The 57,245-nt window shown below is 59.3% G+C and carries 51 protein-coding genes (1 of these 51 running past the window's edge); 22 read left to right on the forward strand and 29 right to left on the reverse strand.

Translation table 11 applies throughout. The features are described 5' to 3' along the window. Positions 1-1,027: 1,027 nt before the first annotated feature. Both N5D22_RS21100 and N5D22_RS21105 read right to left on the reverse strand, forming a co-directional pair. The gene (locus N5D22_RS21100) at positions 1,028-2,752 is read right to left on the reverse strand and encodes a hypothetical protein (protein ID WP_279657878.1); all 1,725 of its coding nucleotides are present in this window, start codon (positions 2,750-2,752) and stop codon (positions 1,028-1,030) included. Beyond that, on the reverse strand, positions 2,739-3,776 hold the full coding sequence (locus tag N5D22_RS21105; protein ID WP_279657877.1) for a site-specific DNA-methyltransferase: 1,038 nt from the start codon (positions 3,774-3,776) through the stop codon (positions 2,739-2,741). The genes N5D22_RS21100 and N5D22_RS21105 overlap by 14 nt, the downstream gene beginning before the upstream one ends. Positions 3,777-4,251: 475 nt before the next feature. Here N5D22_RS21105 and N5D22_RS21110 point away from each other — a divergent pair, with 475 nt between their 5' ends. Then, complete coding sequence (locus N5D22_RS21110; RefSeq protein WP_279657876.1) at positions 4,252-4,614, forward strand: hypothetical protein; 363 nt, start codon at positions 4,252-4,254, stop codon at positions 4,612-4,614. Between the two features lie 62 nt (positions 4,615-4,676). Here N5D22_RS21110 and N5D22_RS21115 read toward each other — a convergent pair whose 3' ends face one another. Beyond that, positions 4,677-5,600, reverse strand: coding sequence for an SRPBCC family protein (locus tag N5D22_RS21115; RefSeq protein ID WP_279657875.1), 924 nt, complete (start codon positions 5,598-5,600; stop codon positions 4,677-4,679). Beyond that, entirely contained in the window at positions 5,597-5,938 is a 342-nt protein-coding gene (locus tag N5D22_RS21120; RefSeq protein WP_279657874.1) for a metalloregulator ArsR/SmtB family transcription factor, read from the reverse strand. The genes N5D22_RS21115 and N5D22_RS21120 overlap by 4 nt, the downstream gene beginning before the upstream one ends. 285 nt (positions 5,939-6,223) lie before the next feature. On the opposite strand from N5D22_RS21120, the gene N5D22_RS21125 reads away from it, so the two are divergent. The 3 genes from N5D22_RS21125 (at position 6,224) to N5D22_RS21135 (ending at position 9,202) form a co-directional block, all read left to right on the forward strand. Next, complete coding sequence (locus N5D22_RS21125; protein WP_279657873.1) at positions 6,224-6,442, forward strand: hypothetical protein; 219 nt, start codon at positions 6,224-6,226, stop codon at positions 6,440-6,442. 46 nt (positions 6,443-6,488) lie between these two features. After that, entirely contained in the window at positions 6,489-6,893 is a 405-nt protein-coding gene (locus N5D22_RS21130; protein ID WP_279657872.1) for a hypothetical protein, read from the forward strand. A gap of 281 nt (positions 6,894-7,174) precedes the next feature. Continuing rightward, positions 7,175-9,202, forward strand: coding sequence for a hypothetical protein (locus N5D22_RS21135; protein WP_279657871.1), 2,028 nt, complete (start codon positions 7,175-7,177; stop codon positions 9,200-9,202). A 41-nt stretch (positions 9,203-9,243) separates the two neighbouring features. On the opposite strand, the gene N5D22_RS21140 is transcribed toward N5D22_RS21135, so the two are convergent. Next, on the reverse strand, positions 9,244-10,056 hold the full coding sequence (locus N5D22_RS21140) for a nickel-binding protein (protein WP_279657870.1): 813 nt from the start codon (positions 10,054-10,056) through the stop codon (positions 9,244-9,246). Between the two features lie 240 nt (positions 10,057-10,296). Here N5D22_RS21140 and N5D22_RS21145 point away from each other — a divergent pair, with 240 nt between their 5' ends. Further along, positions 10,297-11,361, forward strand: coding sequence for a methyltransferase domain-containing protein (locus N5D22_RS21145; protein WP_279657869.1), 1,065 nt, complete (start codon positions 10,297-10,299; stop codon positions 11,359-11,361). A 49-nt stretch (positions 11,362-11,410) separates the two neighbouring features. Here N5D22_RS21145 and N5D22_RS21150 read toward each other — a convergent pair whose 3' ends face one another. Then, the gene (locus N5D22_RS21150) at positions 11,411-11,869 is read right to left on the reverse strand and encodes an Lrp/AsnC family transcriptional regulator (protein ID WP_279657868.1); all 459 of its coding nucleotides are present in this window, start codon (positions 11,867-11,869) and stop codon (positions 11,411-11,413) included. 126 nt (positions 11,870-11,995) lie between these two features. Here N5D22_RS21150 and N5D22_RS21155 point away from each other — a divergent pair, with 126 nt between their 5' ends. From N5D22_RS21155 to N5D22_RS21185, 7 genes are all read left to right on the forward strand, one after another. Beyond that, complete coding sequence (locus N5D22_RS21155; protein WP_279657867.1) at positions 11,996-13,279, forward strand: cystathionine gamma-synthase family protein; 1,284 nt, start codon at positions 11,996-11,998, stop codon at positions 13,277-13,279. A gap of 250 nt (positions 13,280-13,529) precedes the next feature. After that, positions 13,530-14,084, forward strand: coding sequence for an RNA polymerase sigma factor (locus N5D22_RS21160; RefSeq protein WP_279657883.1), 555 nt, complete (start codon positions 13,530-13,532; stop codon positions 14,082-14,084). A gap of 161 nt (positions 14,085-14,245) precedes the next feature. After that, entirely contained in the window at positions 14,246-15,205 is a 960-nt protein-coding gene (locus tag N5D22_RS21165) for a FecR domain-containing protein (RefSeq protein ID WP_279657866.1), read from the forward strand. Between the two features lie 116 nt (positions 15,206-15,321). Continuing rightward, positions 15,322-17,742: a TonB-dependent receptor gene (locus N5D22_RS21170; RefSeq protein ID WP_279657865.1), complete on the forward strand. Its 2,421-nt coding sequence runs from the start codon at positions 15,322-15,324 to the stop codon at positions 17,740-17,742. Continuing rightward, positions 17,742-18,632, forward strand: a complete 891-nt coding sequence (locus N5D22_RS21175; protein WP_279657864.1) for an ABC transporter substrate-binding protein — start codon at positions 17,742-17,744, stop codon at positions 18,630-18,632. The genes N5D22_RS21170 and N5D22_RS21175 overlap by 1 nt, the downstream gene beginning before the upstream one ends. Further along, a complete protein-coding gene (gene fhuB / locus N5D22_RS21180) occupies positions 18,629-20,599 on the forward strand; it encodes a Fe(3+)-hydroxamate ABC transporter permease FhuB (protein ID WP_279657863.1) in 1,971 nt (656 codons plus the stop codon). Before N5D22_RS21175 ends, fhuB begins: the two co-directional genes overlap by 4 nt. Continuing rightward, positions 20,596-21,336: a siderophore-interacting protein gene (locus N5D22_RS21185; protein WP_279657862.1), complete on the forward strand. Its 741-nt coding sequence runs from the start codon at positions 20,596-20,598 to the stop codon at positions 21,334-21,336. The genes fhuB and N5D22_RS21185 overlap by 4 nt, the downstream gene beginning before the upstream one ends. Positions 21,337-21,343: 7 nt before the next feature. Here the strand turns inward: N5D22_RS21185 and N5D22_RS21190 are convergent, their stop codons facing one another. Continuing rightward, positions 21,344-22,666, reverse strand: a complete 1,323-nt coding sequence (locus N5D22_RS21190; RefSeq protein ID WP_279657861.1) for a solute carrier family 23 protein — start codon at positions 22,664-22,666, stop codon at positions 21,344-21,346. A gap of 251 nt (positions 22,667-22,917) precedes the next feature. Further along, the gene (gene ampC / locus N5D22_RS21195) at positions 22,918-24,075 is read right to left on the reverse strand and encodes a class C beta-lactamase (protein WP_279657860.1); all 1,158 of its coding nucleotides are present in this window, start codon (positions 24,073-24,075) and stop codon (positions 22,918-22,920) included. Positions 24,076-24,208: 133 nt separating this feature from the next. Here ampC and N5D22_RS21200 point away from each other — a divergent pair, with 133 nt between their 5' ends. Then, entirely contained in the window at positions 24,209-25,090 is an 882-nt protein-coding gene (locus N5D22_RS21200) for a LysR substrate-binding domain-containing protein (protein WP_279657859.1), read from the forward strand. 3 nt (positions 25,091-25,093) lie between these two features. Here N5D22_RS21200 and chrA read toward each other — a convergent pair whose 3' ends face one another. From chrA to N5D22_RS21225, 5 genes are all read right to left on the reverse strand, one after another. Next, the gene (gene chrA / locus N5D22_RS21205; protein ID WP_279657881.1) at positions 25,094-26,302 is read right to left on the reverse strand and encodes a chromate efflux transporter; all 1,209 of its coding nucleotides are present in this window, start codon (positions 26,300-26,302) and stop codon (positions 25,094-25,096) included. Positions 26,303-26,490: 188 nt separating this feature from the next. Then, a complete protein-coding gene (locus N5D22_RS21210; RefSeq protein ID WP_279657858.1) occupies positions 26,491-26,970 on the reverse strand; it encodes a hypothetical protein in 480 nt (159 codons plus the stop codon). 129 nt (positions 26,971-27,099) lie between these two features. Continuing rightward, positions 27,100-27,642, reverse strand: coding sequence for a hypothetical protein (locus N5D22_RS21215; protein WP_279657857.1), 543 nt, complete (start codon positions 27,640-27,642; stop codon positions 27,100-27,102). 218 nt (positions 27,643-27,860) lie between these two features. Beyond that, a complete protein-coding gene (locus tag N5D22_RS21220) occupies positions 27,861-29,726 on the reverse strand; it encodes a tyrosyl-tRNA deacylase (protein ID WP_279657855.1) in 1,866 nt (621 codons plus the stop codon). Positions 29,727-29,775: 49 nt separating this feature from the next. Then, positions 29,776-30,675 (reverse strand): hypothetical protein, encoded by a 900-nt coding sequence (locus N5D22_RS21225; RefSeq protein ID WP_279657854.1) that lies wholly within the window; start codon positions 30,673-30,675, stop codon positions 29,776-29,778. Positions 30,676-30,703: 28 nt separating this feature from the next. On the opposite strand from N5D22_RS21225, the gene N5D22_RS21230 reads away from it, so the two are divergent. Beyond that, the gene (locus tag N5D22_RS21230) at positions 30,704-30,898 is read left to right on the forward strand and encodes a hypothetical protein (protein ID WP_279657853.1); all 195 of its coding nucleotides are present in this window, start codon (positions 30,704-30,706) and stop codon (positions 30,896-30,898) included. A 393-nt stretch (positions 30,899-31,291) separates the two neighbouring features. Then, positions 31,292-32,149, forward strand: a complete 858-nt coding sequence (locus N5D22_RS21235; protein WP_279657852.1) for a hypothetical protein — start codon at positions 31,292-31,294, stop codon at positions 32,147-32,149. On the opposite strand, the gene N5D22_RS21240 is transcribed toward N5D22_RS21235, so the two are convergent. From N5D22_RS21240 to N5D22_RS21265, 6 genes are all read right to left on the reverse strand, one after another. Next, on the reverse strand, positions 32,089-32,844 hold the full coding sequence (locus tag N5D22_RS21240; RefSeq protein WP_279657851.1) for an aspartate/glutamate racemase family protein: 756 nt from the start codon (positions 32,842-32,844) through the stop codon (positions 32,089-32,091). The two genes, N5D22_RS21235 and N5D22_RS21240, sit on opposite strands and share 61 nt — an antisense overlap. 11 nt (positions 32,845-32,855) lie before the next feature. Beyond that, the gene (locus N5D22_RS21245; protein WP_279657850.1) at positions 32,856-33,674 is read right to left on the reverse strand and encodes an ABC transporter permease; all 819 of its coding nucleotides are present in this window, start codon (positions 33,672-33,674) and stop codon (positions 32,856-32,858) included. A gap of 4 nt (positions 33,675-33,678) precedes the next feature. Next, positions 33,679-34,590 carry an ABC transporter permease gene (locus N5D22_RS21250; RefSeq protein ID WP_065656055.1) on the reverse strand — a complete coding sequence of 304 codons (912 nt, stop codon included), beginning with the start codon at positions 34,588-34,590 and terminating at the stop codon, positions 33,679-33,681. A gap of 228 nt (positions 34,591-34,818) precedes the next feature. Next, complete coding sequence (locus N5D22_RS21255) at positions 34,819-36,108, reverse strand: PotD/PotF family extracellular solute-binding protein (protein ID WP_279657849.1); 1,290 nt, start codon at positions 36,106-36,108, stop codon at positions 34,819-34,821. A 30-nt stretch (positions 36,109-36,138) separates the two neighbouring features. Continuing rightward, positions 36,139-37,224 (reverse strand): ABC transporter ATP-binding protein, encoded by a 1,086-nt coding sequence (locus tag N5D22_RS21260; RefSeq protein WP_279657848.1) that lies wholly within the window; start codon positions 37,222-37,224, stop codon positions 36,139-36,141. Positions 37,225-37,406: 182 nt separating this feature from the next. Next, positions 37,407-38,387, reverse strand: a complete 981-nt coding sequence (locus tag N5D22_RS21265; protein ID WP_279657847.1) for a 3'-5' exonuclease — start codon at positions 38,385-38,387, stop codon at positions 37,407-37,409. A gap of 188 nt (positions 38,388-38,575) precedes the next feature. Between N5D22_RS21265 and N5D22_RS21270 the strand changes: the two genes are divergently transcribed. Next, positions 38,576-39,478 carry a hypothetical protein gene (locus N5D22_RS21270; RefSeq protein ID WP_279657846.1) on the forward strand — a complete coding sequence of 301 codons (903 nt, stop codon included), beginning with the start codon at positions 38,576-38,578 and terminating at the stop codon, positions 39,476-39,478. Positions 39,479-39,514: 36 nt separating this feature from the next. Here the strand turns inward: N5D22_RS21270 and N5D22_RS21275 are convergent, their stop codons facing one another. The 3 genes from N5D22_RS21275 to N5D22_RS21285 all read right to left on the reverse strand — a co-directional run bounded on the left by N5D22_RS21275 (position 39,515) and on the right by N5D22_RS21285 (position 43,044). After that, positions 39,515-39,928, reverse strand: coding sequence for a hypothetical protein (locus tag N5D22_RS21275; RefSeq protein ID WP_279657845.1), 414 nt, complete (start codon positions 39,926-39,928; stop codon positions 39,515-39,517). A gap of 170 nt (positions 39,929-40,098) precedes the next feature. Further along, a complete protein-coding gene (locus N5D22_RS21280) occupies positions 40,099-40,992 on the reverse strand; it encodes a lytic transglycosylase domain-containing protein (RefSeq protein WP_279657880.1) in 894 nt (297 codons plus the stop codon). 267 nt (positions 40,993-41,259) lie between these two features. Next, entirely contained in the window at positions 41,260-43,044 is a 1,785-nt protein-coding gene (locus N5D22_RS21285) for a PAS domain-containing methyl-accepting chemotaxis protein (RefSeq protein WP_279657844.1), read from the reverse strand. 282 nt (positions 43,045-43,326) lie between these two features. Between N5D22_RS21285 and N5D22_RS21290 the strand changes: the two genes are divergently transcribed. The 6 genes from N5D22_RS21290 to N5D22_RS21315 all read left to right on the forward strand — a co-directional run bounded on the left by N5D22_RS21290 (position 43,327) and on the right by N5D22_RS21315 (position 49,187). Then, a complete protein-coding gene (locus N5D22_RS21290; protein WP_279657843.1) occupies positions 43,327-43,917 on the forward strand; it encodes an isoprenylcysteine carboxylmethyltransferase family protein in 591 nt (196 codons plus the stop codon). Between the two features lie 176 nt (positions 43,918-44,093). Further along, entirely contained in the window at positions 44,094-44,567 is a 474-nt protein-coding gene (locus N5D22_RS21295; protein ID WP_279657842.1) for a VOC family protein, read from the forward strand. A gap of 259 nt (positions 44,568-44,826) precedes the next feature. Next, positions 44,827-46,170 carry an extracellular solute-binding protein gene (locus tag N5D22_RS21300; protein WP_279657840.1) on the forward strand — a complete coding sequence of 448 codons (1,344 nt, stop codon included), beginning with the start codon at positions 44,827-44,829 and terminating at the stop codon, positions 46,168-46,170. A gap of 82 nt (positions 46,171-46,252) precedes the next feature. Further along, complete coding sequence (locus N5D22_RS21305; protein ID WP_279657838.1) at positions 46,253-47,143, forward strand: sugar ABC transporter permease; 891 nt, start codon at positions 46,253-46,255, stop codon at positions 47,141-47,143. 7 nt (positions 47,144-47,150) lie between these two features. After that, positions 47,151-48,035, forward strand: a complete 885-nt coding sequence (locus N5D22_RS21310) for an ABC transporter permease subunit (RefSeq protein ID WP_279657837.1) — start codon at positions 47,151-47,153, stop codon at positions 48,033-48,035. A 30-nt stretch (positions 48,036-48,065) separates the two neighbouring features. After that, positions 48,066-49,187, forward strand: a complete 1,122-nt coding sequence (locus N5D22_RS21315; protein WP_279657836.1) for a sn-glycerol-3-phosphate import ATP-binding protein UgpC — start codon at positions 48,066-48,068, stop codon at positions 49,185-49,187. Between the two features lie 99 nt (positions 49,188-49,286). On the opposite strand, the gene N5D22_RS21320 is transcribed toward N5D22_RS21315, so the two are convergent. From N5D22_RS21320 to N5D22_RS21350, 7 genes are all read right to left on the reverse strand, one after another. Further along, positions 49,287-50,114: a carbohydrate ABC transporter permease gene (locus N5D22_RS21320; protein WP_279657834.1), complete on the reverse strand. Its 828-nt coding sequence runs from the start codon at positions 50,112-50,114 to the stop codon at positions 49,287-49,289. Continuing rightward, on the reverse strand, positions 50,111-50,995 hold the full coding sequence (locus N5D22_RS21325) for a sugar ABC transporter permease (RefSeq protein ID WP_279657833.1): 885 nt from the start codon (positions 50,993-50,995) through the stop codon (positions 50,111-50,113). The genes N5D22_RS21320 and N5D22_RS21325 overlap by 4 nt, the downstream gene beginning before the upstream one ends. 68 nt (positions 50,996-51,063) lie before the next feature. Then, positions 51,064-52,338: an extracellular solute-binding protein gene (locus N5D22_RS21330; protein ID WP_279657832.1), complete on the reverse strand. Its 1,275-nt coding sequence runs from the start codon at positions 52,336-52,338 to the stop codon at positions 51,064-51,066. Positions 52,339-52,413: 75 nt separating this feature from the next. After that, the gene (ugpC, locus tag N5D22_RS21335; RefSeq protein ID WP_279657831.1) at positions 52,414-53,487 is read right to left on the reverse strand and encodes a sn-glycerol-3-phosphate ABC transporter ATP-binding protein UgpC; all 1,074 of its coding nucleotides are present in this window, start codon (positions 53,485-53,487) and stop codon (positions 52,414-52,416) included. A gap of 7 nt (positions 53,488-53,494) precedes the next feature. Then, a complete protein-coding gene (locus tag N5D22_RS21340) occupies positions 53,495-55,006 on the reverse strand; it encodes an alpha-N-arabinofuranosidase (RefSeq protein WP_279657830.1) in 1,512 nt (503 codons plus the stop codon). 122 nt (positions 55,007-55,128) lie between these two features. Beyond that, positions 55,129-56,058, reverse strand: coding sequence for a transcriptional regulator (locus N5D22_RS21345; RefSeq protein WP_279657829.1), 930 nt, complete (start codon positions 56,056-56,058; stop codon positions 55,129-55,131). 171 nt (positions 56,059-56,229) lie between these two features. Then, a protein-coding gene (locus tag N5D22_RS21350) for an ABC transporter substrate-binding protein (protein ID WP_279657828.1) crosses the window boundary here: on the reverse strand, positions 56,230-57,245 show its 3' portion. 277 nt of this gene lie beyond the right edge of the window; only the last 1,016 of its 1,293 coding nucleotides appear in the window; the start codon falls outside the window, past its right edge; it ends in the stop codon at positions 56,230-56,232.

Genomic DNA, 57,245 nt, shown 5'->3' on the forward strand with positions numbered 1-57,245 from the left:
CTGATCTCCGCTCTAATCAATTCCATCTCACTCATATAGTTTCCGCGCATAATCATTCTCCAGCCATATCGGCAATTTCAACATAAAAATCATATATTTACACGTTATCGTCCCGCAATCCGCAAATTGCAGGCCGTAAAAGCAAGATTCTGGTCACAGATTTTCATCCGCTCTCAATATTCCTATACAATTCAATGCGGCATATATTTTATACGCTTCCGCATATATATCTATATAAATATATGTTCATGGAATCCTCCCGGGTCGAAGGTGCACTCCCCTCTCTATCTCGGCTTCCAAATCCGAATTCTTCTTCTGGTTGTATAAATATTGCTTCTTGCGCCGACGATTCATAATCTTCGCCACCCTTCGCCTCATCAGGGCTGTATCTGCACGAGCTGGAAGAACGTACATTTCATAGAGACCCATTTGAACACACCTTTCCTATCACGCGACGCAGTTGCGACCGTGTCTTGAGCTTCATCTCTTTTCCCATCAGCCTTTCAGCTCAATGGGCATTGCAACGGGGCACTGAAAATTGCCACCTGGGGGAAGTAAAGACACTTATCAGTGCCCCGCATCAGAGCAGTATATGCCTAGCAAGCCAATCCTTTAGCAAACGACCTTCAGAGAAATAGAAAGGCCCACCACAAACCAATCCATCACTCCTCCGCCGTTATCGAAGGACACTCACCGTCAAACCCCGAATGCGAGAGTGACCGTCCCCTCGCACAACCGGCGCTGATCCAGCATAAAACCGGAACGTCTCCCGGTTCATAGCGAAACAGGGGCAGTATAAGTCATGCAAATAAAGCGGGGATGCCCGGGCAACAAAAAAACCGAAAAATACACGGAGATCGCGCCAACGCACTAGAAAAATATAAATATCCTACGCGGGAATACACAGATAAAAATAGCCGCCCCTCAAACAATAAAAATTTAGTTCACATCATTCGGAAGCGCAAATGCGAATTCCTATCGACAGAAAAGCTCTACAAACCTTATTGGGAAGGGTTCATTCTTATACTCAACCGGAGAAGTAAGTCTTGAAGATCGCAGTTGACATCACGGTATATTGGCTCGACCGATAATTCTCAAACGGAAAATCTTCCAAACCGGACAGACGATCGTGCAGATTCTGAAAGGTCATCTCCACCCCAGCATCCAAAACTTGTCTCATGGCTCCAATGAGACCGTTAACGACTGTAGGCGTAAGAAGGCGATCGTGTATCGTTCGAGAGGTAGTCCACTTCTCCGCCGGCAAACGCGATTTCGCAGCCGCAAAAAATAGCGCAATCTGGTTCGAGCAATAGTCGACGTACCGCTTGCGCGCATCATCGTTCTCCAAGCTGACAAAGGTATCTTTTTCAGCATCCGTCCAACGCGCAAAAAGAGGTCCAGGAGCGCTAGGTCTGACAAGTGGCCGAAGGCCATAGCTAACCACAGAAGTTGTGCGCAGACCGCCACCATCGAAAAAGTTTTGGGAGAACTTGCTGGCTAAAACGCCATTGCCATCATTTAATTTATCCAAGACATCTCTGGCAATAGAATCGGTGAGGAAAGGTCGGATAAGTTGATTTATCGCCTGTTTGAGTTCGGACTTCGCATTTGACTGCGTTGAATTAATTTCTAGAAACAGTCCGGCCTCGAACCGGGTCTTTTCTGTATCCCTGACGTTGTCGGGATATATGATGCCGGTCACCAAGAGATTCTGTTGTGAACGCAAGGCACCAATAACGTTTTCATTAGCTCCACCTTCATAGTAAGAAAAAACACGATGCTGACCGTCGATAACCCCTACCGAATTGAATTCGCTAGGAATGGATATTACAGCTGGCTGTGTTGAGTGAATAGTTGTTGTATCGATCGTATTATCGTTAGAATCGAGGATTTTTGTACCGGCCGGAAGAGTAACGATGATGTTGTTCACAAACACCCGCTTCTGATCGACAAGATATTTTCGAATGGAGTCCAACTTGCTTCGCAAGATCATTCGCTGATACAGGCCGCTACGATCCATCCACCCATCCCTACGAAGCACATAGGCTCGCGATAATAAGGCTGATGGTTGAATGTAGAAGGAAACGACTTTATATCCCTTCGGGAACTTAGAGTGATGCTCCGGAAGAACTGAGCCATTGAATGGGTCCCGCGATGAGGAATTCGCATTGAGCGCCCTGTCGGCAAAAAACTTATACTCAACATCGAGGAACGCCAACAATTCGTGCTGAGCGGACCGGCGCACTGTCTTCGTCAAAAGTTTAAAGTACCGTACTATGCTGTAGTCCATAAACAGAGCATGATTAATCTGACTTTTTAATTGAGGATGAACAACATTTAAAGAGCAATACAATAGTATAACACGAATTTGGTTATCACTATACTTGCCATCTATAGACCCATTTAAATTGAGCGGTGCACCTCGCGCGAACTGAATGAACTCCGCATCGTTTTTCTTAATGCGATCATACATTAGGTACTTTTTCTTAGCATGCTCCGAAACGTCGTTTGCGGTAGTGTACTCGGCGAAGACAACAACGTTCTCCAAAAAAAAGACATCGTCAAAATCTGAAGTCACCCCACCGTACGTAAACTCTTTGTCAGACGCACCCTCAGCACGATGGAACCCCGCTGCGAAGAAGATTTCTCGGACATCTCGCCGATGACGCATCTGTAGGTTTCGCTTAGCACGCTCCTCAGGACTCAAAACCTTCTTCTTGGATTTAGCGCCCTTACCTTTAGCTCTCGCCATCTTCGCCTCCAGCAAACCCCGTTTCAGACTCCACCTGGTCTCGTCGCCATTCGATGGGAACCTGAGCAACGCTTTCCGTGGACCGGGGACGGCGAACGGGTTTGCCCAATGGTCTTAATGGTAGATCGCCCGTCGCATATTTAGTGATGCGTTCCTCGGCAATCGCGAGATAGGGTAAATAACGGTCAATGCCGATTGCGTGTCGCCCATGCTTAATTGCAGCAATAGCGGTTGCACCGGTTCCAATAAAGGGATCTAGTACAGTCTCTCCAGCTTTACTGAGTGCCAGAACACAACGCTCCGCAAGTTCCACTGGAAACTGACAGGGATGCTCAGTATGCTCGGGGTGCCTCGCCTTGACGTTGGGCACATCCCAAACCGGGTTGTTCTGAAAATCTTCAACAGCCGAAAACTCCCAGTAATCTGAAGGGTTCTTTCCCAAGGGATTGCCGCTAGGTTTCCCGGCTTTTTCCCCTTTCGAAGCGCTATGGCGCTTGCCGGGGTAAAGCTGGGGAATCCGGACGGGATCTAAATTAAATGTATAGGTGTCTGTTCTACTGAACCATAGAACGGTCTCGTAACGACCGGAGAAGCGTTTGTCAGCATTGTAACCGAAGTTGTAACGCCAAATAATACGATTGCGTAGACGAAATCCCAAACTGCGAAAAATTTCAATGAAGGGCACATCGAGCGGGTATAACTCCCCACCAGTTATGTAGGTGCCGACTTGCCAACAAACAGAAGCATTCTCAGTGAGGGCGGGCAGCATAGTCTCAATGACTTGCCTTTGCCAGGCTAGGTATTCGTCGTAAGAGCGCTCATCCTCTCGTTCGTAGGGCTTTCCTATGTTATATGGCGGTGAGGAGATGACCAAGGCGCAGGTAGAAGGCTCGAGACGCCGGAGCTGCTCGAGAACATCACCGCCCATAAATCGCGCACCACCAAGCTCGTTGTCAGAGATGACGCTATCTTTCTTTGCAAAGGCCATTTCTTCGCGCGGCAGTTTATCGACTTTACAGAGCATTCAATGTTCCGGAACTATGCAGCTTACGGCTCGATATTTTTCATCGCGGGTAAAAGTTACAAACCCCACATGCTATTGCAAGCCATCCTGCAAATCGCCTTATGCCCCAAACCGCTTCTAATAACTCCTCGGTAACTCAGAAATGATTCGCGGGCAAGCCAATTAAACCCTAGGCTGCATCTAGTGAACGAGTTAATGCCGTTTTGGAATTTGGCCGCATTGCGAAAGTCACAACAGCTTACAAATTGAAAAACCTTAGAACTGCAAGCCAACAGAGAGTTCCGTCTTAGCTTCTGAATGGAAGGAAGGCACTCGGCAGTTACCCTTATGGTTTGTCACCGCCGGGCCGGGAATCGCTCACGTTATTGGAACAAGGACAATAGCGCTGCAAGGGAGCAAATCGCTGTAGCGTTTACTTCGCCAACGGGGCACAATATTTCTAGTCTAACGAGAAAACACGAATGAGGATCAGGAATTGAAGGTCATCACAGGAACCGGATTTGCCGCTACCGCAGCACTTTTTTCCAGCTCTGTTGCCTTCGCCGCGCCAACATATCTCAGTTGCGAGTTCGCAAGTTCGAAAGGGACTCCTCAGGTGTTCAATTTCGCTCTCGACGAAGCCGCCGGGACATTTGGAGTGTATGTCCCGGCTTCTGGAAGTCAGAGAATGGAGAAAGGCACCTTTGCCGGTGGTAAGGCGAGCCTGAATGAAGGCTCGGTGGCATGGGAGATCGATATCGCCAAAGGTTCAGTCATCCGCGATAAGCGCATGGTTGGCGAGAAGGATGGCGGGACCTGCAAGACGATCTCGCACGCGCAGAGCGGCTTTGAAGAGTAATGCCGGTCTGGACAGGAGCCAGCATCGAGACCTCTGCACAGGGAGCTGACGGCACGGCGCATCTATAGCGCCTTGGCGAAGCGTTCCAGTTTGCCCAGCGTTTGCTGACCCAGCTCCACGGCGCCGAAACCCTTCGCTTGCTGGAACTCGGCTTCCGTGCTGAACACCATGCCCAGCACAACTTTCGTCGCGCCATCCTGATCTTCGAAGGAGGCCCAGGCATCGGCATGTTTCGGCCCGTTTTCGCCCCACAGCAGCGTATAGGCGATCCTCTCTTCGGGCCGGACCTCGACATAACGATGATGGTTCGGGAAGACTGTGCCGTCAGGGCCGATCATGTCAAAAACCCATTCACCGCCGGTCCGCAGATCAATCCTCTTCGTGCGGCAGGAAAAGCCTTCAGGGCCCCACCATTGCGGCAGCGTCTTTTCGTTCATCCAGGCTTTCCAGACGATGTTTCGCGGCACCTTTATCGTTCGCTCCAGCACCATGGTTCGCCCGGCCACGCTGGCCAGATTGTTGAGACCGGCGCTGAAACCTTGTTGATAGCCAGCGCGCATATCCTTGGCCGATGAGGAAAGCTGCACCGTTACGGTCAAGCAGCTACGCTCTTCCGCAGCCTGAAAATCGGCAGTCACCAGCGCCGCCGATTGCGTTACGCCGCCGGATGAGACCACCTCGTAATTCACGCTGCGGCGGGTTGGCTGCAACTCCAGCCAGCCGCATTCACAGCGGATATCCGGCTGGCCGGCGACCTTGCAGAGCGACACTTCGCGACCGCCCAGCCTGCTGTCCGCCTCCAGGAATTCCACGGTGACCGAGGGCGAGGGAGAGGCCCACACCGCCCGGGCGGCGGGTGATAGCCAGACCTGCCAGAAAGCCGATAGTGGAACGGCAATCTCCCGTTCGAAGCTGAGCGTTGCAAAACGGTCTTGCGGTTGATGCGGTTCAGCGCGTGCGCTTTTTTGATCCGGTTTCGTTGTCATTCTGAATCCTCCTTCATGGCCTGCATTGCAAATGCCTCCAGCCGGTCAAGCCGGCTCTCCCACACGGCCCGCTGCTCATCGAGCCATGTGCTTACCGGCTCCAGCGCTTCGGGCACGATGGCGCAGGTACGCACCCGACCATCCTTGGACGTGACGATCAGCCCCGCCTCCTCCAGCACGGAAAGATGCCGCATGACCGTGGGCAGACGCAGCCCCGTGGGAGCGGACAGTTCCATGACCGGCGCCGGCCCGACGCCAAGGCGCGCCAGAATTGCCCGCCGCGTCGGATCGGCCAGAGCCTGGAAGATCAGTGAAAGGTCCTGATGATGCTTAGTCATATTGCTAACTATCATGTTTCATCGTGATGGGGCAAGGAGAAACTTAGCAAATCGACTAAGTTTTCTCGGAAGAAATGCTCCCGGGGATGAAATGCGGATGCATCGCCCCGCCATTTCATTTGGGCATGATTGCCTTTCCCTTCCTGCGCCTGACGAATGGCAACGGCTGACAGATACAACTTCATGACTGAAAACAGGCCATCAAAAGTTGCAGAAAAAGATTGACTCTCGCAGCCGTGTGAGTGAGCTTCGCCAGGAAAAAGACGGGGAAAACATCAAATCATCATGTCACCAGAACGCTTTAATCAATGCCTGCGGGTGATCCGCTGGACACCGATCAATATTGCGTCCGCGCTGCAATGCGAACTTTCATGGATTGAGGCGCTGGAAACGGGCAACGAGGAGGTTCCCGCTGGCCTGGCGACATGGCTTGAAACGCTGGCGCAAGCCCATGAAGCTCTTCCGCCTCCTTCCACCTACCGAGGAAAACGGTCTGCCTTCTGATGCGGCCGGCAGTCTTCAGCCTTCACCAATGATGGGATTATTCGAAATGAAATATGTCATAGCAGCTCTTGGCCTGTTTGCCTTCTCCAGCCCCGTCCTCGCCGCTTCCTGCGAGAAGAACTTCACTGTCTCAGGCGTGCCGATGGTGACGCCCGTGTCTTACAAGTCGTGGCAGGAACTGCCGAAGGCGAAAGCGTCAGCCGTGCTTCAAAAGCTCGCGCAGGCCGTGGCGGCGGAAGGTTTTTCAGGTATCCAGATCAACAAGGCGCTGTCTTCCATCGACGCGCACCAGGACACCAGCGGCAGCGGCAGAATTCAGACGCTGCGGGTCGTGGCCCGGCAGAAAGGCGCCGCAGTGCGGATCGATGCCGTCTTCAACATTCAGGTGGGACAGATCGCGGACAAGAACGTCGTCCGCACGGGCATGTGCAATATCCTCAACGGTGCGTGAACACCGTAAATAAAACTGCCTTTCACAGCCTCGATGGCGGCGCGAAGCGGCATCCTGCCTCACCGCGCCCGCCGTGCGGCCGCCCATCGAGACGGTTCTGCCAAGGGCCCGCCGTCGACCAAAAGCCCACCCTTCCGGACGGCGATGACGGGCATCAACGCCCCGGCTTTCGGCAGGACATGCCCTCTCTTCAGCAGACCACATGGCGGGGACCACTTGATAAGCAACTTCTGCGTGCTTAAAAGGCGGCCAATATCAGTTCGTGAGAGAGGACACACTTCGTGGAACAGGAAAACATCCAGACCGGCAAGGGTCGGCGCAGGGCGCTTTGGGCGGCGGTTGCCATCATTGCCATTGCCGCCGCGGGCGTCATCGGCGGCAAGACCTTCTACGAAGCAAAGGTAAAGGAAATCGTTGCCCGCAGCGGCGCGACTGCCCGTTCCGTGGAGGTCGATTTTCTCGGGAAAATTCATGTTCGCGATCTGACATTGCCGCTTGAAGACGGCAAGACCATCAAGATCGCGGCTATCGACGGACGCCCGAAGCTTCCATTCCTGGACGGCGTGCTTGACATGGGTAACATCGATATCGATGTGCCCACCGGAAAGATTTCGATGGCGCAGGCGCGCATCGAAAATGCCGCTTTCGCAAAGCCGGAACAGGCGGAAGAAAACGGCGGCTCCCTGCCCCGGCGCATCGCGCGCTTCGCGGCGACAAGCATCTCCACGCCCGAGGTGACGTTTGCCCAGTCCATCGCCACCACCGAGCAGAAGACCGTTTACAAGAACCTGGCGCTCTCCGATATCGCCGGCGGCCGCATTGCCCGATATGCGATCGACAATGGCAGCTACGATATCAAGATGCAGCTTCCCGACAGCGATGGCGCGATGCAGGAAAAGCACATGGTCGTCTCGACAGGCGTGATCGCCGGCGAGGGTATCGACGTCGCTTATCTCGCGCGGCTTTATACGGAAAAGGCGGGCCCGGACGACAAGGAGGCGAGACCGCTCTACGGGCCGCTCTCCGTGCGGACGGTTTCATTCTCCGATGGAGAAGGTCATTTCAGCTACGATGAGATCCGCAGCGATGGTTTTACCGCCCGCATGCCGTCCGAGCCGCTGCTGGATACCCTGAAAGCGCTGACGGCGACCCAAAACCCTGATGAACTTTCCCCGCAGGCACGCCAGGCGCTTTTCACGAAAGCCGTCTCCATTCTCGACATGATCGGCAAGAGCGACATGCAGCTCATCGGCTTCAAGGCCGACGCGCCGGACAAAAAAGACGGGGCTGCCGGCAAAAGGGTCAATGTCGCCATCGACCGCATCGACATGCAGATGGACAGCCGCAAGCTCGACTTCGGCATGCAGGGCATGTCGATTGGAAATGGCGAGGACAGGATCGACGTCGCGGAGGCGAGCCTCAAGGGTTTTGACTGGAGTTCGACGATCAAAGGAATTTCCGAGATCATCGCGCTCGACGAGACGCAGATCGAGACCTTCCAGTTCAACCGCCTGATACCGGAACTTGGCAGGGTGCGCTTCGGCGGCATCAACGTCGATATCGCCGCGCCGGAAAAGCCGGAGGAAGAGACGGAGGAAGAAACGGAGGAAGAAACGGCCGGTACGCCGGAGCGTATCAAATTCTCGCTCAAGAATTTCGAGATGGGGCTGACCAAACCCTTCAACGGCATTCCGACCGATATCGAGATCAGGCAGGACGAGCTCACGCTTCCGATCCCGGCGGACTCGACGGAGGAGGTTTTCGTTGAAGCCCGCAAACTCGGCCTCGAAACGCTGGCCTTCTCTTATGGTCTCGCCGCCGGCTGGGACGAACCGAACAGCAATCTGGTGATCCGTGATATCTCGCTCAGCAGCAAGGATTTCGGCAGCGTCAATTTTGCCGGTCTGGTCAGCGGCTTTACGGAAGAGTTCTTCTCTTTTGACGTCAATCGCGCCCAGGCGGCGCTCTTCGGGCTCGCCGGCCGCGAGGTGAAGCTCACGATCAAGGACGAAGGTTTGATGGCCAAGGCGATCAAGCTTTATGCCCTGCAGAACGACATGACGGAAGATCAGGTACGCGCCACCCTGGCGCTGGTGACGAGCGTGATGTTGCAGCAGGTGGCGGCGGAACAGCCGAAGCTGCAGGGTGCGGTGGAAGCGCTGGTCCGCTTTCTCAACACCCCCGGAACCCTGACGGTAACGGTCAAATCCACCGGCGCAAACGGCCTCGGCATTTTCGATCTGGTTGCCGCCTCCGATAACCCGATGGGGCTTCTGGACAAGGTCGACATTCAGGCAACGGCCGAATAAATCGGCGATTTCTGCCCCTTCGGTGGCTGCACAAGCCGTAGCTAGTGCAGCCACTCGCAACTATAGGCGAGGACGGGCTCGGCAAAGCCTTTCAACCTGTAACGATCGCCATGCACGAGGACATCGGCGCCGCCATATTCCTGAAAAGTCTTGTCCGATATCAGTATCTGGTCGCTCTCGGCTGCAGCGCAAAGCCTTGCCGCCAATTGCACTGTCGTGCCGAAGAAATCATTGCTGTCCTCGATAGGCTCCCCGCAATCCAGACCGATACGGATATGGATGGGCTCGCCCCTGTCGCTGTTGTAACGATGGAACTCGCGCTGGATATCGATGGCGCAATCCACTGCAAATGGCGTGGAGGAGAACACGGCCATTATGCCATCGCCGGTGTGCTTGACCTCCCGTCCCGAGCGTCGACCCAGACAGCCACGCACGAGGGCATCGTGCGCCCTGATGAGTTCTGCCGCCATACGATCGCCGAGGCGGGCCGTCATTTCGGTTGAACCGACTATATCCGTGAACAGGATCGCACGGTGGCCGGCATCCATTTTTTTCGTGGCGGCCACGACCGCCACGGGATCCTGTATGCGCCCGAGAAACGCTTCTACGGCCGACAGGGCGACTTCCACCACTTCGCTGGCGATAAAGCCATGCGCTTCCCGATGCACGCATTGCGCGGTTTCAGCATCCGGGGCATCGATGAGGCAAAAGGCCGTGCCGCGCCTTTCATCAAACCAGTAGGTCAAAAACCTGACGCCGTACTGATCCTGGATGTTGAGATCTTTAAGGTGTGCCGCGGCGATATCCGCCGCTGAAACTCCGGCAAGCTCGTGCCGGTCCATGAAGATAGGCATTGGTTTCCTCCCAGGAGTATATCGTTGCCTGCTCTTCCAGCCAGTTTACGACTTCCCCAAACCATCGTCTATCGCCCGCGTGGGTGACCCTGACAGGGGCGCCTCACCGGAAAGGGCGATGGTCGTTCGCGTGACAATTTCGGGGCATTCGGCTATGTTACATGGTCTACGAGCATCCACTGACGCAAGCAATTTGCGGTCAGCCTTTGCCCGCCAACGAAGCGAATTGGGGGGAATGCGATGACACCGCTCGACGAAACCAAACTACATTCTTTCATTGGCAAAATGCTGGGCGACCTTGGAGGCGCCTTCAGTGTTCCAACCGTCAGGATCGGCTTGAGACTGGGCCTGTTCGATGCGCTGCATCGGGTGGGGCCGGTGACCTCCGCAGGCCTGGCGGCGGCTTCTGGCGGTCTCTCCGAGCGATATGTGAGGGAGTGGGCGCTGGCACAGGCGGCGAACGGCTATATCGACTATGACAGCGGTTCCGAGATGTTCAGCCTCTCACCCGAGCAGGCGATGGTGTTCGTCAACAAGGACAGCCCCGTCTATCTGGAAGGCGCTTTCGACCTAGTGGCCGCGATGATCGAGGGAGAGCCGAAGGTTGAGCGCAGCTTCCGGACCGGCGGCGGGGTGCGGTGGGGAGACACGGCAGGTTGCCTGTTCTGCGCGACGGGCGCGTTCTTCCGTCCGGGATATGTGAACAATATCGTGCAATCCTGGCTGCCTGCCCTTCAGGGCGTCGAGGAAAAACTGGTGAAAGGCGCCAAGGTGGCGGATGTCGGCTGTGGCGTTGGCTTCTCGACAATTCTCATGGCCGAGGCCTATCGCAACGCCAGCTTCATCGGTTACGACTTCCATGAGCCATCCATAGAGGAGGCAAACAGACATGCCCGAAGCCATGGGGTGAGCGACCGGGTGACGTTCGTGGCGGCGACGGCCAAGGACATCAGGGATACGGATTTCGATCTGATCACCAGTTACGACTGTCTGCACGATATGGGTGATCCGCGTGGCTGTGCGGGGCATATGTCGCGCATTCTCAAAAAGGACGGCACCTGGATGATTGTCGAGCCCATTGCGGGAGACCGCCCGGCGGACAATATGAACCCTGTCGGCCGCCTCTATTACAATGCATCCACCATGATCTGCGTGCCGACATCGCTTGACCAGGAGGTGGGTGAAGGATTGGGGGCGCAGGCCGGGGAAGCGAAGCTTTCCGAGGTCATCCGCTCGGGTGGCTTTACCCATGTCAGGCGGGCCTTTACCGGGCCTTTCAACATGGTGCTGGAGGCGCGGGCCTAGGAGGTTCTGCAGGGCCGAGCCCGGTGAAAATGGTTCCAGCTGGCGGCGCTCAGATGCGCCGGACCTTGATCGTATTCATGACGAAGCTGGTCTCGATGGTATCGACACATTTCAGCTTGGCAATCTTCTCCTTGATGAAGCGCTCGTAGTCCTCCAGCCCGCCGCACATAACCTTCAGCATGTAATCCCTCGAACCGGTGACGAGGTGACATTCGAGAACCTCGTCCCAGTCCAGAACGGCGGCCTCGAACATCCGGATTTCATCATCGTGCTGGCGGCTGAGGCGAATGGAGGCAAGGGCGGTCATGGTCCATCCCTCGATGGCCGGATCGACGACCGCGGAATAACCTTTGATCACCCCGATCTCTTCCAGCCGTCGCAGCCGGCGCAGGCAGGCGGATGCCGACAGACCGACCCGCTCGGCCAGTTCATTGTTGGTGATCCTTGCATCGGCGGATAATTCTTTCAGAATCCGTCTATCGACCGTGTCTGCAACTTTTTGCGACATAAGTGGGAATTCTCCGCAATATATTGCTTTATCAGACATGGATGCGCTTCAGAATGCAAGGTATTTCGGCTGGATTGCATGTAAGCTGCGGAGAGTTCAAAGCCTGTCGAGGAGGATCTACCGGACATGACCGCACCACATCCGTCGAAAACCCATATCGGCAACCACGCCCTGCATCCCGAAACCCAGATGCTCAATTACGGCTATGATCCGGAATTGTCTGAAGGCGCCGTGAAGCCGCCGGTGTTCCTGACATCGACCTTCGTCTTCAAGTCGGCGGAGGACGGGCGCGACTTTTTCGATTATGTCTCCGGGCGCAAGGAGCCGCCGGCAGGCCGGGGCGCCGGCCTCGTTTATTCCCGCTTCAACCATCCTAATAGCGAGATCGTCGAGGATCGTCTCGCCGTCTACGAGCGTACGGAAAGCTGTGCGCTGTTCTCATCCGGCATGTCCGCCATTTCGACGACGCTTTTCGCTTTCGTGCGGCCCGGTGATACCGTGCTCCATTCCCAGCCGTTGTATGGTGGCACGGAGACGCTGCTGGCAAAGACCTTCCACAATTTCGGCGTTTCGGCCGTGGGTTTCGCCGACGGTGTCAGCGAGGCCTCGGTGATATCAGCCGCGGAAGAGGCGATGGCGAAAGGCAGGGTGTCCGTCATCCTCATCGAGACCCCCGCCAACCCGACGAACAGCATTGTCGATATCCCGATGATCAGCCGTGTCGCCGACATGATCGGCCAGAAGCAGGGGCACAGGCCGGTCATCGCCTGCGACAACACGCTTCTCGGCCCGGTCTTCCAGCGGCCCATCGAGCACGGCGCCGACATCTCGCTCTATTCACTGACAAAATATGTTGGCGGCCATTCCGACCTCATTGCCGGGGCAGCGCTTGGCCGCAAGGATGTGATGAAGCAGGTGAAGGCATTGCGCGGGGCGATCGGCACGCAGCTCGATCCGCATTCCTGCTGGATGCTGGGGCGCTCGCTTGAGACGCTGCAGATCCGGATGGAGCGGGCAAACAGCAACGCCCAGCTGGTGGCCGAATTTCTGAAGGCGCATCCCAAGGTCGAGAAAATCCATTACCTGCCGTTCAACGATCCGGCATCTCCGGTTGGCAAGGTCTTTGCAGATCAATGCACCGGCGCGGGATCTACCTTCTCCTTCGACATAACGGGCGGGCAGGCTGCGTCTTTCAAATTCCTCAATGCCCTCACCATATTCAAACTCGCGGTCAGCCTCGGCGGCACGGAATCCCTCGCCTCCCATCCGGCAACCATGACACATTCGGGTGTCCCGGCGGATGTGCGCCAGCGCATCGGCGTGCTCGATTCCACCATCCGGCTGTCCATCGGCATCGAACATCCCGACGATCTGATCGCCGACCTCGCCCTCTCCCTGGATGCGGCCTGAGAAAGAGGCAAAGCCCGATTCCCGTTGATTTCGACTCCCGAAGCAACCGATGGGAACGCCGAACAAAACGATGGCAAGGATGATATTTGCTTTGCTGTCGCCCCGCGCGCATGGTACCGGCATCAGCAATGGCCGACGGTATCGGAGGCGCGGGGCGATCCCGCAAAACCAGGGCCGTCGCTTCGCATAGTCTCTAATTCGGCACCGATTACAGATAATCGGCCGGTGACTGCATTGTTCGACAGACCGACTGGCCGAGGTTTCGGGCAGGAAGAGTGTCGATGACCGGAAGGCAAGGCTCTTGAGTTGGGATCTGCAGGAATTGTTCCGGCTATATGCGAAAGGCATCGTCAGATCCCTGCGCAGCAGAGGCATAGATTCCGAAACAGCGTCCGATCTGGCGCAGGATGCATTTTTGAAGGTGCTGGCGTCACCGCCACCGGCCAGCGCCGCTTCCCACAATCCCAAATCCTATCTTTATACGGTGGCGCGCAATCTCAGCATCGACCACTATCGCCGCGAGCGCAGCCTGCTCCGTGTCGATCTGCCGCAAAATGCCTTCGATGCCATCATCGATCCGTCGCCATCCGCGGAAACCATCGTTTACGACCGCCAGCGGCTACAGCTGGTGGAGCAGGCCCTGGCGGAGCTGCCGCGCCGGGTGCGCGAGGCCTTCCAGCTGCACCGCATGGGGGGGCTGACCATAAGCGAAGTGGCCCAGAAGCTTGGCATGTCCACCACCCGCACCTGGGTTTTGATCCGCGACGCCTACGAACATATAGAGGATCGCCTGAACGGTCTTTAGAAGACGGAAACCGACCGTCCGGCCACCGGTCTTTTGAAAACCATCCCGGATTTCAAGGGCCTGCGCTTTAAATTCCTCTTCACCCGGAAATATGCCGCCTCTCATTCGTATATATCAAAGGCTGTATTTTTTGACCTCCGGCAATTTCTGAAAGGCTCCCTATGAACGAAGTGTCGGAAGAACGGCGCCTGTTTCGTGAGGCTGCGGATATTGCCATTCGCCTGCAGAACGATCCCGGCAATCCCGTCGCCATCGAAACCGCGCGCGCCTGGATCGAGCGTGGCCCGGCCCATGCGGCCGCCTGGGCGAAGGTTGCCGCCATCCATGGCATGACCGGCCAGGTTCTGGCCGAAGAGGCGCGTTCGTCTCAACCGGGATTCGATCCGAACCGCCGCCTTCTTCTGATTGCCGGAGGCGCGCTCTGTCTCGGTGCGGCCGCCAGCGGCCCATGGCTCGCACCTTATGTGGCGATGCGCGCCCGGGCCGACTATCTGACCGCAACGGCCGAGATCAGAAAAATTCCCCTCGCGGATGGCAGCGTGGTCACACTCGGACCGGACAGCGCAATCGCTGTCGAATTCGGCGAGCGGGCAAGATGGGTGAACCTCTTGTCCGGCATGGCATATTTCGATGTCACGCCCGATCGTTCGCGCCCCTTTTCGGTCGCCTACGGGCCGCTGACGGCCACGGCGCTCGGAACCGCCTTCGACGTTTCCGGCGATGATCTCTCCATTTCCGTCTCCGTCGACAGGGGGCTTGTTCTCGCGACCTCGCCCGACCTGCCCTCGCCCCAGGGGGAAAGACTGGCGGCGGGCGATTGGCTGACCTACGATCAGACATCTCGCCGCATGGATCGCGGCGTCCGGGAGGCTTCGGAAATCGCGGCATGGCGCATGGGTATGCTCATCGCCGAAAAGGAAACCGTCGCGGCCGTGGTAAAGCGCATCGCCCGCTGGCAGCAGGGAAAGGTGGTCATTGCCGCTCCATCCCTGAAAAACAATGTCGTCAGCGGCGTATTCGATCTTAACGACCCCCTGCGCGCCCTCGACGCGGTGGTGCGGCCATTCGGCGGAAAAGTGCGAACAGTCACGCCATTCCTGACCGTTATTTCCTCCGTTTGATAAAACTTGAGAAAAAGAGGAAAATTTTCGAACGCCATTCGTACTGTCCTCAGGAAGCCCGCCGACGGCATGCGCCGGCCGGTCTTCGGGGACAGATTTAACGGAGTGGTTTTCACATGGGGAATGGGTTCTCATCGGCTCATAGGGGTAACAACAGGGGCTGCAAGGGCCGTGGCGCGCTGGTCGCCGCCTTTCTGGCAACGACATCGGCGCTCGCCGCGGGCATCGCAGCGCAGCCTGCCTATGCGCAGGCGGTTTATTCGGTTCCGGCCGGCCCGCTGAACAAATCGCTGGCGACATTCGGCAAATTGTCGGGAACGCAGATCTCCTATGATGCGTCGATCGCGCGCGGGAAGCTTTCACAGGGCGTAAACCGCGCAACAACCCGCGAAGAGGCAATCGTGGAATTGCTGCGCGGGACGGGTCTGGTTTATTCCTTCACCGACGCCACCTCCATTGTCATCGCCGCCCCGGTCAGCGCCGCGAGTGCCGCCGCCGGTGGAAACTCCACCCTTCTCGAAACAATCACAGTTCAGGGCACGGGCCCCGCTTCGGTGCTGCAGCAGGATGGGCTTGCGCGGGACGGCTACCGGACATCGACCCTGTCATCCCTTGGCCTGCTTGGACAGACCTCCATTCGCGACACACCGTTTTCCGTTGCCGTTGCGCCAAGGGAACTCATCCAGAATATCCAGGCGCAGTCCCCTGAAGATATCTACCGTGTCCTGCCGACCATCCGCAGCCAGACGCCGCAGATGTCCGGCTGGGCGCCGATGGCCAATATTCGCGGATTCACCACCTATGACACCGCCGAAGACGGCTTCCGCCGCTCCTACAGCCACGCAACGGTGCTGGAAGACAAGGAGCGCACCGAGGTTCTCTCCGGCCTTTCCGGCTTCCTCTACGGCGCGGCCTCGCCTGCCGGCATGATCAATTACGTCTACAAGCGGCCGACGCAGGAACGTTTAAACAGCGTGACGGTTGGTAATTACGGCGGCGCACAGGCTTTCGTCCATGGCGATTTCGGCGGTCGCATCGATCCGGAAGGCGATATGGGCTATCGCCTCAACATCGTTCGCTCGGCCGGAGATGCAGCAATCGACGACCAGAATGTCGACCGCTTTCTGGCAAGTGGCGCTTTCGACTGGAACATCACCGACCGGCTGAAGCTGGAACTCAACGCTTCCTACAGCAAATACAAGCTGGATGCCGCCAACTCCTATTGGGCTTTCGCAGACGGCGTGCCGCATGGTGACGCGCCGGACGCCAGCAGGAACTGGAGCCAGCCCTGGATTCACGATGAAATCGAGAAAAAGCGGTTCTCGGCCAAACTCACCTATGATGTGAACGATGCCATCACCCTGCGCGGCGGCTATATGCGGGAATATATCAACCGGCCGGTTCAGGATCATACGATGAACTCCGTTGAAACGCCGGGTGAATATTCCCAGATCGCAATTCGCTCCGGCAGGACAAAAAACCTCTTCGATGCCGCGAATTTTTTCACTGACGTCAACTTTGATACCGGTGCTGTCTCGCACAAGCTGACCGCCGGATATTATATGTATCAGGGCAAGGACTGGGGCACGACCTATAACCCCAACACGGGCTGGCAGCCGTCCTTCCCCATGTCCTCTCCGCGACATATTGCCGAGCCCGTTTTCCCGGTGAACAACGGCACGCTCTACAAGTCGGGTTATGTGCGCAATCATAACTTTGTCGTCGGCGATCAGATCGAATTCGATGAACAGTGGTCGGCCCTCGTTGGCGCCAATTACAGCATGATCCAGAGCCAATCGCTGGATAGCAGCGGCGCCCGCTCCGCACCCGATTATGATGAGGGAAGACTGTCGCCCTCGGCGTCTCTGCTGTTCAAGCCGGTGGAACAGGTCACTCTTTATGGAAGCTATATCGAGGGGCTTGAGCAGGGTGGGGTCGCGCCGGACACCGCCGTCAACAGCGGACAGATTCTGGCACCCATGGTCAGCAAGCAGAAGGAAATCGGTATCAAGGGCGAAGTCGGCGACATGCTGCTGACGGCGGCGCTGTTCGACATTTCCAAGGCTTACGAACTGACGACGGATGCCAATGTCTACACGCAGGATGGTCGCCAGCGCCATCGCGGCCTCGAACTCACGGCGACCGGCAAGGTGACCGACGACCTTACCATTCTCGGCGGCGTGACCTTCCTCGACGCCAGGGTCGAAGGTGGAACCTATGACGGCAAGCGCCCCATGAACGTCGCCAATGTTCTGGCGAAGATCTATGCCGAATATCAGGTTCCCACCGTCGAGGGCCTCTTCCTGACCGGCGGCCTGTATTATACCGGCAAGCAATGGGCGACATCCGAAAACAACGACCGGCTTTCCTCCTATGTCACCGCCGATCTCGGGCTGCGCTACACCACCGAAAACTTCGGCAATCCGCTGACCTTCCGGTTGAACGTCAGCAACATCACCGATGAGAACTACTGGCAGAACAGCTATTATCTCGGAGCACCGAGAACCGTTTCCTTCTCGGTCCAGGCGAAGTTCTGATGATGCTGCGCAGTTGCCTGTCCCGCAGAGCCCTGCTCTGCGGGACAGTATCCCTTTTTCTCACCCACCGGCCGTCCTCGGCCGCCTGTTCCGGCGGCATCGTCGCCATGGACTGGGTAAGCGGGCAAAACCTGCTGGCGCTCGGTGTGCAACCCGTCGCCATGCCGGAGCTGGAGCGTTATGCCAGCCTCGTTGTCGAACCGGCCCTGTCGCCCTCGGTCGCCGAGCTTGGGTTGCGGTCAGAGCCCAATCTGGAGCTTGTCGACCACCTTCGACCCTGCATGATCGTGCATAGCGACGATTTCTCCATGGCCGCGGGCCGCCTCAACTCCATCGCGCCCATCCATTTTTTCGATGCCGGCGTAACAGCAGGCGAGGACCATTTAATCAGCGGCAGAAATGCACTCATGACGCTCGCCGCGCGGATCGGTGATCCCGGCCGGTTTGATGCGTTTGAGGAGAGTTTCAACGCGGAAATACGGCAGGCACGCGCCCGGCTCTCATCCTATGACGGCCGGCCTCTCCTGCTGGCGACGGTCATAGATGGCCGCCGATTGCTGGTTTTCGGCAGGAACAGTCTTTTCCAGAATGTCCTCGACCAGTTCGGCATAAAGAACGCCTGGGACGGTTACACCTCGCAATATGGTCATACGACAGTGACGGCCGACCAGCTTTCGCGTTACCCGCAGGCACGGCTTCTATGCATCGGCGACACCAGCAGCGAAAAGCTGGATACGCTTCTGGCTGGGCCCGTCATGAAAAGCCTGCCCTTCATCCGCGAACACCGGTTGGTGCGCATCGAGGATGTGCTGTTTTACGGCGGACTGCCGCCAGCAAAACGGTTTGCCCGGCTCGTTGCCACAGCCCTTGCCGGTGAAGCATCGCAATGAGCAGGACGGAAAACATATCCACAATCGTGACCGCATCGCTCGCCATCATCTGCCTTGGCCTTACCGGCCTCAACCTGTTTCTGCGCATGCCTGAGGGAACGCCGCTTGCGGCCCTGTTTTTTCCCGATCCCGACGTTACAGCGCAGGTACTGCTTCACAATACATTGCTGCCGAGGATCGCCGTTGCGCTGATGACCGGAGCCGCACTCGGGCTTGTCGGGGCGATCCTCCAGAACATCCTGCGCAACCCTCTCGCCGAGCCGGCGACACTCGGCATTTCAGCCGGTTCCTATCTTCTGCTTGCCATTGCCACGCTCTGGTTTCCGCAATGGATGGGCGCACGGGAATGGGTCGCCTTTGCCGGAGCGGGGCTGTCGCTTCTGGCGATCCTGGCGCTTTCCTGGCGCAACGGCCTCTCGCCCGTCACGGTGACGCTGGCGGGCATGATCGTCAGCCTTTATTGCGGCGCGGCGAGCGCCGTTCTGGTATTGTTCAATCACGATTTTCTCGTCAGCATCTTTTTGTGGGGCGCAGGATATCTCGACCAGCAGGACTGGAGCGCCGTGTCATTCCTGGCCCCGCGCCTCGCGGTGCTCGTCGTCGCTGTCACATTGCTGCTTCGACCCCTGACAATAATGGCGCTGGAAGATGCCAGTGCCAGAAGTCTCGGCCTGTCGCTCGCCGCCTACCGGCTTCTGACGCTCGTGGCGGCGGCGGCACTGACGGCGGTGGTGACGGCCTCGGTTGGTATTATCAGCTTTGTCGGGCTGGCCGCACCCGCGCTTGCGCGTGCCTGCGGTGCAAGGCGAATGGCGGCGCAGCTTGTCTGTTCGGCAGCACTTGGCGCGCTGCTGCTGACCCTGACCGACCAGATCGTCCTGTTTCTTCCCGTTACCTACCGATTGTTCCCGACCGCCGCCGTCACCGCGCTTCTCGGGGCGCCCCTGATGTTTGCGCTGATCCGGCGGCTGAAAATGCCCGCTCCGCCACAGCCGGGCGCCCAGGCGACACCGGCGCGCCTTGCCCGGCCCGTTCCAGCCTTGCTCGCCCTGGTCGCCATTCTCTGCGTGGCCGCCTTCATGGCCCTGTTCGTTGGAAAAAATACGGATGGCTGGTTTTTATCGGGGCTTGCCGATCCCGGTATTCTCGACTGGCGCTGGCCAAGGGCGCTGGCGGCCTTTAGCGGCGGGGCAATGCTGGCGCTCGCCGGCGCGATCCTGCAGCGTGTAACCGGCAATCCCATGGCATCGCCGGAAGTGCTGGGCGTGTCTTCCGGGGCAATGCTTGGCGTCATTGCCGTGCTTCTCACCCTTGCCGCACCCACCCGGGCCGCGCAGATTGTCGCAGGGGCTGCCGGTTCGCTGACGGTTCTCCTGCTGATGCTGACCCTGTCGCGCAAGCCCGGTTTTTCTGGCGACCGGCTGCTGCTGATCGGCATCGCCCTCAGTTCCGTCTCCGGCTTCGTCATGGCCGTGCTGATGACATCGCAGGATCCGAGGCTCGGCCAGCTTCTGGCCTGGCTCTCCGGCTCCACCTATGCGGTTGAACCCGGCGAGGCAATTCTGGCGATGATGCTGCTTTTCTGCGGGCTCGCCTCCACGCCCTTCATCCGCCGCTGGCTGGAACTGCTGCCGCTTGGGGAAGACATTGCCCGGAACGCCGGTGTGCCGCTCGTGGCGAGCCGCAACATTCTCTATTCGCTTTCGGCCATTCTCACGGCAAGCGCCACAATTCTCGTCGGTCCCTTGAGTTTCGCCGGGCTGATGGGGCCTCACATTGCGCGTCTTGCGGGCTTTCAGCGCGCTGGCACCCAATTGCCGGCGGCGGCGCTGATCGGCGGCCTTATCCTTCTCGTCGCCGACTGGCTGGGGCGCAGCATTATTTTCCCCTTCCAGATACCCGCCGGCCTCCTTGCAACGGTGGTCGGCGGCCCGTTTTTTCTTGTACTCATGGGGAAGCGCGCATGAGCATTCTTGCGGACAGGAGTTTTCGGATTCTGACATTGGTCGACAGCCGCCGCATCGCCCCCGGCATGCAGCGCCTACGATTTACCGGCAACGAGCTTCATCGTTTCGACACGCTGAAAAACCTCCATGTCAGGCTCTATTTTCGAAGGCAGAACGCCATCGGAGGCAGCCGCCTCTCTCCCGAAAACCATGGCGGCACATCCGGGTCGGAAGATGCTTTCGATGTCCGTTATTATACGATCCGGACGATGGACGCCCGCAGCGGCTGGATAGACATTGATTTTGTCCTGCATGAGGATGCGGGACCGGGATGCGCCTTCGCACTCAACGGACGCCCCGGTTCAGTTTGCGGCATGTCCGGTCCCTGCGGGCTGGGAATGAAGCCCGCGAAGCACTATCTCCTGGCCGGGGATGAAACGGCCCTGCCAGCCATTGCCCGCATCTGCGAAAACCTGCCCGCGGACGCGACCGGCCAGGTCTTCATCCGCGCGGCAAGCTGCCAATATGACATCGTCGCGCCCGCCGGCATGCAGATAAGCTGGCTGCCGCGATCGGACGTGTCCGCTGCGCAATTTGTTGAACGTGTTGGCGACGCAGCCGCGGAAGCGGCCGCATCCACAGACGACTATTTCCTGTGGCTCGCCAATCCATTCTCACAATGGCAGGAATTCCGCGACAGGCTGTCGAGATTGCCCAAGAAACGCTATCTCAACGCCTGCTACTGGCGAGATGATTGATTGGCCCTCACCTGCCCTGCGCCGCCCTGCCGAGACCCAGCAGGTGATAAAAGGCAATCGCGCCGATCGTCGCCGTGCCGATACCATCCAGTGTGAAGCCGGCAACGTTGAGCTTGAAGTTGCCGGCGCCCAGCACCAGCGCGATACCCACGGTGATGAGGTTGCGCGGTTCGGAAAAATCGACCTTGTTCTCGACCCAGATGCGCCCGGCGGTCGCGGCAATGAGGCCGAAGACCACGACGGAAAGGCCGCCGATGACCGGCCCTGGTATGGTCTGGATGAGCGCGCCGAATTTTGGCGAGAAGCCGAGAAGGATGGCGACCAGTGCAGCGACGATGAAGACCAGCGTCGAAAAGATGCGGGTTATCGCCATGACGCCCATGTTTTCGGCATAGGTCGTCATGCCGGTGCCGCCGAAGGCGCCGGAAAACATCGTCGCGACGCCGTCACCGATGAAGGCGCGGCCGAGATAACGATCGAGATTCTGGCCGGTCATCGCGCCTATCGCCTTGATATGACCGAGGTTTTCCGCAACCAGAATGACGACGACCGGAGCGATCAGGGCAATGGCGGAGGCGGAAAACACCGGCGTGGTGAATGTCGGCAACCCGAACCAGGACGCCGCCGCGACCCCAGAAAAATCGACGGGCTTGCCAAGACCGAAACCGTTCGCAAGCACGAGATAGGCGATATAGGCAATCGCACCGCCGATGAGGATGGGCAGGCGACGCGCCATGCCGGGCGCATAGACCGCGATCGTACCGACCGATGTGACCGTCAGGATCGCAATCCAGCGCGACAGCTGGTCGCCGTCGGGATTGCCCGGACCGGAGCCGGAGGCGCTTGCGATGGCGATGGGTGCGAGAACGAGGCCGATGGCCGCAACGATCGCGCCCGTCAGAACCGGCGGCATTAGCTTCTCGATCCAGTTATGGCCGGCGATCATGACGATGACGCCGATCAGCGCATAAAGCACACCGGCCGCGATGATGCCGCCGAGCGCCAGTGCGATGTTGGGGCTGGCCGCACCGGCCGCCGCCCCCGTCGCCACCAGCACCGGGCCGATGAACGCAAAGGACGAGCCGAGATAGCTCGGCACACGGCCGCCAACGGCGATGAAAAAGATCAGTGTCGAGATGCCCGAAAACAGGATCGAGACATTCGGATCGAACCCCATGATCAGCGGCGCAAGCACCGTGGAACCGAACATCGCCACGACATGCTGCAGACCGAGCACTGCGGTCTGCCCCGCGGGCAGCCGCTCATCGGGCAGGATGCGCCCTTCCGTCTTCAGTCGCCAGCGAGGAAAATAACCACCGGTATCGCTCATCGTCGTCCCCCACGAAACAGTCGGCACGCGCTTACAGGGCTTTCCCGTTCCAGTTCGTAGCCGCACAGAGATTTGCTTTTGTGATTTGCGCATGCAACCGAGACCGAATCGGCAGCCGGCGCATCTTTTCTCCGTTAGCGCGATTGCCTGCCTGTGTCATCGGCAATGGACCGTTTCCCACCGTTACGCATTCTGGCGCAGGAACAATCGGCTCCCGCGCCAGGACGAAGACACCAGAATGACGGACGGCGTTATTGCGCCTTTTCGAGCGCCGTCAAAATCTCGTAGGCGGCGGCAACCCGCTCCTCATTGGGATAGTTTTTATTGGCCAGAATGACGACGCCCAATTTCTCCCTGGGTATGAACGCCACATAGGCGCCGAAACCATTGGTGGAACCGGTCTTGTTGATGAAGACGTCCTGGCGCGGTTTCATGGGCGGTGATATCCCGGCAACCGGAACGGTCTTCAGCAGCGCGCCGGAATTCAACCTGGTCAGCGTCTTCAACGACGCCGGATAGGCATATTGCTCCCAGACCATGTCCTGCGTCATGGCGCCGACGCTGAAATATCCGGTATGGGTGTTGAAGATCGCCTGCTGGATTTTTCCATCCAGCTTTTCCAGCCCCATATTCGCATCGACGAAGCGGATCATGTCCTCCGCCGTCGACCGGACGCCATAGGCCTCCGAGGAGAGAATGGCGGGTGTCACGCGGGCGGGTTCGCCGGTTCGCTTATATCCCTGTGCATAATCGGTCATCTTCGTCCTGGGCACGACGATGAAGGTGTTCTTCAGGCCCAGCGCGGGAAACAGCGTATCCTGCATCGCAACGTCGAAGCTCTGGCCCATCGCCTTTGCGGTGATGTATCCGAGCATACCGATGCTGGGATTGGCGTAGCTCCGGTGCGTGCCGGCCTTGTAAGACGGTTTCCAGGCCTTGAGATAGGCCAAAAGCTGCTCTTCCGTCTTGACATTGTCCGGCACCTGAATGGGAAAACCGCCGGCGGTATGGGTGCCGAGATGCATCAGCGCGACGTCGCCGAAGGGTCTCCCCTTCATGGATGGAAGATAATCGCCGACCTTGCCGGACAGCGAGAGCTGGCCATTGCCTTCCGCATAGGTGCTGAGGGTGACGGTGAAGGTCTTGGAGATGGAGCCGAGCTCGAAAAGCGTTTGCGGGGTAACCGGCTCACCCGTGCTTTTGGACATGACGCCATAGGTGAAGATGTGGTTTTCACCACCGACGCTGATGCCGACGGCGAGACCCGGAATGCCGTTTTTCTCCATGACCGGCTTGATCGCGGCATCCGTGATCGCCTTCAGCCTGGCGCCATCGGCGGCAAAGGCCTGCGTGAACAGGCTCGTCGAGAGCAAGGCGGCCAGTACGATATGTCTGCGACTAAGTTTCATCTTTCACGTTCTCCAAAACCTCAGGTGGATTTTCGGCGTATCCGCCGGCCCCAGCGAAAGACGTTTAACCGCTCTACATTGCACGAACAAACCATGATATCTCGGAGGAGACGCAAGAAAATCTAGGTCTTGAATGGTTCGGCAATTTCTTCCCCTGAACGGCTTGCGGGCCTTTGAAGCATCCGCCCGGCACCTGAGCTTCACCCGCGCTGCAATCGAACTATGCGTGACGCAGGCGGCTGTGAGCCAGCAGGTGAAGGGGTTGGAAAAGCGGCTGGGCGTCGCTCTTTTCCAGCGGCTTCCGCGCGGCCTGAAGATTACCGCAGAAGGTGAGGCCCTGCTGCCGACCGTGACCAGTTCCTTCGACCAGATGGCGACGACGCTCGACCGCATAGAGGCCGGACAGGTGCGTGAACTGCTGTTTCTTGGCGTCGTGGGCACCTTTGCGGTGGGCTGGTTGCTGCCGCGGCTACAGGCGTTTCAAAAGCTGCATCCGTTTATCGATGTCAGGGTTTCCACCAATAATAACCGGGTGGATATGGCGGCCGAAGGACTGGATTTCGCCATTCGCTTCGGTCAGGGCTCATGGCACGGCACGGACGCCTTCCGGCTGTTTGAGGCGCCGCTCTCTCCTTTGTGTACGCCGAAACTGGCGGACGCGCTGAAAAAACCCGCCGACCTGATGGAAGCGACGCTGCTGCGCAGTTACAGGGCCGATGAATGGAGCAACTGGTTTGCCGCAGCCGGCGTGACACCGGCGGCACAGGTGAATGCCGGCATTGTTTTCGACACCTCACTCGGCATGATGGAGGCTGCGTTGCAGGGGCTGGGTGTGGCGCTGGCGCCGCCATCGATGTTTTCGCGGCACCTGGCCTCGGGTGCGATCATTCAGCCTTTTCCGGTTACCATTTCGCTTGGAAGCTATTGGCTGACCCGGCTGCAATCGAGACCACCGACACCGGCCATGCAGGCCTTTTCGGACTGGATGTTCGACAGCATCGGCGTTGCGCGATGAAGCCTACGCCAAAGCCAGTATGATACCGCCGGCCGCGCAGAGAGCGACCACGGCCCAGGGCGGCGCTTTCCAGATCGTCAGCAGGATGAAGCCCGTAAGTGCAAGGGCGAAATCCTTCGGCGTGAAGATCGCGCTTGTCCAGACCGGGTCATAAAGCGCTGTGCCAAGAATGCCGACGACGGCGGCATTTGCCCCGCGCATGGCGGCCTGCGCCAGAAGATGCCTGCGGAAACCTTCCCAGAAGGGAAGCGCGCCGACAAGCAGCAGCATGCCCGGCAGAAAAATCGCAACAAGGGTGATGGCCGCGCCCGCCACGCCGTTGGGCTGCGGCCCCACCACGGCGCCGAGATAAGCAGCGAAAGTGAAGAGCGGGCCGGGCACGGCCTGGGTTGCGCCATAACCGGCGATGAAGGCGTCTTCCGTGACCCAGCCAGTCGCGACGACTTCCGATTGCAATAGCGGCAGCACCACATGGCCGCCGCCGAAAACCAGCGCGCCGGCGCGATAAAAGGCATCGAACATGGAAAGGCCTTGCGATGCCGTAACTGCGGCAAGCAACGGCAGGAGGCCAAGCAGCAGGGCGAAAGTGGCGAGCGCGACATATCCGATGCTTTTCGGCACCCGGAAGGCGAGATGCGTGGCCTGCCCCGCGGCATCCGCACGGCAGAAGACAAGCCCGGCGGCCGCGCCGACGGCGAGCGCCAGAACCTGCCCGAAGGCGCCGGCGACGAATACGACGCAGACGATGCCTGCCAGCGCGATGCTGGCCCGCTCACGATCCGGCGCAAGGCTTTTTGCCATGCCCCAGACCGCCTGCGCCACCACGGCGACGGCGACGATTTTCAACCCATGCAGCAGGCCGGTGCCGACAGGCCCTTCGATGGAAGCGGCAACCGTGGCGAAGAAGAGGAGGAGAATGGCAGATGGCAGGGTAAAGGCGGTCCAGGCCGCCAGCGCGCCGAGCGGCCCTGCCCGCAGCAACCCGAGCGCAAACCCAACCTGGCTGGAGGCCGGACCGGGCAGAAACTGGCAAAGCGCCACGAGATCGGCATAACCTGCCTCATCGATCCATTTGCGCCGCACCACCAGTTCATCGCGAAAATAACCGAGATGAGCGATGGGGCCGCCGAAGGAGGTGACGCCGAGCTTCAGAAAAGCCGCGAAAACCTCGCCGGGCGTGCCGTGTCTCTGGCTGCGCGCTTCGGTGTCCATGGTCTGCATTGACGATTTCACGAAACAACTCCCGGCGTGCAACGACTATTCATCGGCACATATCGACCTCAAAACGGTTTCGGTATCAGACACCATTATGACAGCGATATGAAGGGACTGGCCGTATCGACGCCGGAGAGCTGCGATACCTTTCCGGCGTCTTTGGTTGTTATCCGGCGAAGGTCCTATCACCCGGTCGGCAATAAGTCTGCGAAGTGCGAAATCCAGCCATTCTCATCGGTGCCGCCGGAAAAGCCCGTTGCTTCCCAGATGATGTGATGCCGGTTGCTGCCATTATGAATGGTCACCGCGGCGGCGATGGGGGTCGGGGACCGCCACGAAAAGTTCCGGTTCGCCCCGGGTTCGAGGTGGCTGAGGGATTCCAGCTGGATATCGTCGAGGAAAAGCACTGTGCTCATCTGGGTCTCATAGAGATTTTCCCAGCGCGCCTGCGCCAGCGCATTTGCGGCCGCAACGAGAAGATTGCTCTCGCCGACGGGATCAGCCAGGGCCGCCAGACGCCATGCGGCGAAAATATTGGCGATATCCCCCGTGCTAAGCCCGAGACCTGAGAGGAACTCGATGGTCTGCGCATTGCCGAAAGCATTGTAGCCCGCCTCGCCGAAGGGCCGGATATGCTTGACCACAAAATTGCTGAGAATTGGCATCTGTGTCTCCTTTTGGACATGAACCACCTGTTCCCGGACGTTGGCGTGCAGGATCGCAGGGTGGGATTTGTGTTGATTGGGCGCCGGGACATCCCCGACGATCGAAAGGAATGCGGTCGGCCTGCCGGCCTAACCGAAGGTGATGGCGACGCAGGCCGGCATTGCCAGGAATTCCCGCAGGCCGATGCGTGTTCTGGCCCCGCCCCGCCCGGCCGGCCATGGATCGAGGATATGAAGGTCGAGATCCCCGCCGTTCACGGTGTAGCCGTAGACGAGATAATAGTGGTGTTCCGTTCCGATCACGACGACGCGGTTGTTATCGATCTCGTCTCTGACGATATCGGCGGTCAGACCCTTGACGAAATGACCGTTGGTCGTTGTGTGATCGAAGGCGTTCCACTGGCTGGAAACCAGCCTGACGACGTTGCTGTGCGGATTGGCGCCGCCCTGTTCCACGATGCCGCCTGATTGATCCAGGGTCTGCGCCAGCTCCCAGCGCTCCTGAACCTGCGGATCGACCGTGGCCAGCGCCTCGGTGTTGCGCCTTGCAATCTCGTACTGGGTGGCCGCAGGAAGCCCACAAAAGGCCCGCACCATCTGCTCGACGGCGGCGAAGCACCAGGCTGGGGTGTCCTGAGGGACCAGGGCTGGAGGGTTGGTGACTGTCGGCATGGTCTTCTCCTTTCTGAAAATGACGTTGCATGGGGCGCTCCGATGGCGGCCGGATGCCTGTCGTTGATGTGGTGAATGTCGAAGTTTCGGCGGCCGTCCTGCCGGCATCTGCGCCGGCAGGACGTTGCCCATGATCCCATGCCCAAGGGGACGTGTTCGGCCGGGACCACGGAAACGCTTGCTGCCGGGCCGGAAAGTGACGGCAGGCTCTCAGGAGATCAGGCGGTCTTGCTCAGATCCTGACGATAGGCCTGCAGCGACGCGATTTTTGCCTCCGCCGCGGCCTCGCGTTCGGCGACGATGACCGAGAGCTTTTCCGAGGCTTCCGCCAAATAGTTCGTCAGTTCGGCGCCGGTGAGATATTTCCCCTGCAGCTTGTTGAGCTTCGACCATCCGTCCGCAAAGCTGCGGTTGAACCTCTCGCTGACGGTCCCGACCGCATACCATTGGGCGGTCTGCCTGACGAAGAACTCGTTGACGGAGCGAACGAGCTGGGCGAGGCGGTTCTTGCGAATGACTTCCAGCTCGGCCACATTGTCGATCGCCTTGACCTGGTGCCCGGCATCGTCGGCCACGGCCTGCATGAAATCGGCGAAGCTCTTGAAGAAAAATGCGATTTCCTCAATAATTTCCTTCGTGCGTTTCAGCGCCGTAATGCTGACGTTGAGGGATTGGACCGCAAGCTTGATCTTGTCGCTCTCGTCCTGCTTTCCCTTGAGCAGGGCGTTGATCTTTATGAGTTCGGCAGCCTGGGTGCGGCGTTCATTCTCATAGGCTTCCGCCTTGTCGATCATCTTCATCTGCATTTCGCGCAGGCTCGCCGCCTGCTGCTGCTGCTCGTCGGTGAGCTTGCCGAGCCCCTTGTCGAGCGCGTCGAGCGAAGCCTGCAGGCTGGAGATCAGGGTCTGCTGACTTGCGATCTTTTCCTCCTGCGCTTTCAGTTCCGCGGCGCGCGCGGTCAGGCGTTTGTCGAGTTCGGCAAGCTCCACGGCCTTGCTCGATTTCGGGTCGGTACCCTCGGCATCCTTCGCCAGCGTCGACCTGCTGTCTTCCAGCGCCTTGATATCCGTCTTCAAGCTGTCGCGTTTTTCCTCGCTCTTGCGCAGTTCGGCCTTCTGCTCGGAAAGCTTGCTCTGCGTGGCGGCCGCATCGGCCTTGCCGTCGCCGGTTGTCGGTGTGCGGGAACCGCCACCCTGCCCCTGCCCGTCATCCTGGCCACCCCTGGACTGTCCCGAAAGTGCGCCGCCGACCGACGAGGCCAGCATGGAGGCCGGACCGCCCGCCGCCATGGCGATTGCGGGAATGGCGCTTGAAATCATCTGTGCGCCGACCCGGACGATCGACATGATAAAAGCACGCTGCTCGGCCGTATTGGCCCGCTTTTCATATTCACGGGCCTTCTTTTCGAACTCCGCGACCTGCGCCTTCAGATCGTTCACAAGCGATTCCAGCTGTTGACGCCGCGCGTCGGCCTCGCGGATTTCCCGTTCCATCGTCACCTTGTCTTCGAGACGCTTGCTCAGTACCATTTCGCTCGCATCGGTGATCTGTGCGGTCGCCTTGATGATGCCGTCATAGGTGGAGGCGACCTCAAGCAGATCGTCACGCACTCTCAACGCCTGGTCGCGGATATTCTTCGCGAGCTTTATCAAGTCGTTGGAGACGAAAGCCTTGATCTCGCCCTGGTCATTTCCCTCGCGGATGTCCAGCCAGTCCGGGAAGATATCCTCGATTGAAATGCGGACGCGATTGGCAAGATCCATCGCACGTCTCATGCTGATTTCACTTTTCTGCTGCGACGTTATCAGGCTGTCCATGATGGCGCTGATGCGGCCGCGAATTTTGCCTTCCTCCTGCGGCGTGGTGTTATAGGCGATGTAGAGCAGGTCGATCGCATTGTCGGTGTCGCGCTTGGCGCGCTCGACATCGTAGGTTCCCTGGATCTTGTCGATATAATACCGGACGAGCGCCGTATCCGCCTTGGGAAGGCTGAATTCCGGCTTCGACACGATCGCCTCGACATCGGCGTCGATCGCGCTGTTGAGTTTGGTTTCCCGGCTTTCGAGATTGACGACATTGTTCATTTTCATGCTCCTGTTGATGGGTGGTTACGGAGAGTGATGGGGTGATCGTTCACGATCCGCATTGTTTCTTCGCGTCGTCCGGCAGTCCGGCCTCGGTCACGGAAATGAACTGCGGCACGTCCTTGGTCAGGCCGTCGATCTCGGCGGACAGCCGCGTAACCTGACGTATTTTCGCGTCGTCGGGATTGACCTCGCTCGCTTCCTTCAGAGCGCTGGTGAAGTTGCCGACCTGAATGTTGAAGTCCTGGACCTTGACGTTGATGGTGGAGATCGCCGCCTTGAGCCTGGTGATCTGCTCCTCCAGCGTTTTCACCGCCTTCTGGTTCTCGGCATGGCTCTGCTGCGCCGCCGCAAGCTGGCGGCGATTGTTTTCGAGCTGGTTGCGAACGCCTTCGAGAGCCGACCGGGCATTGTCCAGCCGCGGCTGGGCGATGCGGTATTCCCGCTCCGCATCCTTCATCCAGCCCAGCGCCTTGACCGCCGCGTCGCCGGCCTGGCAAATTCCCGGCAGGAAGAAGAGGACGCCGCTGCATATTCTGACGCGCTTGGCCTGTTCCTCCATTTCCCTGCGGGCCTTTTCGAAGGTGGCCTGGCGCGCCCTGACGTTCTCGCCCTCGGACTGAACCAGTTCCTCATAGCCCTTCACGCTGGTTTCGGACTGCACCACCTGCCGCTCCAGCTCGATCTGCAGGTACATGGCCTGACCCAGCGCCTTCTCGCGGTCGGCGCTGAGCTGCTGTTGCGCCGTCAGATGCTCCATCAGGCACACGGAACGGCGGCCGAGCAGCTCGCGGCCCGCTTCCGCCTGCTCCAGTTTCGACTGGAAAGCCGCCACCTGCTCGGTGGTGAGGGTGGCCGCGTTCGCAACGGCGGGCCCGCCCAGGGGCTGGATATCGAATTGCATCGCGATGGCCGCAAGGCCGGCGAAAATAACATGTCGAAGTTGCATGACTTCAGCCTCCTTTGGAGAATTGGGGATGGATAAAAAGCATGACGGGCTCCACACGCCGCCCGGCATCGCTGCCGACCGCGCCAGAGACATGGCTGTAATGTTCGGGTGTCAGGCGGTTCCGGGTGCATTTTTTGCAACGCCGTCAAGACCGAAAACACAACCCTCAAAGATTGTATTCATGGCAAGCGAGCGAAATATTCCGCATCCGAAACTTCATTAAATTATTCAATAGAAACAGACGATAAAATCGCCGTTGGCACTGCTCTCGCAAACCGTCTCAAAAGGGAACACATTTTAACGCGCCCTTTAACACTCAATTTATGAGAGTATTTTTTAATACCGTTCAACAGGGTGTCGGGGGAGTGCAACAAAATGCACGCATCTTCCGAACCGGAACCTTTCGGCCGTCGCGCGCACCCCGGGCGGTCGTCGCCAGCGCATGAAACTCACGCTTTGAAATTCGCCATAAAGTAGCGAATGCCAAGAAAACCATGGGAGAAAGGTATCTGGAAAAGCAGGCGCCCCGGCTTCAAAGACGCACCCGAAAAGGGACTTCGTCCGACCTCGGCCGGACATGCTTCGAGAGAGGCTGGACTTACTTGCGAACAGGATATTGAACGATGACGCCTTTGCCGACACCGTCGCCTATCTATGCACCGAGATCCCGGCCGTCTTCAAAAAGGAGCAGCGCCTCGTCCGCGCGCTCGGAGACTTCGGCGCATTCGCCACCGTGATGTGCGCCTTAGGCGTCGCATCGGCCCATGGCGGGCGATTTACGCTGGCGGCGGTTCAGGCAGTCGTCGTTCCACCCGGCTGGGCCTCCAGCCGCAGGACGCGCGCATTGATCGACTGGCTGGAACTGGAAAATACCGCACAGCGCCACCCGCCGCACGGCGATAAACGCGAGCGGCCATGGTCCATGGAGGGCTGGCTCATTGCCGCAATCGAAAAACTCGCCGCAACCTACCTTATCGCGGCCTCGCCATGGGCGCCCTGCCCGGCAATGGAAACGCCTGCGGAGGAGGCCGTCGGAACAGCCGTCCTCATAGACGGTGTGAGCTGGTTCCTGCGGCATGCGCAGGATCTGCCGTTTCCATCGGCGGAAACGCGGATGTTCCTCGGCCATGCGCCCGGTTTCCCGATATTGCTGGACCTGCTGTCAGCCGCGGAAACCGGAGCCTGCGATGTCACGGGTTGCGCCTTCTCCCGCAAGGCATCGGCGCGCGCCTACGGGGTCAGCCGCGCCCATATCACGGCCCTGCTTGCCAGGGCCGAGCGGTTGAAAATTCTGACGAGGAACGGTTCCGGCATCATTCTGAGCGATCTGACTTTGCAGACCGTCCAGCGTGACCTCGCCTATCAGCTCGCGTTCGTCGCTTTATGGCCGGCGATGGTGAAAACGGCACGATCTCAATCGTCCGACGCCCCGGAGAGCCTGTCCGGCCGGAATGCCTCCAGCAATCCGCGATAGGGTTTGGCGAGCGGCGTGGCATAAGCGCCGCGCTTGGCGGTGGACAACCCCATGGACACCAGCGATTCCGCCTGCTTGACGGCCGCCGCGACGCCATCGACGACAGGAACGCCGAATTCATGGCGCAGTTCGGCGGCAAGGTCGGCCATGCCGGCGCAGCCGAGCACGATCGCTTCCGCCCTGTCCTCTTTCAGGGCCAGCGAGATTTCCGCGCGCAGCCTTTCACGAGCGTTCGAGGCGGGATCTTCCAGCGACAGAACCGGAATATCGGCGGCGCGCACATTGCAGCGGGCGGACATGCCATAACGATGGACGAGATGTTCCAGCGGCAGCCGCGAGCGTTCCATCGTCGTGACGATGGTGAATTTCTGGGCGATAAAGGCGGTGGCGGAGACCGCCGCCTCGCAGATGCCGATAACGGGAATATCGGCGAGAGCGCGGGCCGCATCGAGCCCGGTGTCGTCGAAACAGGCGATGACCGCCGCGTCGGCTCCAAGCGCCGGCGCTTTTGCCAGCTCCAGCAGCAGGCCGGGCACGGCGAAAACCTCGTCGTAATAACCTTCGATGGAGACAGGTCCCATGGACGAGGTGACGGCCAGTATGTCCGTATCGCGGCCGGCTATCCGCGTCGCGGCGTCGGCAATGGTCGCGGTCATGGATTGCGTGGTGTTGGGATTGATGACGAGAATGCGCATTTTACGTTTCTTCATCCGCGCGAATGGCGGCGATTGAGCGTGACGATCAGGCCGAGCGTGGCCGCGATCACCAGGAAGGAAAACAGAGTTGTAACAGTACCGAGCGCATAAAGCACCGGCGTCGTGACATTGGTGGTCATGCCGTAGATTTCCAGCGGCAGCGTGTTGTAGGTGCCTGACGTCATCAATGTGCGGGCGAACTCGTCATAAGAAAGCGTGAAGCCGAAAAGGCCGACGCCGATCAGGCTCGGCGCGATCATCGGCAGCACCACATGGGCGAAGGTCTGCCAGGAGGATGCGCCGAGATCGCGGGCCGCTTCCTCATAGGACGGCGAAAACCGATTGAAGACGGCCAGCATGATGAGCACGCCGAAGGGCAGCGTCCAGGTGAGATGCGCGCCGAAGGCGGACGTATACCATGATGGCTCCAGCCCGAGCTGCTGGAACAGAACGCCGATGCCGAGTGAAATGATGATCGACGGCACCACGAGGCTTGCGACCGACAGATAGAACAACGGCGTCGCACCGATGAATTTGCGCCGGAAGGCAAGGCCCGCCAGCAGCGAGACGAGCACGGTAACGGCCATGACCATCAGGCCAAGAGCGAAGGAACGGCGGAAGGAGCCGCCGAAATCGCCGACGGCCTGCTGTTCGAAAAGATTGCCGAACCAGTGCAGCGAAACGCCGTTCAGCGGGAAGGTCAGGCCGCCATTCGGCCCCTGAAAGGCGAGGATGAGGATGGCCGACAGCGGACCGTAAAGAAACAGCACGAAGAGGGCGAAAAAGAAGGCGAGGATATAGAATTCGCGGCCGCGTTTTTCCTGATGCATGGGATCAAAGCTCCTTGCGGATATCGACGATGCGCAGGATGCCCGCGACCATCAGCAGAACGAGAATGAGCAGGATGACGGCGTTCGCAGCGGCGGCCGGATATTGCAGCAGCGACATCTGGTTCTTCATCATCAGCGCCACCGAGGCGCTCTGGCCGCCGGACATCACCTGAACGGTGGAGAAATCGGCCATGACCAGCGTGACGACGAAGATGCTGCCGATGGCCATGCCGGGCTTGGCAAGCGGAATGATGACGTTACTGAGCGTCTGCCAGCCCGTCGCGCCGGCGTCACGCGCCGCCTCGATCAGCGATTTGTCGATGCGCATCAGCGTGTTGAAGATCGGCGTGACCATGAACAGCGTATAAAGATGCACCATGGCGAGCACCACGGCGAAATCCGAATAAAGCAGCCATTCGATCGGTTCGGGAATGATGCCGGTGCCGACCAGCGCGCTGTTGACGAGGCCGTTTCGCCCCAGCACCGGAATCCAGGAAATCATGCGGATGATGTTCGACGTCAGGAAGGGCACGGTGCAGACGAGGAAGAGCACCATCTGCATGGTGGTGGTGCGAATGTGGAAGGCAAGGAAATAGGCGACCCAGAAACCGCAGAACAGCGTGATGGCCCAGACCATGGCGGCATATTTCAGGGTGTTGAGATAGGTCTGCCAGGTGACCCAGGAGCCGAGCGTTTCCAGATAGTTGAACGTCACGAAATCCGGATACATCTGGGCGAAATCGTAATCCCAGAAGCTGACGACGGCGATCATGAGGATCGGCAGAGCCAGGAAAAAGCCGAGGATCAGCAAAAGCGGCGCGGCCTGAACATAGGACACGAGCTTTTGCGGCAGCGCGAAGCTGCGGGGCGGCCTGTCCTTTTTGTCGCTGACGCCGATGAGTCTGACCGTCACCATGGTGGAGCCTTTCGCTGGATTTAGAGATGCACCGGCGGCGAAGGCCGCCGGCAAGCATGTTGACAAAGGCCTCTACACTCTCGCCGTCATCCTCGGGCTTGACCCGAGGATCCATGGCCGCGCCAGATTGTGGATCCTCGGGTCAAGCCCGAGGATGACGACGGAGGGTTTTCGACGCCTATGTGACTGACCGGCGGCCTTCACCGCCGGCTTCGTCCTTCAAAAACATCAGGCCGCGATGAATTCGTTCCAGCGGCGGACCATGTAGCGGTCTTCATCCATGACGGAGTTCCAGCACGCGACCTTGCCCATGCGTTCCTCGAAGGAGCCGCCATCGCGCACCGCGCCGGCCTTTTCCATGACCTTGCCGTCGGGCGCGATGATATCGCCCCCAGCCGGCTTGCCTTCGACCCAGTAGCCCCATTCGTCTGCGGTCATGTGTTCCTTCGCCGTTTCCATGGCGGCGGAATAATAACCCTGACGGTTGAGGTAAGCGCCGACCCAGCCGGAGGTGTACCAGTTGATATATTCATAGGCCGCATCGAGTTTCGCGCCCGAGAGGTGCTTCGCAAGGCCAAGACCGCCGCCCCAGGAGCGATAACCTTCCTTCAGCGGCTGGTATTTGCAGGCGATGCCCTTGGAACGAACGGCGGCGACGGCCGGCGACCACATGGACTGGATGATGACTTCGCCCGAGGCCATGAGGTTGACGCTTTCGTCGAAGCTCTTCCAGAAGGCGCGGAACTGGCCGTCCTTCTTCGCCTTGATGAGGAAGTCGATGGTCTTGTCGATCTCCTCCTTGGTCATGTTGCCCTTGTCGGCATATTTGATGTTGCCCATGGCTTCCATGATCATCGCCGCATCCATGATGCCGATGGAGGGGATGTTGAGGATCGAGGTCTTGCCCTTGAACTTCGGGTCCATGATATCGGCCCAGCTTGAGATATCGCGGCCGACGAGATCGGGGCGGATGCCGAGCGTATCGGCGTTGTAGATGGTCGGGACCATGGTGAAATAATCGGTCTCGCCCTTCGCAAATGTCTTGTCGCCGGGCTTTTCGACGAAACCGACCGTGTGCGGGGCGGTGCCCTGCGCCACGACGCTGTCCGGTTTCAGCTTGCCGTTTTTGAACAGCGGCACGATCTTGTCGTAATATTTCAGCTTCTTGATTTCCATCGGCTGGATGACGCCGGCCGGATAGACCTTCTTCAGGATCCAGTATTCGATATCGGCGATGTCGTAGGAATTCGGCTGGGTAACGGCGCGCTGGGCGGCGGCGTCAGAATCCGTCGCCGTCATTTCGAGCGTGATGCTGAGATCGGCCTTGCACTTTTCGGCAATGGCATTGAGGTTCGACACGCCGGTGCCGAACTGGCGGATGGTGATGGGGTTCTGCGCCCAGATGGTCGGGAAGCCGGTAATGAGGCCGGAGCCGATTGCGGCACCCGTCGCCGCCGCACCGGCCTTGAGAAGGCCGCGGCGGGAAAGGCCTGTTTTGATCTTGCTGGTATCGGTCATTTCAAAGTTCTCCTCTGGTTATTTTTGGGGTCACTTCTCTACCCGGCCGAGCACGATGGCATCGGCCGCATTCCATGAAAGCGGTATGGCGTCGCCGGTCCTGACCGGGTTTTCGAAGAAGGCGGCATCGCTGAGGATGACGTTGAAATCCTCGATGCCCGCGCCTGTTACGGCGATCTTCACGCTGGCGCCGCGATATTCGACATTCGAGACGAAGCCGGTGAAACCGAGGCCCGGCTGCTGCGCCTCGCCGACGCGGACGCGGTCGGTACGCACGGCGATATCGACCGCGCCGTCATCCGGGGCGACGCCGCTTGCGATAAAAATGCCGCCGCCCGCCACTTCGAGCGTGACGAGATCGCCCGTTTTTTCCCGGTAACGCCCGGAAATGACATTGTGATCGCCCATGAAGCGGGCAACGAAGGCGGTGGCGGGACGCTCGAAAACCTCGCGCGGCGTGGCCGCCTGTTCGATACGGCCGTCATTCATGACGACGATGATATCGGCCAGCGCCATGGCCTCTTCCTGACTGTGGGTGACATGCACGAAGGTGATGCCGAGCGAGGTCTGCAACTTCTTCAGCTCGGCGCGCATGCGGATCTTGAGGAACGGGTCCAGCGCCGAAAGCGGCTCATCGAGCAGCAGCGCCTCGGGATCGGTAATCAGCGCGCGCGCCAGCGCCACGCGCTGCTGCTGCCCGCCGGAAAGCTGGGCCGGCCGCCTGTTGGCATAGGGTTCGAGCTGCATCAGCTGCAGCATCTCGAGCGCCTTCGCCCGGCGGGTTTCCTTGTCCGCACCCTTCATCTTGAGGCTGAAGGCGACATTGTCGACGAGATCGAGATGGGGAAACAGCGCATAGGACTGGAACATCATCGCCGTGCCGCGTCTGGCAGGCGGCAGATCGGTGACGACGATATTGCCGAGCCTGATATCGCCGCTGGAAATGCTCTCGTGGCCGGCGATCATTCTCAGCGTCGAGGTCTTGCCGCAGCCCGATGGTCCAAGCAGGCAGCAATAGCTCCCGGCCGGTATCTTGAGGCTGATCGCATGCACGGCGGTGGTGGTGCCGTAGATCTTGGATACGGAAGCGATGTCGATTGCTGCGGCTTTGCTCATAAACACTCTCCTGCGACATCCTTGTCATGCAGGAGGCGTGCCAATCGACTTAGCCATTGATGTAAAATGATATTTTTCTGCGCTTCGGAAAGCCTTGCGCGGACCTGCCCAATTTTACATCGATTGTTTTCGATTCATTGCAGAAATTGTATGCAATCTGAAGGTCCGAACTACCCCCTGTTTCAACCGGCCTTGAACCGGTCGAAAGCCGTGAGATATTTGACCGTGGGATCAGCGTCCCAACGGTAGATTTCGGTCCGCAGGAAATGCAGCTCCTCTTCGAGCTTTTCCTCCGGCAGTTCCACCCACCAGGATTTCGGCCGACCATCGGAACCGTCAGACCAGCGATAACCCCGCTTTTTCAGATGATCCTTCATGTCGAAAGGGCTGTTTTCCGCGTAGAGGCGCACCCTTGAGCGCCGGCTCGCCTCATGGAGTTCGGCAAATGGCGTGCTGCTTTGGCCGGGCCGCGTCTGCTCCAGCACTTCCAGCAAGGCAAAACAATCGTCCACAGCGCGATGGCCGTCGTGGAAATAGCCTGACTGTCCGATCAGATAACCGAGCTTGTTGCCCTCGAAGCCGCGCACACGCCAGTCTATTTCCGAAACCGAGCAGGCCCATGCCTTGTCTCGAAATATCGGCGAGAAGGCTTCGCAAAAGGGGCGGTCGAAACCCGCATTGTGGGCGACGATCAGATCGGCATGGGCGATGAGAGACGTCAGCCGGTCCATGTCGATTGTCTGGCCCGCAACCATCTCGTCGGTGATCCCGGTCAGGCGGGTGATTTCTTCAGGGATGGCGATATCAGGCTGCCGCAACCCGCCATAGATGCCGGTGACATCGCCGATCGCGCCATCATCGTCGAAAGTGAAGGCGATGACACCGATTTCGATGATCTCGTCGGTGCGATGGTCGAGGCCCGTGGTTTCCGTATCGAGGATCACGCCCTGCCGGGGAAATCCCGCTCTCGGCCGGTCGACCACCGGACGCGGCTGCAACCGGCGCAGGACACGATAATTGCCGGTGGCTTCAAGGTATCCGGCAAGCGCCTCGTCGTCCGTGCCGGTCTTCAGCACCGCCTCGCCGCCACCCGTCCTGCGCCCTTTTTCAGCCTGGGGACGCCGCACGGCCGCGGGGGCGAAAAAATCCAACTGGGAGGTCATTATGCGTCTGTCCGCCTTGTCCGGAAATCGAGATTCAGTATTCCAGCATATGCGCAGAGCCTCACAGTAACAACAGCGGTCGCTCTCATCCACAGGAACGGCATATCTCACGGGGTACAGTTGAGGGTTGCAGCCTCAATTCAGGATGGTAAAAAACACACCGTTCCCGTGTTCAGGAGAGAAGAAGAATGCCGCTTCCATCACCTTCCAACCCGAAAACGCTTGCCGATCAGAGCCAGTTGAAGCTCTTTCCGCTGCAAAGCGGCCCGCATTTCGCCAATGTCGGCCTGACCAGCGGCGCGAGCGGCATTGTCTTTACCGGCTATACGCGCGATGCGAGCATCGACAATGAAGCCTTTTCCTGCTGCGGCAGCTACACCCTGCGCAATTCCGTGCATGCCGCGATTGCCGGCACGACCAGCGACAATTGCACGGTCTTTGCCCTGAAGAGCATCATCAACCAGCGCCCCTGCCTGGCGGTCGGAAAATTCGACCCTGACGGCAAGCCGCTGGCATTGTCGAAGCCGGAGTTCGATCAGGTCACCAAGCCGCTGTTCCAGTTCGCGGACAAGGTTTCGCCGATCCTCGGCAGCGAACCGGCGCCGGGCATCCAGATCCGCAGCGGCGACGCCTCCTATAATTATCAGGTGGACGCACGCAGCGGCCGCTTCCGCTTCACCTACAAGGACGCCATGAACGGCGGCCGTTTCGGACCTTCGGCCGACGGCAATTTTTCCCTCGAACATGACGGTCATCGCCTCGCCAGAATAAGCGCCGGTGGCAGCTATACGGGCTCGGACAGTTCGATTGCCGCCTCGGCTTACAGGGACATCGATTCCCGCGGCTTCGAGACGACGGTGCGCAGCGGCCAGGCTTCCGCCATGTTCGGAAGAACCTATACGGAAAACGCCATTACCCGCAAAATCGGCGTCGGTTACGGCGACACCTCGTTCAGGCGAGAGGATACGCCGGGAGGAACGATCAAGGAAAGCCTCGGGCACAAGCTGGACAAGGTCACGCTTGAAGTCTCCCGCACGCGCGACCGGGCGAAGGGCACCGAATATATGCTGACCATCAAGATGGAGCTTTGAGGCGTTCGGCAACCGGAGCGGCTGCGACCGAGTTTCTCAGGATGCCGAACGATTGAGGAAATCTCCGCAACTCGCCGGGTTGCCGATGATCTCGCTTGTCCTGATGGTGGAGTCGGCATCCGCGGTTATCTTGATGATGCAGTCGCGGCGATGTTCCTTGATCTTCATGCCCTCGGTTTCCGAAACCTGCGCCTGCCCGTCGACGGCCTTGATTTCGCGTCTGTTGCTGAGGCCGGCATAGGTCTCGACATGAACCTTCAGCCAGTAGGATTCGGTTGCGCCGTTTTCGATGATGACCTTGTTCGGGCGGCCCAGCCGGGCGATTGCGGCATCACGCGGTTGTCCCACAAAACCCGCCACCGTGCGCGAAATCTCCGTCTCGTCAGTGCTGGTGCACGCCGCGGCGACAACCAGAACCGCCGCCAGACATCCGGTTTCAAACCATTTCATTCCAGATCATCCCTGTAAAATGCCGCCGGCCCCTGTTGCCGGCCAGCGCTCGGGGCAAATCTAGGCACGATCATTTTGCGCGGAAAGACAGGCCGGCCGAAAAGCCGATCAACTTCTCATGATCGGCCGCCCCGCCGAACCCTAAGGCATCGCGCCGATATCGCTCAGCGCTACCTGTTGCGGAATACGGTGCAGGGAACGCCGGCCCGCCGGATATCGCCGCAAAGCGCATTGGCTTCGGCTCTGGTTTCGCGGCCGATGCGGGCGGCATAACGCGGCCGCGAACCGAAATTCCCGCCGCGCTGCCGCACGATCAACGCCCGCTCGGCATTCAGCGGCTCCGAAAGCTGCAGGATCGCCCGGGTGAAAAGCCGGTTCGCCACCGCCGGATTATAATGCGCGGCAAGCTGCACGCCCCAGGGCGCCCAGTCTGCGGACGAGATGAGGACGGGATCGTTCATGGTGCGGCTATCGGCCAGACGCACGCAGGCATCGAGGAAGGAGCGGCTGTCATCCAGCGCCGGCGCCGCCTTTTCCGGCGGATTGTCCTTCCAGCTCTCCACCGGATAGCCGGTGATCGCAAACACATAGTCCCGGGTTTCGGTCGGCAGGCGGCCGTTGGCGATGAAGTTCCGCAAGCCCGCCTCCCCCGCATTATAGGCTGCGGCGGCAAGGCCGAAATTGCCGAACTGCACGTTCAATTCGGAGAGATAACGCGAAGACGCCTCAAGGGCGGCGATGATGTTGAAACTGTCTTCGAGGCCGCGCAGCCGCGCCGTTCCCGGCATGAACTGGGCAATGCCCTCCGCCCCCTTCGGACTGACGGCATTCGCCCGGAACAGGCTTTCCCGCCAGATCAGCCGGGCGAAATAATCCGGCGGCACAGCATGGCGGGCGGCGAGAACCTCGATGGCATGGCAGAGATCGTTATTGTAGCTGCCGGCATTGATGCATAATTCCGGTGCGACATCATGGGTATAGGCGCAGACCGCCTTTCCCCTGGCGGGCTCTTGGGCTTTCGCCGCGCCAAAGGCTGCGACGAGCAGGCAAAAGGCAAGAGCGATGCGGCTTGTCGATAGTCCTGCCAAGCGAGCGTCCCCGAAAACTCCAAACGCGATGTGCCTGTTATCGGCCAGTCAGGAAGATATGCCCAGCTTGCGGGCTTGTCATCCCGTATCGCCAGATGGAACGATGAGCCAAGCCAATCACGCCGACATCATCCTCGACCCTGTCTCGAATATCTGCAACCTTCCGATTTTATGAAGCGTGATTGGGTCCTCGGCACGGGGGCCGAGGATGACGTCGAGAGGATGCGTGCTTCATCACCGAGTTTAAAAATCCTGCCATTCCTCATGAATGGCGGCAACCGCAGCGGAACCACGCGTCACAGGCGCGCGGGACACGCCGCGATGCGAGGTCACCGGCGCGGATTGCCGTTCGAAGCCGCCGCGCGCGGGGGCTGTGTATCGCGACGCCTCCTCGAACCTGAATTGCCCGAGAAGCTCGAACAGGGCCGCCGCTTCCCGCGCAAGGCTGCGGCTTGCGGCGGTCTGCTCCTCCACCATGGCGGCGTTCTGCTGGGTGCCCTGATCCACGGTGTTGACCGCCTGATTGATTTCCACAAGCGCCGTGGACTGTTCTCGCGCGGCATCGACAATCGCCACGACATTGGTATTGATGTCCCGCACCTGCTCGGCGATTTCCTGCAGCGCCGAGCCAGCCCTGGTGACAAGGCCGACGCCGTTTTCCACCTGCGCGCCGGAGGCATTGATCAGGTTCTTGATTTCCTTGGCAGCCGTTGCGGAACGCTGCGCGAGTTCGCGAACCTCCTGCGCGACGACGGCAAAACCCTTGCCGGCATCGCCAGCGCGGGCGGCTTCGACGCCGGCATTCAGCGCCAGAAGATTGGTCTGGAAGGCGATCTCGTCGATCACACCGATGATGTTGGAGATTTCGCGCGACGATTTTTCGATCTGGTCCATGGCGCCGATCGCATCGCGCACCACCTGACCCGAATGTTCCGCATGGTCGCGGGCACGGGAGACGATCTTGCCGGCCTCTTCGGCACGGCGGCTTGAATCGTTGACGGCGGTGGTGATTTCCTCCAGTGCGGCGGCCGTTTCCTCGATGGAGGCGGCCTGCTGTTCAGTGCGTTTGGCGAGATCATCGGCAGCGGACCTGATCTCGTTCGAGCCGGAAGAAATCGCGCCGGCATTTTCGGACACCAGCGTCATGGCTCTTTTGAGCTTTTCCGAAGCCGCGTTGAAATCCGTGCGCAATCTCTCAAGCGAAGGAATGAAAGGTTTGTCGATGTTCTGGGCCAGATCTCCCTCGGCAAGATCGGTAAGGCACTGCGCCAGCTTTTCGACGTTTTCGACGCGGCCGGTCACGTCGGTCGCGAATTTGACGACCTTGAACACCCTGCCGCTCAGATCGAAGATCGGATTATAGGAGGCCTGAATGAAGACCTTGCGGCCGCCCTTGCCAAGCCGCATGAATTCATCGGCGACCAGATCGCCGCCGGCCAGCCTTTGCCAGAACTGCTTATACTCGGGCGATTGCGTATAGGCCGGTTCGCAGAACATGGAATGATGCCTGCCCTGAACTTCCGCCAGCGAATAACCCAGCGCCGCCAGAAAATTCTCGTTGGCGGCCAGAACCTCTCCATTGGGGGAGAATTCGATGATCGCCTGCGCCCGCGAGAGCGCTTCGATCTTGCCCGTATCTTCCGCCGCCTTCAGCTTGCGTTCGGTGATGTCGGTGGCGATCTTGACCACTTTCACCGGCCTGCCGCGGCGAAACACCGGATTGTAGGACGCCTCGATCCAGACCTCGCGGCCGCCTTTGCCGACGCGCTTATATTGCCGCTGATCGAACTGGCCGGACGAGAGCCTGGACCAGAAAGCCTTGTAGTCCTGCGAAGACACGACGGCTGGCTCCACGAACATGCTGTGGTGCCTGCCGACGATTTCCGAAAGGTCATAACCGAGCGCCCGGCAGAAATTCTCATTGGCGGCGAGAATCTTTCCCGAGAGATCGAATTCTATGGTGGCCTGGGATTTGGAAAGTGCGGCAAGAACCGCCAGGGCATTGGCACCACGATCAAAAATAGTCACGCGCGATCCTCCGGGATGAATGGTTTTTACGCAAAATCATTCATGAATATTATGATTGTATAATTAAATAATATTTAAGGATAAGGTTGCCGCTCGCCCCACCTCATGACGGTCGCGGCCAAAACTCAGGAAATCGCGCCAATTTTCCGCAAAATTCTGCGGATGATCTGAAACATCTGGCTGGGGTCGTTGTCGTGTAATACTCCTGTCTATACTCGGGGCGCTGGACCCGAGGCTTACCGTTTTTGGGAGCGTGAGCCTGACGAGACTTTTGGGGGAAGAATGATCGACATCATATCCGTGCTGGCAGTGTGGGCATATATCGCCGGCTTTTTGCTTTTGACGGCGCGACTGGCGAAACGCTCGCAGCAGCCGGTGTGGCTTTTTACAAAGGGCGGAGAGCGGCAGACCGCGCCCGCCCTGCTTTTCCGTCTCGCTTTTTTTCTCGGCGCCCTTTTGCCGCTTGTCACTCTCTGGCTGGAGCCGCAGCGAAGCATCTGGCTTCTGGACCGCCGTGATCCCGGTGCAGCCATCAGCATCCTGGGGATGGCGACGGTGCTGGCTGGAAGTCTGATTGCGCTTTACGCCCAGCACTACATGGGTAAATCATGGCGCATCGGTGCGGCCGAAGGCCATCTCGGGGCCATTGTCGATACCGGGCCTTTCGGCCTTTCCAGAAATCCGGTCTTCGTTGGGCAGATGCTGCTGTTTGCGGGACTGGTGCTCGTATTCCCCTCGGTCCTGCAGCTTGCCGTCGCCCTCGCCCTCACCGTCGCGGTGATATTGCAGGTGAAGATTGAGGAGCGCGTGCTGGCGAAGGAGCTGGGCCCGGCCTATGACGCCTATCGGCGCAGGGTAAGACGATGGTTTTGACGGCGCCTAGCCCGGCGTCGTGAACCGTTGAGCCGCAGCCCGAAGCTTCGGCTTTTTCGGAACGTTTGCCATGCAGGCGCATTTTATACCGAATAGGGGAAGCGGCAGTTTGCCCGCAAATCCAGTCGTCGCCCTGCCGGCGTGATCAAATATCTCAATTTCGGAGGACCATGCATATGGAAAAGAACACGATCTGCATCTGGTACGACAAGGATGCCGAGGCGGCCGCCAGATTTTATGCCGAGACCTTTCCGAATAGCGCCGTGACCGCCGTTCACCATGCCCCCAGCGACTATCCTTCCGGCAAGAAGGGCGATGTGCTGACCGTGCAGTTCACCGTCGCGGGCGTATCCTGCATCGGCCTCAACGGCGGCCCGGTCTTCAAACAGACCGAGGCTTTCTCGTTCCAGATATCGACCGAGGACCAGGAGGAAACCGACCGTTACTGGAACGCCATCGTCGGCAATGGCGGCGAAGAAAGCGCCTGCGGCTGGTGCAAGGACAGATGGGGCGTCTCCTGGCAGATCACGCCGCGGGTGCTGATGGAGGCTCTCGCCGCCGGCGGCGCGGAGGCCAAACGCGCCTTCGACGCGATGATGGAGATGAGAAAAATCGACGTCGCCACCATCGAGGCTGCACGTCGCGGTTGACGCCGACAACCCGTTCAGCAACAAGTAGCGAAATAATGCCGAAATTTTAAGCATCTGAAAAATATCAGTAAATTCAGATTATTCGCGTTAATCGCACTTTTCCGCCGCGCAGAATGCCCTGCGCGGCCAGTCATCATAAAACGTTCAACAAAATGTAAGCCATCCGTCAAAGACGGCTGTTAGCAGAGCCCGTGGCTTCGTGCCGGGGACATGAGGTCCTTGCCGAGCAGGCCATCATTCCATCAACGGGGCTCAACTCATGAAATCTTCCGCACTGACTTCCCTCGTGGCCGGCGTCGCCTTCGCCGCCGCCTTCGGCGCCACGGCTGCCCACGCAGAAAAGACCAAGTTCGAATTCTGGTACGGCCTTTCCGGCGATCTCGGCGACCGCGTCCAGGAGACCTGCAAGAAGTTCAATGACTCCCAGGCCGAATTCGAAATCGTCTGCACCTCGCAGAACGATTACGAATCCACCCTGCAGAACACCATTGCCGCCTATCGCGCCAAGAAGCAGCCCGCCATCACCCAGATCTACGACGCCGGCACGCTGGACATGATGCTGTCCAAGGCTTTCGTTCCCGCCAAGAAGCTGATGGCCGACAACGGCTACAAGATCGACTGGAGCAATTATTTCCCCGGTATCGCCAATTATTACGCAACCGCTGCGGGCGAACTGAACTCCTTCCCCTATAACTCCTCCACCGCCGTCTTCTATTACAATGTCGACGCCTTCGAAAAAGCCGGCATCACCTTCAAGCCCGACACCTGGGAACAGGTTGAAGAGGCTTCCAAGAAGCTGAAAGCCGCCGGTTTCGAATGCCCGCTCGCCTTCAACTTCGACACATGGATGCTGATGGAGCAGTTCTCCGCCATCCACAACCAGCCGATCGCCACCAAGGGCAACGGTTATCAGGGTCTCGATGCGGAACTGACGATCAACAAGACGAAGTTCGTCGACCTGGTGAAATTCTTCAAGAAGATGCAGGACGAGAAGCTGTTCGTCGTCAAGACCAAGCAGCTCGGCATGGATATTCTGCCGGCCTTCACCTCGCAGACCTGCCAGATGTTCATGTCCTCGATCGCCAGCCACGGCACCGTCGGCAAGACCATGCCGCAGGGCGTCAAGTGGGATGTCGCCATGCTGCCGATCTGGAAGGGCACCGAACGTCACAACTCGCTGGTCGGCGGCGCTTCGCTTTGGGTTCTCGCCGGTCGTCCGGATGCGGAATACAAGGGCGCGGCCGCGTTCCTCAACTTCATCGCCCAGCCTGATATGGTTGAGTGGTGGTCGACGGTCACCGGCTACATCCCCGTCACCAAGACCGGCTTCGACGCCATGAAGGCCAACGGCTTCTATGACAAGGCTCCCTATAAGGGCCGCGAAAAGGCGATCGAAAGCCTGACCTTCACACCGCCTTCCGAATATACCCGCGGTATCCGCCTCGGCGGCTTCACGCAGATCCGCAAGGAAGTCGCCACCTCGCTCGAAGCCATCTTCATGCAGAACGCCGACATCCAGGCCGAACTCGACAAAGCCGTCGAGCGCTCCAACGCCGGTCTGCGCCGCTTCGAGAAGACCTATGAAGGCGCCAAGCTGAACTAAGCGTTCTTTTATCGCCGTCAAAGGCCTGTCCGGACAGTCGTTCGGGCAGGCCCGCCGAAATCTCGAACCCCGCCGGACTCCAATGGAAAAACGTACCGTTTTCAAAAGCACATGGCTGCCTGTGCTCTTCGCCCTGCCGCAGTTTCTGCTTATTCTCCTGTTCTTCTATTGGCCGGTTGCGGCGGTGCTGAACTGGGCATTCACCCTGGAGCCGCCCTTCGGCGGCCCGGCGGAATTCGTCGGTTTAGCCAATTTCATCGAAACCTTCGGCGATCCGCTTTATTGGCAGTCGATCGTCACCAGCCTGATCTTTGCGGTCGTCGGTCCGTTTTTCGCGATCCTCATCGGCCTCGTGCTCGCGCTTGCCGTCGATCGCCAGCTTCCCGGCTCCGGCTTCTTCCGGGTGCTTTACATCCTGCCCTACGCGATCGCCGGTCCCGCGGCCGGCATGGCCTTCCGCTTCATCCTGTCGCCGGAGCGCGGCCTCGCGGCCTCGCTGAACGCCTGGTGGCCCGATATCTGGAACCCGGCCAAATACGGTGAGCACGCACTCATCCTCGTCATCGTCATCTTCATCTGGAAATGGGCGGGCTATACCTTCATCTTCCTGTTCGCCGGCCTGCAATCCGTGCCGCGTTCGCTGACGGAGGCTGCGGCCATGGACGGTTCCGGGCCGATCCGCCGCGCCATCGACATTCAGGTGCCGCTGCTGGCGCCCACGCTGTTCTTCCTGACCGTCATCATGATGACGGAGGGTTTCGTCGGCGCCGATACGTTCGGCATCGTCGCCTCCACCACCGAAGGCGGCCCCAACCGCGCCACCGAAGTGATGGTCTACCGCATCGTCAGCGAAGCCTTCGAGGGCCTGAACTATTCCGGCGCCTCGGCGCAGAGCCTCGTCCTCATCGGCCTCATCATGGTCTTCACCTTCATCCAGTTCCGCTTCGTCGAGCGGCAAGTCCATTACAAGTGAGGCGGCGATGATCCAGCGCACACCCTATGCCGACGCCCTGACCTATGCGATCCTGATCGCAGGCTTTTTCCTGCTCATCGGCCCCTTCATCGTCGTCATTTCCGGCGCCAGCCAGTCGGTACAGCAGGTCAACAGCGTGCCGTTCAACTTCATGCCGCAGGGCGAATTTTTCGCCAATGCACAGACGGCCTGGCAACGCGCCAATCTCGGCAACGCCCTCCTCAACAGCGTCATCATGGCGACGCTGGTGACCATCGGCAAGGTGGCCCTTTCGGCCTTCACCGCCTTCGCCATCGTGTTCTTCCGCTCGCCGCTCAGACATCTGTTCTTCTGGACGGTGTTCATCACCCTGATGCTGCCGCTCGAAGTGCGCGTGGTGCCGACCTATTCCGTCGCCGCCGATCTCTTCCAGCCGTTCCGCTCCATTCTCGGCCTGTTCGGCATCGAGGTGACGCTCGAATGGAACCTGCTGAACTCCTATGCCGGCCTCACCCTGCCGCTCATCGCCACGGCCACCGGCACCTTTCTTTACCGGCAGTTCTTCATGACGATCCCGGACGAGCTGGCCGAAGCGGCCCGCATGGACGGTTCGGGCGCGGCCCGCTTCTTCGTGGACATGCTGCTGCCGCTGTCGCGCACCAACATGCTGGCGCTCACCACCATCATGTTCGTTTATGCCTGGAACCAGTATCTGTGGCCGCTGCTGATGATCACCGACCCTTCCTACAAGACGGTGATGATGTCGCTCCGGGCGCTTCTGCCCGCCGATGACGGCACGCCGGACTGGAACGTCACGCTTGCCGGCTCCCTCATCATCATCACACCGCCGCTGCTCGTCGTGGCCTTCCTGCAACGCTGGTTCGTCCGCGGCCTCGTCTCGTCCGACAAGTGACGCCCGGCTTTCAACAACAAGGTTTTTATCATGGCTCAGATCGATATTCGTCAGGTCCGCAAATCCTATGGCAAGACGCAGACCCTGCATGGGGTGGATCTTTCTTTCGACTCCGGCGAATTCGTCGTCATCCTCGGCCCTTCGGGCTGCGGAAAATCCACGCTCCTGCGCATGATCGCCGGGCTGGAGGAAATCACCTCGGGCGAGATCGCCATTGGCGGGCGCGTGGTCAACACGCTGGAACCGCGTGAGCGCGGCTGCGCCATGGTGTTCCAGAATTACGCGCTTTATCCGCATATGTCGGTGGCCGGCAATATCGGCTACGCGCTGAAGGTCGCCGGTGTTCCGAAGGCCGAACGCCAGCGCCGGGTCGAGGAGACCGCAAAGATCGTCGGCCTGTCCGACTACCTCGAACGCAAGCCCGCCGCCCTTTCCGGCGGCCAGCGCCAGCGCGTCGCGATGGCCCGCGCCATCATCCGCGAACCGGCCGTGTTTCTTTTCGACGAGCCGCTCTCCAACCTCGACGCCAAGCTGCGCGTGACCATGCGCGCCGAAATCCGCAAGCTGCACCAGCGCCTGTCCGCCACCTCCATCTTCGTCACCCATGACCAGGTGGAAGCCATGACGCTCGCCGACCGGCTGGTGGTGATGAACAAGGGCAATGTCGAACAGGTCGGCCATCCGCTCGACATCTATCACCGCCCGGCCAGTACCTTCGTGGCGTCCTTCATCGGTTCGCCGGCCATGAACCTCTTCGCCACAAGGGTGGAAGTGGAATCGCCTGCCGTCATGCTGAACGGCACGCCGGTGAAACTTTTCCCCGAGACGGCGCTGGAACTTCGCGGCCGCGACGTGACGGTGGGCATCCGCCCGGAGCAATGTGTGGTCAGCACCGAAGGCGCGGGCGTGCCGGCAATCGTGGATTTTGTCGAGGAACTGGGTTCCGGCCGTATCGTCCATGCCGATATAGCCGGCGAGACCTTCTCCGCCGCCATCGGTGAGGATCTTTCGGTAAAACCCGGCCAGCGCATCCACCTCGAGCTTCCCGCCGCCCACCTGCATTTCTTCGACCCTGCCACGGGTCGGCGGATCGAAACGGAAGGAACCGGCGAGACCCACCGCATCGGCAACGAAAAACTGCTGGCGGTCTAAGGGCCGCGCGAGACGGGTCCGGCATCGGGCCCCCAAGAAAGGGCGGGCAGCTTCAATATAACCCTGCTGCCTGCCCGCATCTTCCGGAGTAAGCCGCCCTCACCCTTTCACGCCGGACGAGATCATGATCGCTTCCGTCACACGCCGCTGGAAGATGACATAGGCGATGATGACCGGCAGGGCCGCCAGCATCGCCACAGCCATGAGCCGCGCATAGGCAACGCCGAAGGCATCGTTGACCTGGGTGATGCCGACCGGGATCGTCATCATGTTTTCCGAGGTGACGACAAGGAAGGGCCAGAAAAAGGCGTTCCACACCGTGATGAAGGTCACGATCGCCATGGCGGTGGTAATCCCCCAGTTCAGCGGCAGATAGACCTTGAACAGGATCGTGTATTCGCCGCCGCCATCCAGAACCACCGCCTCGCGCATCTCCTTCGGCACGCTGTCGAAGAACTGCTTGTAAACGATGATGACGATGGGCGTGATGAGCTGCGGCAGGATGATGCCGGCCCAGGTGTTGATGAGGTTGAGGTTCTTCATCAGGATGAACTGCGTGACCACAAGCGTCTGCGCCGGCACCATGAAACTGGCGAGCACGATGCCATAAAGCAGCCGCCGCCCCGGAAAGCGTATCTGCGACAGGGCATAGGCACACAACATCGAAATCAGCAGCACGGAGCCGGTGACGATTGCCGCCGTGCCGACGGAGTTCAGATACCAGTTCATCAGCCGCGTGTTGAAGATGGCATTGACATATGCGCTCAGCTGAAATTCGTCGGGTATCAGCGAACTATTGCCGGCGACATTTTCATCCGAGCGGATTGAGGTGACGAAAGTCCAGTAGAGCGGAAAGATCCAGACCAGCGCCGCCGAAAAGGTCAGCACGGTCAGGACGATGTTTTCCAGTCTTTTCGTGAAGCTCATGAGTTCCTCCGGATGCGCAGCAACTGGAACTGGAGAATGGAAACGATGACGATCAGCAGGAACAGCACGGTGGCGACAGCGGAGGCGTAACCGCCATTGTTGAGCTGGAACGCCTCGCGATAGACCTTGAGCAGAAGCACGAAGCTGGAATTGAACGGCCCGCCGCCGCTCAGAAGATAGATCTGATCGAATATCTTCAGCTGCAGGATCAGTTGCAACGTCAGAACGAGCGCGGTGACGGGCCAGAGCAGCGGCCACGTCACCCGCCAGAAGCGCTGCCATGTCGTTGCGCCGTCAAGCGATGCAGCCTCGTAAAGCTCTGCCGGAATATTGCGCAAACCGGCGATGAACAGCAGCACGTTGAAACCGTTCGTCCACCAGATGGTGACCACGGCGACCATCGGCATGACCCAGTACGGGTTCTTGAAAACCGCGACCGGCTTGCCGGCAAACAGCGAAATTACCGGCTGGAGAATGCCGAACTGCAGATCGAGCATCCACGCCCAGATTTCGGTGACGACGGAAACCGGCAGCACATAGGGCAGGAAAAACAGGCTCATGGCAATGGTCTGATTGACGCCCGACAGGCGGCTGACGGCGAGAGCGATCACGAGCGCGATGACGGTCGTCGGCACGACGGTCAGAAGCACGAAATAGCCGTTGTTTTTCAGCGAGGTGACGAAAAGACGGTCGCTCAGCAGTTTCGCGTAGTTCGCCAGCCCAACCCAGTTTCCCTCGCCAATCAGCGGCGCGTCGGTGAAACTCATGCGCACCATCTCGATCAACGGATAAAGGAAAAAGGTGGCGAAGACCACGATGAACGGTGTCACCATCGACAACGCGATCAGCGATTTTTTGCGCCGGTTTTCAATCATAGCCATGGAATGTCTCCGGGACCTTGCACATTGCGTGCCGCCCTCCGGTCAGCAACCGGAGGGCGGGTTTGCTGTTACTTCAGCTTGTCTTGCAGCTCATCCTTGATCTGCGTCACCGCATCCGTGCCATTCATGAAACCCTGAATGGCTGGAGCGATGACGTTGAGGGCAGCATCATAGGCCGGAGAGGCGACACCCGTGATCGTGGTCTTCGGATCGAACACCGCCGCTTCCGCCAGCGATGCATAGGTGGAATTCGGCTGCATCGCCCTGTATTCGCTGCTTTCGGTGATCGATTTATAGGCCGGGATATGGCCGGCATCGGCCCAGCTGATGGCGTGTTTTTCCATCCAGCCGATGAGCGTCATGACGGCGGCGCGTTTCTCGCCGGAAACAGTCTTGTCACCTTCGTTCGGAATGGCGAAGGCATGGGAATCCGCCCAGGTGGCGCGCTTGCCCATGAAGGGCGGCACTTCGACTGCGCTCCACTTGAAGCCCAGCTTGCCGTTTTTCTCCAGATCCTTGTAGGTCGGCACTTCCCACACCCCATTTAGCTGGAACGCGGATTTGCCGGCGGAAAACAGGGCGACCGATGCTTCGTATTCCGCCTGTTCCGGGGCCCAGCCGTTCTCGCGCCATCTGGACATGGTGTCGATGGCTTTGGCGGCCTTCTCCGCATTGTCGCCGGCAAGCACCTCATTATTGGTAACGAGCTCGCCGCCCTGCTGCGACAAAAGCGTGTAAAAGACGCGCCAGACACCGCCTTCGCCGCCCGACTGATAGGTAACCGGCGTCTCGACGCCGTTTTCCTTCGCCCAGGCCAGCGCCTTCTCGAAATCATCCATCGTCTTGATGCCGGTCAGCTTGCCTTCGGCATCGAGATAGGGCGAGCCTTTCAGAAGGTCGGCATTGTAATAAAGAACAAGCGCGTGAATATCGAAAGGCACGGCATAAAGCTTGCCGTCATGGCTGGCCGCCTCAAACGGCGCGCTGAAGAAATCGTCTTTTTTCAGCCCCGCATCTTCGAGGTCCTTTGCCGTGATCTCGCTCAGCACCTTTTCCTGAAGCGCCAGCGGCGCGCGTGACAGGTGATAGGTCATGATATCGGGCCCTTCCCCAACGGCCGAGGCGGTCCGCACCTTGGTATAAAAGGGAACGCCCCATTCCAGCGTCGTTCCCTTGACCTGAATATCCGGGTGCTCCTTGTTGAAGGCGTCGATCAGCGCTTTCATGCGCACGCCGTCACCGCCTGACAGAAAGTCCCACCAGACGATATCCTGTTTCGCCAGCGCCGGCAGGGCGGTCAAACCCAGAACCGTGCCAACAAGCAATGTCTTGATCAGTCGCATCGTTCACTCCTCCCGTTTATGTGGAAACGCCCCTTGAAGAGGCAGTCTGCTGCAGCGAAAGGCGCCTCCTCGCGCCTATCGCAACCTTTTGCCGTCGCTGTCGAAAACCAGAATGTGGTCGGCAGAGGCGCTCAACAGAACGGACCGGCCATCCAGCGTCTCGCGCGAACCCTGCCGCTGCACGATGATTTCCTTGCCCGAAGGCGTGCGGGTATAGAGGTAGGAAACATCGCCAAGCTCCTCCGCCACCTCGACATTGACAGGCAGGGCGCCGTCAGGGGCAATCGTCAGATGCTCCGGCCGAATCCCGATTTCGATCCGCTGGCCGGCGGAAACCGGCTGTGAAAGCCGCGCTTCGAGATGTCTCTGGCCACCATCGAGCGAGAGCGTCACGACGCCGTTTCGCTGTTCGACAATGTCCGCCTGCAGGAAATTCATCGCCGGCGAGCCGATGAAGCCGGCCACGAAGCGGTTGTCGGGATCGTCGTACAGGGCAAGCGGCGCACCCGCCTGCTGCACGATGCCGCCCTTCAGCACGAAAATCCTGTCCGCAAGCGTCATGGCCTCCACCTGGTCATGCGTGACATAGATCATCGTGGCGCCGAGCCTGCGATGAAGGCGCGTCAGCTCCAGCCGCATCTGGACACGCAGCTCGGCATCGAGGTTGGAGAGCGGCTCATCGAACAGGAAGACCTTTGGCTGCCGCACGATGGCGCGTCCAATCGCCACCCGCTGCCGCTGTCCGCCCGAAAGCTGCGACGGCTTTTTCTGCAGATGGTCCTCAAGCTGCAGGATACGGGCGGCTTCGCCCACCCTGTCATTGACTTCCGCCTTTGGCTTGCGGGCAAGCCGCAGGCTGAAGGCCATGTTCTCAAACACGCTCAGATGCGGATAAAGCGCATAGTTCTGGAACACCATGGCAACGCCCCGATCCGCCGGTTCGACGGCCGTGACATCGCGGTCATCGATGGCGATGCGCCCGCCGCTGGTCTCCTCAAGCCCGGCGATCATGCGCAGCAGCGTGGATTTGCCGCAACCGGAAGGCCCGACGAACACAGCGAAGCTGCCGGTCGGGATTTCCATGGAGACGTCCCGGATCGCGGCGAAGGATCCGAAGGACTTGGCGATATTGTCGAGACGGACACCCATGGCCGCCTCACTGAACCTTCAGGCGCAGCACATGATAGGACAGCGCCGGCACGGAGCCCTTCAACACCCCATCCTCGACGCCGACACCGCTGCCCGGCGCCGGCACGACACGATCCGGCTGATCCGGGCCGTTGCCAACACGCAGATCATATCCCGCCATGGCAAGATGCAGATCAAGCGTCGCCGAGGAGAACCCGGTGAGGCTGACATTGATCTCGGCCGCCTCGGTGAGATGCCGGTTAAGCACGAACAGCGTCACCATGCCTTCCGCCTCATCGAAGACACCGGCAACATCGAGATATTTGACGTCATCCGCCGCGTTGCAATCGTAAGTCGGGCAATCGACGGCGACATTCAGCGCAACGCCGCGGCCATAAAGCGAGGCGAACTGATAGGGATAATAGATCGTCTGACGCCAGGCCGGCCCGTTCTTTTCCGCCCGGATGGGAGCAATGACGTTAACGAGCTGGGCGATGCAGGCGATGCGCACCCGATCCGAGCGGCGGATGAATTCGTTGAGCAGGCCGGCAACGAAAAGCGCGTCCTCGAAATTATAGGTCTCTTCCAGAAGCGCCGGCGCTTCCGGCCAGTCCCAGCTCTTGATGCGTTTGCCGTCTTCCTGGCGGATATGATACCAGACGTTCCATTCGTCGAAGCAGATGGACACATCGTTTTTGGCGCGCTTCTTGGCCTTCACATAATCTATGACGCCGGCGATGGTCTGGATATAGCGGCCCGTCTCTTCGATCTTGCCGAAATAATTCAGCGTGTCGCGGCTGTTATTGCCGAAATATTTGTGCAGCGAGATGTGGTCGACATTCTCATAACATTCCTCAAGCACCTCGCGTTCCCATTCGGGATAGGTCGGCATGCCGTCATTGGAACTGCCGCAGACGATTGCTTCGATGGTGGGATCGAAACCCTTGAAAGCCTTGGCGGTTTCGTTGGCCAGGCGGCCATATTCCACCGCCGTCTTGTGGCCGATCTGCCAGGGGCCGTCCATTTCATTGCCGAGGCACCACATTTTCACGCCGTGCGGCTTCTCGGCGCCATGGCTGCGGCGCAGGTCGCTGAGCGTCGTGCCGCCCGGAAAATTCACATATTCGAGGAAGTTGCGGGCATCATCCAGACCACGCGAACCCAGATTGACGGCGAGCATCATCTCGATACCGGCCATCTGCGCCCAGTCGGCAAATTCGTTGATGCCGATCTGGTTGGTTTCCTTCGAACGCCATGCGAGGTCGAGACGGATGGGGCGCTTATCGCGCGGGCCGATGCCGTCCTCCCAGCGATAGGCGGAAACGAAGTTACCGCCGGGATAACGGATGGCGGGAATTTTCAGGTCCCGCACGAATTTCAGAACATCCTTGCGAAAGCCGTTCTCATCCGCCTGCGGATGGCCGGGCTCGTAAATCCCGCCATAGATCGCACGCCCCATATGCTCGATGAAGGCGGAATAAAGACGATCGTCGATACGCCCGATCCGGAAGTCCCGGTGGACTGAAACCCGCGCTTTCATAAGGCTCTCCTCCCCTGCGCATTAAATCATAAAATATGATATAAACCATATTTGATAATATAGTTGCCGAGGGAATCCGCGCCTGTCAACCGCGAAAATCATACTTTTGAAAATTGACTGGCTCAGCCCGCGGTGCGCAGGCGCAGGACGATATCCTGATCGTAGTTTCCGAACCCGCGGCCGAAAATATTCAGCCCGCCCGGATGTTTTGCATCGGCCTTGACCTCGATGCGCAACCGGATGGAACGGTGACTGGTAAGGTCGATATCCGCGAGGGTAACGTCGGAAATCCGTGTGCCGTCGACATAGGTTCCCTGCGCGGTGATGCGCCAGGTCTTGAGCATGCCGTATTGGGAACCGGAAAGCTTCCACCAGTCGGGCGTGAACGCGCCCCGCTTGTCGCCGAAGTCGCCGGGCGAGGTCCACACGCCGATTTCCCTGCCGTTGACGGACAGCGTGATATCGGACGGCCAGTTGCTGTGCGTTCCCGGCACCTCGGAGCTGACCTCCATGGAAAACTCGATTTCCTCGACTTCCCGCCCCTGAATCTTGGCATTATTGGGAAATTGATATTCCACGAAGCCGGAGGTCAGCCACAGCAGCGCCGCCTTCATCCGGTCAGGGTCCATGAATGTATCTGGTACATCAAGGAGCCCGATGATGCCTTCCGGCGAGCAGATGCCGCAGGGCGCGGTCACCGAACTCTGGGTGTAGAGGCCGAGCGGCATGGCCACCGCAATGTAATTGGAGGCCGCCGGCGTCTCCGGTTTTCGGAAGGACACGATGAGTTCATCGCAGGTGGCGAAGCAGATCTTCTGGCTGCCCTTGCGCGCCTTGCGCGTTTCGGTTCGCAGCAACCCCGCCTCTTCGAGAACGGCCACGCCGGCGGAAACGGTGGACTGGGGCAGATCCAGCCGCTGCGCGATCTCGTTGACATTCAGGCCGCTCGTCTCATGCAGCAGCTTCAATATCTGCACACGGATCAGCGACGCGGCCGCTTTCAGCACATCGAATTCTTTTTCAGCATCAACGAGGAGGAAATTGGGGGCCATTCTCTAATCTTCAGATTTATCGATCCAGATCAGAATTTCTGGCTTAAATGCCCTGTCCTTGTCCAGTGCTGTTTGTCGTACAGCCGCATCTGGGATCGTTCCCTGGGACGCAAGCCATAAAAAAGCACCGCCAGGCGGCCGGAAAGCCGCATGGCGGTGCCCCTTCTGTCGTCAACCGCGCTTGCGCAGGGTCCGCGTGCCGGTGTCGACAAGATTTTGCGCCGTCTCATCGATGCTGGCGCGGCCGAAGGCGAGCGAATCGGCAATCGGGCGCATCACACCGCGGTCGAACTCATTGGCGCCGATCGGGGCGGGTTCCGGATAGGGATCGAGCTTGCCGGACAGGCTCTCGATATAATCCACCGTCTTGCGCTCTGTTTCGTTGAGGCTCGGCAACACCGCCTCACGCACCTTCTTTGCCGGCGGCACACCGCGTTCGACGCCGAGAACCTTGCCCGCTTCCAGATCGTTGACGAAGAAGTTGATGAACTTCGCCGCCGCTTCCGGGTTGGTGGATGTGGACGAAATGCACCAGATGAGGCCTGGCCGATAATAATGGCCGGTCGGCTTGCCCGCGCCCTCGCCCGGCAGCATGCCGATGGACAAAGTCTTCTTGTTGAGCGCCTGATAACCGACAAGCTGGTTGGAATAGGCAAAGCCGATTGCCGAATTGCCAAGCGTCAGCGCGTTGGATTCAATGGTGTTGTCATCGCGCGTCTGGATATCGGCGGAAACGCAGAGCTTGTTCTCGCGCAGATCCTCCCAATAGGCGAACCATTCCTTGGCGTCTTCCTTGTTGAAGCCGATGGTGCCATCCTGGAACAGCAGCTTGCCGCGCTGGCGCAGCCAGACATCGAAGACATAGTGGTAACGCGCGCCATAGGGCACCGCCCAGTAATTGCGCTTTGCCGGGCCGTTCTTCTTGAAATCGCGCGCCAGTTCCGCAAGCGCCTTCCAGGTAATCTGGCCCTCCGGCATGGAGAGGCCGGCTTCCTTCAGCGACTCGGCATCATACATCATGCAGAAGGAATTGAGCCCGAGACCGACACCGTAGAGCTTGCCGTCAATACGGCAAAGATCGATCTCGCTCTTGCCGAAACTGGAAAGATCAAGCGACTTGCCGACAAACTGGTCCAGCTCCATGCAGGCGCCGCGGCCGGAATAATCGGCGATGGTGGACGGTTCGA

It is taken from the genome of Agrobacterium sp. GD03872 (assembly GCF_029840625.1).
GTDB classification, from domain to species: domain Bacteria; phylum Pseudomonadota; class Alphaproteobacteria; order Rhizobiales; family Rhizobiaceae; genus Agrobacterium; species Agrobacterium fabrum_A.

What these genes read in the sequence shown, in the direction of transcription:
- N5D22_RS21100 (WP_279657878.1), bottom strand. Translation starts at nt 2,752, where the DNA reads ATGGCGAGAGCTAAAGGTAAGGGCGCTAAATCCAAGAAGAAGGTTTTG.
- N5D22_RS21105 (WP_279657877.1), bottom strand. Translation starts at nt 3,776, where the DNA reads ATGCTCTGTAAAGTCGATAAACTGCCGCGCGAAGAAATGGCCTTTGCA.
- N5D22_RS21115 (WP_279657875.1), bottom strand. Translation starts at nt 5,600, where the DNA reads ATGACAACGAAACCGGATCAAAAAAGCGCACGCGCTGAACCGCATCAA.
- N5D22_RS21120 (WP_279657874.1), bottom strand. Translation starts at nt 5,938, where the DNA reads ATGACTAAGCATCATCAGGACCTTTCACTGATCTTCCAGGCTCTGGCC.
- N5D22_RS21125 (WP_279657873.1), top strand. Translation starts at nt 6,224, where the DNA reads ATGTCACCAGAACGCTTTAATCAATGCCTGCGGGTGATCCGCTGGACA.
- N5D22_RS21130 (WP_279657872.1), top strand. Translation starts at nt 6,489, where the DNA reads ATGAAATATGTCATAGCAGCTCTTGGCCTGTTTGCCTTCTCCAGCCCC.
- N5D22_RS21140 (WP_279657870.1), bottom strand. Translation starts at nt 10,056, where the DNA reads ATGCCTATCTTCATGGACCGGCACGAGCTTGCCGGAGTTTCAGCGGCG.
- N5D22_RS21145 (WP_279657869.1), top strand. Translation starts at nt 10,297, where the DNA reads ATGACACCGCTCGACGAAACCAAACTACATTCTTTCATTGGCAAAATG.
- N5D22_RS21150 (WP_279657868.1), bottom strand. Translation starts at nt 11,869, where the DNA reads ATGTCGCAAAAAGTTGCAGACACGGTCGATAGACGGATTCTGAAAGAA.
- N5D22_RS21155 (WP_279657867.1), top strand. Translation starts at nt 11,996, where the DNA reads ATGACCGCACCACATCCGTCGAAAACCCATATCGGCAACCACGCCCTG.
- N5D22_RS21165 (WP_279657866.1), top strand. Translation starts at nt 14,246, where the DNA reads ATGAACGAAGTGTCGGAAGAACGGCGCCTGTTTCGTGAGGCTGCGGAT.
- N5D22_RS21170 (WP_279657865.1), top strand. Translation starts at nt 15,322, where the DNA reads ATGGGGAATGGGTTCTCATCGGCTCATAGGGGTAACAACAGGGGCTGC.
- N5D22_RS21175 (WP_279657864.1), top strand. Translation starts at nt 17,742, where the DNA reads ATGATGCTGCGCAGTTGCCTGTCCCGCAGAGCCCTGCTCTGCGGGACA.
- fhuB (WP_279657863.1), top strand. Translation starts at nt 18,629, where the DNA reads ATGAGCAGGACGGAAAACATATCCACAATCGTGACCGCATCGCTCGCC.
- N5D22_RS21185 (WP_279657862.1), top strand. Translation starts at nt 20,596, where the DNA reads ATGAGCATTCTTGCGGACAGGAGTTTTCGGATTCTGACATTGGTCGAC.
- N5D22_RS21190 (WP_279657861.1), bottom strand. Translation starts at nt 22,666, where the DNA reads ATGAGCGATACCGGTGGTTATTTTCCTCGCTGGCGACTGAAGACGGAA.
- ampC (WP_279657860.1), bottom strand. Translation starts at nt 24,075, where the DNA reads ATGAAACTTAGTCGCAGACATATCGTACTGGCCGCCTTGCTCTCGACG.
- N5D22_RS21200 (WP_279657859.1), top strand. Translation starts at nt 24,209, where the DNA reads ATGGTTCGGCAATTTCTTCCCCTGAACGGCTTGCGGGCCTTTGAAGCA.
- chrA (WP_279657881.1), bottom strand. Translation starts at nt 26,302, where the DNA reads ATGGACACCGAAGCGCGCAGCCAGAGACACGGCACGCCCGGCGAGGTT.
- N5D22_RS21210 (WP_279657858.1), bottom strand. Translation starts at nt 26,970, where the DNA reads ATGCCAATTCTCAGCAATTTTGTGGTCAAGCATATCCGGCCCTTCGGC.
- N5D22_RS21215 (WP_279657857.1), bottom strand. Translation starts at nt 27,642, where the DNA reads ATGCCGACAGTCACCAACCCTCCAGCCCTGGTCCCTCAGGACACCCCA.
- N5D22_RS21220 (WP_279657855.1), bottom strand. Translation starts at nt 29,726, where the DNA reads ATGAACAATGTCGTCAATCTCGAAAGCCGGGAAACCAAACTCAACAGC.
- N5D22_RS21225 (WP_279657854.1), bottom strand. Translation starts at nt 30,675, where the DNA reads ATGCAACTTCGACATGTTATTTTCGCCGGCCTTGCGGCCATCGCGATG.
- N5D22_RS21230 (WP_279657853.1), top strand. Translation starts at nt 30,704, where the DNA reads ATGGATAAAAAGCATGACGGGCTCCACACGCCGCCCGGCATCGCTGCC.
- N5D22_RS21240 (WP_279657851.1), bottom strand. Translation starts at nt 32,844, where the DNA reads ATGCGCATTCTCGTCATCAATCCCAACACCACGCAATCCATGACCGCG.
- N5D22_RS21245 (WP_279657850.1), bottom strand. Translation starts at nt 33,674, where the DNA reads ATGCATCAGGAAAAACGCGGCCGCGAATTCTATATCCTCGCCTTCTTT.
- N5D22_RS21250 (WP_065656055.1), bottom strand. Translation starts at nt 34,590, where the DNA reads ATGGTGACGGTCAGACTCATCGGCGTCAGCGACAAAAAGGACAGGCCG.
- N5D22_RS21255 (WP_279657849.1), bottom strand. Translation starts at nt 36,108, where the DNA reads ATGACCGATACCAGCAAGATCAAAACAGGCCTTTCCCGCCGCGGCCTT.
- N5D22_RS21260 (WP_279657848.1), bottom strand. Translation starts at nt 37,224, where the DNA reads ATGAGCAAAGCCGCAGCAATCGACATCGCTTCCGTATCCAAGATCTAC.
- N5D22_RS21265 (WP_279657847.1), bottom strand. Translation starts at nt 38,387, where the DNA reads ATGACCTCCCAGTTGGATTTTTTCGCCCCCGCGGCCGTGCGGCGTCCC.
- N5D22_RS21270 (WP_279657846.1), top strand. Translation starts at nt 38,576, where the DNA reads ATGCCGCTTCCATCACCTTCCAACCCGAAAACGCTTGCCGATCAGAGC.
- N5D22_RS21275 (WP_279657845.1), bottom strand. Translation starts at nt 39,928, where the DNA reads ATGAAATGGTTTGAAACCGGATGTCTGGCGGCGGTTCTGGTTGTCGCC.
- N5D22_RS21290 (WP_279657843.1), top strand. Translation starts at nt 43,327, where the DNA reads ATGATCGACATCATATCCGTGCTGGCAGTGTGGGCATATATCGCCGGC.
- N5D22_RS21295 (WP_279657842.1), top strand. Translation starts at nt 44,094, where the DNA reads ATGGAAAAGAACACGATCTGCATCTGGTACGACAAGGATGCCGAGGCG.
- N5D22_RS21300 (WP_279657840.1), top strand. Translation starts at nt 44,827, where the DNA reads ATGAAATCTTCCGCACTGACTTCCCTCGTGGCCGGCGTCGCCTTCGCC.
- N5D22_RS21305 (WP_279657838.1), top strand. Translation starts at nt 46,253, where the DNA reads ATGGAAAAACGTACCGTTTTCAAAAGCACATGGCTGCCTGTGCTCTTC.
- N5D22_RS21310 (WP_279657837.1), top strand. Translation starts at nt 47,151, where the DNA reads ATGATCCAGCGCACACCCTATGCCGACGCCCTGACCTATGCGATCCTG.
- N5D22_RS21315 (WP_279657836.1), top strand. Translation starts at nt 48,066, where the DNA reads ATGGCTCAGATCGATATTCGTCAGGTCCGCAAATCCTATGGCAAGACG.
- N5D22_RS21320 (WP_279657834.1), bottom strand. Translation starts at nt 50,114, where the DNA reads ATGAGCTTCACGAAAAGACTGGAAAACATCGTCCTGACCGTGCTGACC.
- N5D22_RS21325 (WP_279657833.1), bottom strand. Translation starts at nt 50,995, where the DNA reads ATGGCTATGATTGAAAACCGGCGCAAAAAATCGCTGATCGCGTTGTCG.
- N5D22_RS21330 (WP_279657832.1), bottom strand. Translation starts at nt 52,338, where the DNA reads ATGCGACTGATCAAGACATTGCTTGTTGGCACGGTTCTGGGTTTGACC.
- ugpC (WP_279657831.1), bottom strand. Translation starts at nt 53,487, where the DNA reads ATGGGTGTCCGTCTCGACAATATCGCCAAGTCCTTCGGATCCTTCGCC.
- N5D22_RS21340 (WP_279657830.1), bottom strand. Translation starts at nt 55,006, where the DNA reads ATGAAAGCGCGGGTTTCAGTCCACCGGGACTTCCGGATCGGGCGTATC.
- N5D22_RS21345 (WP_279657829.1), bottom strand. Translation starts at nt 56,058, where the DNA reads ATGGCCCCCAATTTCCTCCTCGTTGATGCTGAAAAAGAATTCGATGTG.